Source organism: Streptomyces hyaluromycini, from assembly GCF_002217755.1.
Taxonomy (GTDB): Bacteria; Actinomycetota; Actinomycetes; order Streptomycetales; family Streptomycetaceae; genus Streptomyces; species Streptomyces hyaluromycini.
In genome coordinates this window covers 54853-111962 of sequence record NZ_BCFL01000037.1, presented here as the reverse complement: position 1 = coordinate 111962, position 57110 = coordinate 54853, and the positions used below count along the sequence as shown (strand labels likewise).

Sequence of the window (57110 nt, the reverse complement as noted above, 5' to 3'; positions counted from 1 at the left end):
GTCATCTGCGCTGTGGTTGGCACAGCGGTCAGGACGGCGAAGGAGTCTCCCAGGACGTCATCGAGACGCACTCGCCTGCCGTCGTACCGCACCCAGGGCTGCGGGCAGAAGGTGCCGGCCAGCACGCGACCGGTCAGCCTGGGGCGGCGCCGCACGAGTGGACCTGCGGTCAGCGCCGGACTGAGGTCACGGCTCACCGCCGCGGTCACACCGGGGACGCGACAGGCCGTTCCCACGACCGCCCGGCGGAACGCCGCACCGCGGTCCTGGCCGCCGGTCATGGCCCAGCCGACGGCGACCGCCACGCGGATCACATGGCGGGCGTGCGGCTTGCGCTCGCGTTCATAGGTGTCCAGCAGCCCCTCGGGTGCGCCCTGTTGGAGGACGCGGGTGAGTTTCCAGGTGAGGTTGTTGGCGTCGCGCAGGCCGGCGCACAGCCCCTGCCCCACGAAGGGCGGAGTGAGATGGGCGGCGTCGCCCAACAAGAAGACACGCCCCCTGCGCCACCGGTCGGCGAGGCGGGCCCGGAAGGTGTACTGCGCCTGCCGTATCACCTCGAAGCCGGTGCCCTGCGAGGCGTCGGACGGCAGGTCCACCCAGGGGGCGACCAGTTCGCGCAGGCGCTCCCATCCGTCCGGGCCGTCCAGGTCCTGGTCGTCGGCCAGCCGGAACTCCCAGCGGTAACGGTCCTCGCCGACGCGCATGAAGGTGGCCGGCCGGGTGGGCGAGCAGATCTGCTCGGCGCCTTCCCAGGTGCGCACAGGGCGACTGGTGCACACGTCGATGACCCGCCAGCTCTCTTCGAAGCGCAGGTCCTCCCAGACGGCGCCGATGGCGTCACGGGAGAGACTGCCCGCGCCGTCGCAGCCGAGGACGGCATCGGCCCACAGGTGCTCCTCCTCGTCGCTGCCGTCGCGCCGGAAGGTGACCCGGACCGGGCCCGTCGGATCGTTCGGTCCGTCGGTGTCCCGTGCGACGGACTGGGTGACGGACACCACCTCCACCCCACTCCACAGTTCGCACTCAGGGCGGCGCGCCAAGGCGTCACGCAGCAGGCGTTCCAGCTCGGGCTGGTCGAACATGCTGGTCTGGGGGAAGCCGTGGTGCCCCTGCGGCGACCGCGCGAATTCGGCGATCACGTGGTGCCGGGAGTCCAGCAGTCGCAGGCCGCGCGCCGGTCGGGCGAGGGCGGCGAACTCCTCGTGTACACCTACGCTCTGCAGGATCCGGCGGATCTCGTCGTCCACGACGACGGCACGCGGCAAGGGGTAGACGTCCCGGTGGCGTTCCAGGATGAGGCTGTGCACCCCGTGCCGGGCGAGCAGGAGCGCGGCCGTGACTCCGACGGGTCCCGCACCGATGATCACCACCGGTCGCCGGGATGCGGCGCTCACGTCGCGTCCGCCACAGCGGTCCGCTGCTCGCCGAGGTCGATCCGTCCGTCCGAGGTGGCGATCGTGGCGGTGATGAGGTCACCGCTGCGCAGGTACTTGGGGTTCTTGGCCTGGCCCTTGAAGAACGCCTTCCACTTCAGTGCGGGCGGCAGCAGCGCAGCGATCTTCTCGGCCGCCTTGGGCGGGGCCTTCAGAGCCGTGCCGCCGGGAGTGCCGGTCAGCAGCAGGTCGCCCGGGTCGAGGGTCTGGAAGCGGGCGAGCAGGGTGAGCGCCTGTGCGGGCCGTACGATCATGTCGGCGAGCGTGCGGTCCTGGCGCGACACGCCGTTGACCGACAGCCGCAGCCGAAGATTCAGCAGGTGGGCGAAGTCCTCGGGTTCCAGCAGGGCCAGGTACGGACCCGTCGGTGTGAAGGTCGGGTAGGACTTGCTCTCGTAGAACTGGGTCTTGGTCAGCTGGACGTCGCGGGCGCTGACGTCGTTGGTCAGGACGAGGCCGGCGACGTAGCGCGGCAGGTCCTGTTCCTCGACGACGGTGCCCACGGGCAGGGTCGCGCCCATGACGAGGCCGAGTTCCACCTCGTAGTCGAGGAACTTGACGTGCGTGGGTCGGATGATCGTGTCGTGGGGACCGCTGACCGAGCCGGACGCCTTGCGGAAGAAGGTGGGCGGGATGTCGCCGGTGAAGCCTGAATCCTTGGCGTGGCTGCGGTAGTTGACCATCTGGGCGACCACCCGGCACGGAGTGGTGACCGGAGGCAGCGCCACCAGGTCGGCGACGGGCATGCCGCTCTCGGCGCAGGCGGCGGCCTCGCGGACCGCATCCCGGTCGGCGAGCAGTTCGGCGGTCGTGACGGCCTTGGTCCGGACGCGGACGGCGCGTTCGTCCCGGACGACCCACCAGCCTCCCCCACTCTCGGCTTCGCTCGAGCGGGAGGTGCCCCCAGTGGTACGCAGAACGTTGGTGCTCATGAGCTCATCGCTTTCATCAGGCCCAGCAGGCGTGCGGGGTCGAGTTCGTTGTCGTCGCGCAGGGCCGTCATGACCTCGCGGAGCTTGGCGGGGGAGGGGTTGGTGCCCAGGAAGTCGCGGGTGACGGGTGGCCCCCACTGGGCCAGGCCGCTCGCCGACATCGGCGCCCAGCCGGGCTCCAGGTCGCAGGAGAAGAGGTCGCCGTCGGCGAAGTGCTCCAGCATGAAGTGGTCGGGGTCGCGCCAGTAGTCGAAGAGCTGACTGCCCTGGATGTGCCGACCGATGCCCCAGCTGCGCCGGTAGCCGCGCTCGGCCAGATACTCCCCGCCGACGGCGATCGAGTCCAGGTCGGTGACCTGGTAGGCGGAGTGGACGTAGCCGGTACCGGGGCCCAGGTGCAGGGCGAGGGTGTGGTGGTCCACGGGCCTGCTGCCCTGGTCGCAGCGGATGAACGCCATCGTCGGCCCGCGCCCGCGCTGCCCGTCCAGGAACAGGAAGTCGGACACGATCATCCCGAGGGTGTCCAGATACCAGTCCAGCGTGCGGGCGAACGTCCGTGTCTCCAGCACCACATGGCCCAGCCGCTGGATATGGGACGGCTCGCGGGGCGGCCGCTGGGTGGCGTTCGTACGACGGTGATCGGTACCGAAGTTGAGGATCAGCGGCTCCTGCTCGGGCAGCGCGGGCAGCCGCTCGGCGCAGTGCACCACCCGGACCGGCAGGCCAGAGGGATCGAGCAGGGCGACCGACTGCCCACCGCCCGGTACGCCGATGTCCCGGACGGTACTGCCGGTGGTGCGGGCCAGCCGGTCCAGGTCGGCCCGCTCGGCCGCGCGGAACGCCGGCCCGAGGAAGCGGGAGGCGCGCCCGCGCCGGATGACCATGCAGGGTGAGCCCGCGAACGTGCCGCGCAGCCACAGTTCGTGGTCGGTGCGGGCGACGATCGCGAAACCGAAGTCTCGGGCGAACACCTCGGCCCGGTCCAGGTCCGGCTTCTCGAACTCCAGCCAGGCCAGGTCCGCCACCTTGATCACGGGATTGCGGGCTCGTCCGTGGTGCTCTCCGCGCAGGGAGCCCTGCTCACTGTGAAGGTCCTGGTGAGGCGTCTGGTGAGCGCCCTTGTTAACAGGGGTGTGGGACATGGTGTCCTCCAAGCAACACTGCCGTAATGAGGAAATCATCAACTCTGGCGCTTCTCATCGTCAATAGGTACAGCCCAAATAATTGATGGTCTCATCAGTAATGGCAGACTCATCGCGGCGGTGGTTACACTCGCGGTATGCCGACGTCAGCCCTGCCCAAGAACCGTTTCGAGCGGCGCCGCGCCGAGACTCGTCAGTCGCTCGTCCGCGCGGCCCGGCAGATCCTCGCGGAGACCGGGGACACCAGCGTCAGCATCCAGGCGATCGCCGAGCGCGCGGATGTCGGGTTCGGCTCCTTCTACAACCACTTCGAGTCGAAGACGGAGCTGTTCGACGCCGCGGTGACAGACGCCCTGGACGAGTTCGGGCAGGTCATAGACGAGCGCGTAGAAGGAATCGACGACCCGGCCGAACTCGTCGCCGTGGGCTTCCGGCTCACCGCCCGCATGGCCGACTCCCACCCTGAACTCATGCGGATCCTGCGTGACCGCGGTCTGGCCTACATCCACTCCGACCGCGGGCTCGCCCCGCGAGCCCTGCGCGACCTGGAGAACGGCATCGCCTCGGGCCGCTTCACCTGCCGCAACGCGACAACCGCCCTGTCCGCCTTGGGCGGCACCCTGCTGTCCCTCGTGGCGCTACGACTGGCCCGCCCCGACATCGACGGAGATGAGGTCGCCTCCGACCTGGCCGAAATGGTTCTCCGCATGCTGGGCATCGCCCCGGACGACGCCCACGAGGTCACCCGACGTCCTCTGCCGGGCCTCGACTGACAGCTCGGCAGCCGACATCATGCGGACCGCGAAGGGTCCCCCCGGGAGGGCGTCAACCATTCATCACGTCCTGCACCTGGCGTGCGGCGGCCTGCGGTGCCACGCCGGCGGCCACGAGGAACGCGGTCGCGGCGGCCTCGCCCGAGGGATCGGTCCAGGTGCCCGCGCCGTTCTTTTCGGCGAGGGCCAGCATCAGCGCTTCCAGCGCGTGGGCGAGGACCGGGGCTGGGACGTGGGCCGCGAACACGCCTTGGTGCTGGCCACGGCGGATGGTCGCGATGGCCTCCTCACGGGCCGGTGCCAGGGTGGCGTGGACCGCATCCCCTCCCGGATGGCGACGCCCCAAGGAGATGAGCATGCGGAACCGGTCGCCCACCGCCCATGCCGCCAGGGCCATCCGCGCCATCGCCTCAGGCGGATCAGCATCCGGCGTACGGGCTGCGGCGAACGCCTGCTGAAGCGCTTGGCCTGCTTCGTGCGTCAGCTCGTCGATCAGCGCTTGCCGGCCGGGGAAGTGTCCGTAGAGGGTGCGCCGCGTGACGCCGGCCGCCACAGCGATGCTGTCGAGACTCGCGTCGGGGTCGTCACGCAGTGTCCGTCGAGCGGTCCCGAGGATGCGTCTGTGGTTCGAGCGGGCGTTACTGCGCTGCGGGGTGCGGCCCGGGATATCGGTCCTCTGCATGACTCCGTCGCTCCGAGTTCTTGGCTGCGGGAAAACCTTGGGCGCCGGTGCTCCCTCAAGCACCGGCGCCCACTCACCCCTGCCCGAGGTGGCTTGGTGTCCTGCTGACGGGTGTCAGGGGACGAGGATGAGGCGGATCGGGTCGCCGATCTTGTTCTCCAGGCGGCTGACCGCGTCGGCCGCGTCGACGAGCGGGATGTGGTCCGTGATGGAGGGGGCCAGGTCGAGGCGGCCGGCTGCGGCCAGCCGCACCAGTTCGGAGACCGACTCCGGGAAGCCGCCGTAGTGACCGCGCACCTGCTTCTGCAGGTAGTTGAAGGTCAGGCCCTCGGTGATGGTCAGCGGCTTGGGCGTGATGCCCACCAGGATCAGGGAGCCGCCCAGGCCGAGCACGGAGGCGGCCTGCTCGCGGACAGCGGGCACTCCGGCGCAGTCGAAGGCGAAGTCCAGGCCCCGTCCGTCGGTGGCCGCGCGTACCTGGTCGGCGAAGTCGGGGGCGGCCGGGTCCAGGGCGTGGTCCGCGCCGAAGGCCAGGGCGCGTTCCCGGGCGCTGGGCAGCGGGTCGACGGCGATGATCGGCGCGGCGCCGACCAGGCGGGCGAGGCGTACGTTGTGCGCGCCCACTCCGCCCACCCCCCAGATACCGACCGACTGGGCGGGGCGGACGCCCGCGGTGGCGACGACGGCGGCGTAGGGGGTGGAGACCGCGTCGGGGATGATCGCGGCCTGGTCGAAGGGGAGGGCGTCGGGGATGGGGATGAGGGTGTCCTCGCGGGCGATGACGTACTCGGCCCAGCCGCCGTCGTAGTCGATGCCGGCGGTGAGCATCTGCGTGCAGGGGCGGCGGCGCACGCATCCGGAGCACCGGCCGCAGGTCTTGCCGGCCTCCAGGGTGACGCGGGTGCCGACGGACAGACCGCGCTTGAGGCCGGGGCCGAGGGTGTGGATCACACCGGCGACCTCGTGGCCGACGGTGACCGTGTCGGAGGTGGCGAAGAGGGGGACGAGGGAGCCGTCGAGGAGGTGGACGTCCGAGAGGCAGACGCCTGCGGCCTTCACCTCGATGAGTACCTCGCCCGGGCCCGGCACGGGGATGGGGACCTCCTCCACGGCGAACTTCTTGCTGTCCAGGTGGAAGCGTCCGGCGAGCATGGTGTCCATGAAGATCAGCTTTCTGCGAGCGGCACTCGGCGGTTCGGGCCGATGGGTGCTATGCGGTGTCCGAGGGGTTTGTGGTGGCCGGGAGGCGTACGGCCGGCAGCGGGTGTGCCGCACGCCTCCCGGCGGCTGGGGGGGCACACGCCTTGACGGCGTGCGACGGTCAGGCGAAGACGTCCTGCTGGTAGCGCTCGTCGGCCTCGAGCCGGGCGAGCCACTGCTGAGCGGTCTCGTCGTCGTTTCCGGTCTTCTGACGGTGGACGGCGGCGAGGGCCTCGCGGACTGCGGGGGCCATGCGGCGGCCGTCACCGCAGACGTAGATGCACGCGCCGTCCTCGATGGCCTGCCACACCGTGTCGGCGGCGCCCGCGATGGCGTTCTGCACGAACCGGGCCGGGTGGCCGGTCACCGCGGAGAAGGCGGTGTGGATCTGTGCGATCCCGGCCCGCTCCCAGCCCTGCATCTCCTGCCGGTAGAAGTAGTCGTGCTCCGGGTGGCGGCAGCCGACGAAGACCTGCGACGGACCGACCTGCGTGCCATCGGCGTGCTGCCAGGCCCGCTCCTCCAGGAAGCCGCGCAGCGGCGCGATGCCGGTGCCGGGACCGATCAGGATCAGCGGAGTGGCGGGGTCGGCCGGCGGGGCGAACGTCGGGGAGGGCACGCGAACGTAGCCGTAGACGACGTCTCCGGGCGCGAGGCCCGCGATGTAGGAGGAGCAGGTGCCGCGGTACTGGCCGTCGCCGGACAGGGCCGGGCCCTCCAACAGGCCGACGGTCAGGCGCACCTGGCGCGGGTTGGCCGACGGGGCGGAGGAGATGGAGTAGAAGCGCGGCCGGATCGGCCCCGTCATCTCCAGGAACACCGCCAGCGGCAGCTCGACCGCGGGGAAGCGCTCCAGCAGGCCCAGCACCGAGACCCGCCTGCCGAGGATCTCCTTCTGGTAGTGCTCCTCGGCCTCCTCCGTGTCGGCCGCGTACGCCTGGAGCTGCGGCCGCGTCCACGGGCACTGGGTGTACTCGGCCAGGGTCCGGATCTGGGAGCGGGTGGCCACATCCTGCAGCTCCAGGAACTCGGTGAGCAGAATGCCGGCGGTAACGGGCACGCCGACCGGCAGGTGGGTGCGGCCGCCGCCGGGCTGGTCGAGCCGGAGCACCTGGCCGTACTCGACACCGAGCCGGGCCAGCGCGCGGTTGACCAGGGCGGCTTCGTTCTTGGCGAAGACGGCCAGGTGGTTGCCGGTGTCGTAGGTGACACCGTCGGGCAGCTCGACGGTGATGGACTTCGCGGACGGGCGCGGCGGCTCGATCTGGAAGTCCCACAGGCCGGTCGCGTCGGCCACGAGCTCCTCGTTGGCCACCACCGTGAGCGGGTATGCCTGCTCGGACACGATGGCGGGGCGCACGTCGGACTCGGTGAGCAGCTGGACCTGGTAGCGCGGGCCGCTCGCCGCGGAGGTGTCGGCGGCGTACTCCTCGGCCAGGGTGGCCCACAGGGTGTCCATCCAGCGACTCGCCATGCCGTCGAAGTCACCGGCGGCGTCCGCGATGCCGCGCTCGACGAATGGGGTGGCGCCGGCGGCCAGCAGACCTTCCTCGACCCGCTTGGGGAATGCCTGGAAGGTGGCCACCCACTGCGTGTTGCCGGCGCCCAGCAGCGCGAACCGCACGTCGGACAGTGAACCCTCGGGCAGGCCGGCGGCGAGCAGGTCGTCGAAGCGCTGGGCGTTGTCCGGCGCCTTGCCGTTGTAGCTGGCGGCGACGACGACGAGCAGGCCCTCGGTAGGCAGGTTGTCACCGAGGTCGTCCAGGCTCGTCAGCGTGGTGCCGAACCCGGAGCGCTCACCGCGGTCGGCGAGGGTGCGCGCCAGGTCCTCGCAGGAGCCGAGGCTGGAGCCGTAGGCGACGGTCAGGTTCACCCCGACGCCGCTGACCGCTGTCTGCGCCTGCGTGTCGCCGGCCTGCAGGTCGGCGACGCCGAACACGGTCCGCTGGTGCTCCTGACGCTTGCGGACGACCAGCTGGAAGTCGCCGGGCTTGCGCGTCAGCGCCTCGCGGACGTCCATCTTGTAGTCGGTGGTGTCGGAGAACCTGAACCTCTGCAGCACCAGCGCCAGCGCCAGACGGGCCTCGGTGAGCGCGAACTGGCGGCCGATGCAGGCACGCACACCGTTACCGAACGGCTTGTAGGCGTGCGGGTGCTGCTCGGCACGGTTCTCCGGCAGCCACCGGTCGATGTCGAACTCCTCCGGCCGGTCCCACGCCTTGGGGTGGGAGTGCAGCGCGCCCATGAGGATGTTGGCCCTGGTCCCCTTCTTCAGCTCGTACCGGTCACCGATGACGGTGCCGTCGATGGGCGCCTTGGCGATCATCGGGATGGGAGCCCACAGGCGCAGGGTCTCCTCCAGGATCCGCGGGATGACGTCGAGCTGCATGATCGTGTCGTAGTCCGGGACCGTGTCTCCGGGCAGCAGGCGGTCCACCTCGGCGTACGCCTGCGCCAGGACGTGCGGGTTGCGCATCAGCGAGTACGTCGCGAACGACAGCAGGCCGCTGGTGGTCTCGTGACCGGCGATGAGGAAGGTCACCACCTGGTCGCGGACATTGTCGTCCGCCAGCAGCTCGCCGGTCTCCGGGTCGGTGGCCTCCAGCATGAGGCCGAGCAGGTCCTCCTCGCCGCTGCCCTTCCCCTCACGACGCTCCTTGATCACGCTCTCGACCAGGTCGCGCATCAGCTGGATGTTCTCGCGGTACTTCCTGTCGTCCGCCTTCCGGAGCCTGGTCATCATCGGCAGCTCCTGGGAGCGCCGCAGCGACTCGATCAGCGACTCAAGGAGCGCGTTGAGGAAGGGGTGCAGCTCCTCCTCGGCGAAGGAGCCGAACCGGTAGCCGAAACCCGACAGAGCGATGGTGTCCAGGGTGAGCCGGGTGTAGTCGTCGGTGATGTTGACCGGCTGTCCCTCCCGGCTCTCCCACTTGCCGACCAGGTTCTGGGCGATCTCCAGCATCTGCCCGTAGTAGTTCTTCATGGCCCGCTGGCTGAAGGCCGGCAGGAGGATCCGGTGGGCCATGGCCCATTCCTCTTCGTGCTGGTGGGCCGTGAACAGCCCCGCCCCCGTGAAGTCCCGCACATGGTTCAGCGGCGTCTTCTCGATCTGTTTGAAGAACCGCGTCTCGTCGCAGACCTCGGCCACCAGGTCCGGGTCATAGACGAAGACCTGCTCGATGCCGGCGATGTCCATGCCGTAGATGCCTTCGGGGAACTGCTTGGACAGTTCGTTGAAGTACTCGACGGGGTTGGTGTCGGGGATCTGCGGCGTGTGGCCGAGCAGGGGGATCCCGCGCGGGGACCGGATAGGGCGAAGGTCGTTCGCGGAGTTCGTGGTCATCGCGTGCTCCTGTGTGGGGAGGGGATGGGCAAGGGCGCGGTGCGCTGGTCAATGCCGTGGCGCCGCACGGAAACATACGCCGTATGGAATGAGTACCGTACGACGTATGGAAACTCGACGCAACCCTCCGCGGTGCCGCTGACCGCTGTGATCAAGGTCATTTCCGTACGGTGTATGAAACTGATACCGTACGAGGTATGGAAAAGAAGGTGAGGCGTCCCCCGCGGGGAACGAGGAAGAGAGACGTGCCTCTGACCGAGGCCGGGATCTATGCCGCCGCCCTGCGGCTGATCGACGAGGACGGGGTCGAGGCGCTCACCATGCGCAAACTTGCCACCGAGCTCGATGCGAACCCGATGTCGCTGTACCACCACGTGCCGAACAAGGAAGCGGTGCTGCGTGGCGTGACGAGAATGGTCGGCGCCCAGTTCCGCACCGTGACGCTTCAGGACGCTCCCTGGCAGGAGCGCGTCCGCCTGCTCGCCACGGACTTCCGTACGCTGGCGCATCGTCACCCCGAGCTGATGGCCTACTCGTTCAGCCATCAGCCGGACTTCATCCAGCCCGACGATCCGTTCTGGACCGCGCTCACCGCGATCGTGGCCGCCGCGGGAGTGCCGGAGTCGGAGGTCTCGGAGGCCGCTGCTCTGGTGGTTGCCGTCGTCGTCGGGGTTCTCGCCGCCGAGCTCAACGGCTCGCTTCAGCAGTGGGCGAGCCTCAAGCCCCCCGGTCTCGTTGCCGGCGAAGACGAGTCCACGGAGGCAGACCCGGCAGGGCCTGTCCAGGACCGCAGGTTCCGCCTGGTGATGGACACTCTCATCGCGGGCCTGGAAAGCCGGCTTGCCGCCGACCGTGACAGCCGGGGCCCTGGCCGTTGAGTCCCTGCTCCTGAGGCGTCGCGGCCTGGGGTGCCCTTGACCGGGCGCGTTCGGTCCGCGACGCACTGGGAGCCGCCAGCACATCCGGGAAGACCGTCCCGGGGCAGCCGCTGCCGGTGCATTTGTGTTGCGGACCCGGCCAAGTGGTGGCGAACAGCGGGGCGGGCCTTACCGGCCGGCATGTCAGTGACAGGGCTGCCGTCCGGCTGTCCGGGCGATCGTCGTCGGGATAGGCCGACCAGGCACTGGCCCGAACATCTCGAGGACCTTCCGGTGCAGCCGTCCCTGGACGCCGGCCGGCCCAGATGCAGGACCGGCGGTGCACCGTCGACTTCGACGCGCCGAAGCATGGCCCGCAGGCGCAGCCAGTTCGGTGTCCCAGTCGATGGCGCCTCTGCCTCGGTCGTACCCCGCCGTCCGGCCGGCGACGAAGAGGTGGCGGAGAGGGGTGTCACAGCAGGGCCCGGTCGGCCGGACCGCGCAATTCGTGTGTCCGTCGCGACAGCTGGGCGACGTGGGCCCGCGACGCCCGATGGGTATCCGCAGGCGGCGGCGCGTGGGCAGGGCCCTCAGTCGGGCGGCCCGGGCGGCGGCCAGGGACCAGTGATCCCTGACCAGCGAGTGTGTCCCTGTCGCCGACGGGCTTCCAGCCATGTCACTCACCCTCCCCGCGGTAGAAGTGACCGCCGCGGTAGGAGAGGCCGTCGCAGTCGTGCCGGGGCGAGTCGGTGCCGTGGTGGTCCTGGTGCCAGCCGCGGATTCCGTCGCAGGAGTAGCCCTGTTCGAGCAGGTAGCCGACTCCGTGGTCCCACTGGTAGTCGACGGCCTTGGCGCTGACAGCCGGGCGGTGGACGTGTGCGGGCGCAGGAGTCGCGGCCGAGGCGGTGCTCCCGGCACCGAGAACGGCGACACCCGCGACCGCGATGGAGGAAACGGTGACAGCGATGCGCTTCGTCAGCTTCTTCATGATCTTTCCTTCGCGATTGGCGTGATCTGCACCGCCCGGTTGTACGGGCAGGCGATGTGTAGCGCCGGGTGTGGTCCGGGCCAGAATTTCCATACGCTGTATGGAATCTCCTCGCCATTAATACCATACGTTGTATGGAAACGTCGAAGTGGTGTGAGTCACCGAGGCGCCCTCAGCTGGCCAAGCCGACAACTGATGCTTACTTCAAGAGCGTTGGCCATTCCTGGCCTCATCGGCACGCCGGGGTTTGCGTTCCGCAGCCGCGACGTGCGGGCCTGCGTTTCCCGGCTCATGCTGGAAACGAGGGGGAGAGACAACGGAGGAAGTGGTGGAGATGCGGACCGTTGTCGACCTCACGCGCTGCCAGGGCTATGCACAGTGCGTTTTCCTCGCGCCGGAGGTGTTCGAGCTGCACGGCGAGGAGGGACTGCTGTACGCCACAGCCGTTCCCGGCGACCAGGTCGAACGCGTGCGTCAGGCCGCGGCGGCGTGCCCGGTTCAGGCGATCCTCCTGGGAGAAGAGGTGAGCACTGGTGGCCGATGACCTCAAGGCCGGCCGTATCGTCATCGTCGGCGCGTCGCTGGCCGGGCTCAGGGCCGCAGAGGTGCTGCGCGAGGAGGGTTTCACCGGCTCCCTGACCGTGGTCGGGGACGAACCCCATGCGCCCTACGACCGGCCGCCGCTGTCCAAGCAGGTGCTGCTAGGGCAGGCGACGGCGGACACCACCGAGCTGCCGATGCGCCGGGATCCTGACGCCGAGTGGCGTCTGGGCGTGCGCGCCACCGGTGTGGACCTGCTGGCGAAACGAGTGTTGCTGGAAGACGGGGAGCCGCTGCCGTACGACCGGCTGCTGATCGCCACCGGGACCCGGGCGCGGCCCTGGCCCAACTCGGAGGAAGCCGCCCTGGACGGGGTGTTCACCCTGCGCACCCGGGAGGACGCCGCGGGGCTGGCCGAGCGGCTGGATGCGAGGCCGGAGCGGGTGCTGGTGATCGGCGGCGGCTTCACGGGCTCGGAGATCGCTTCGGCCTGCCGGGAGCTGGAGCTTGAGGTCACGGTCACCGAACGCGGCCCCGCGCCCCTGGTCGGCGCCCTCGGCGGCACCTTGTCGAAACTCGCGGCCGTCATGCAGCGCAACCATGGCGTGGACCTGCGCACCGGGGTGACGGTCACCGCCCTGCGCGGGAACGGCAGCTTCACCAGCGCGGAGCTGTCCGACGGCAGCCGTGTGGACGCGGACGTGTGCGTCGTCGCGCTGGGTGCGATCCGCAATGTCGAATGGCTGGCGGACTCCGGCCTTGCGGCAGGCCCGCGCGGGATCGCCTGCGACGCCGGGTGCCGGGCCTTCAACATGTACGGGATCGTCACGGACGACGTCTTCGTGGCCGGTGACGTCTCCCGCTTCCCCCACCCACTGTTCGGCTACCAGATGCTGTCCCTGGAGCACTGGGGAAACGCGGTGGAGCAGGCCGGGGTGGCGGCCCACAACATGGTCAACCCCGGGCCGCTGCGGCGACCGCACCTGTCCATCCCGTCGTTCTGGTCGACCCAGTTCGGCCTCAACATCAAATCCGTGGGCGTCCCCACCTACTCCGACCATGTGGTCATCGCCCAGGGCTCCCTGGAGGCACGACGTCTGGCCATGGTCTACGGCTACCAGGGCCGGGTCACCGCCGCGGTCACCGTCGACATGGCCAAGTCGCTCGACTACTACCGGCACCTGATCGAGACGGCTGCTCCCTTCCCGCCGCCGCCCGGCGCGCAGGACCGGGCGATCGCGGCAGACATTCCGATTCCCTCTCTCGTGCCGGATCCGTCGGGGCTGTCCCACGGCCCGACCGTCGCGCTCACCGGCCATCTTCCCGACCGCAGACTGACCGTGGTGTAGCCCGCGTCCCGCCGACCACGAGGATCCGCCATGGAATCCGAGACCCTGCTGGCACGGATCACCGACTACGCCAGCCGCCCCGACCCCTACCCGCTGTACGCGGAACTCCGCGAGGCCGGTCCCGTGGCACAGCAGACAGACGGCAGCTACCTGATCGGCACCTACCACGAGATCGCCGCTCTGCTCCACGACCCGCGGATGAGTGTCGACCCTCGCACCCGGGGGGATGTCACCCACAAGCCTCCGTTCCTGCGGCTCGACGATCCCGAACACCACAGGCTGCGCACCCTGGCCATGCGGCCGTTCGGCCCGCCGCACAGCCCCGGCCGGGTCGACTCCATGCGCGGCGAGATCGACCGGATCACCGGCGAACTGCTGGCGTCCTTCGAGGCCGGCCGGCGGATCGACATCGTCGACGACTTCGCCTACCCGCTGCCCGTCACGGTGATCTGCCGGCTGCTCGGCGTACCGCGCGAGGACGAGCCGCTGTTCCGGGCCTGGTCGGATGCGCTGGTCGCAGCTGCCGACGTCAGGCCCGACGATGACTCCACCGAGACGGACAAAGCCGGCGACCAGGCGCGGATGGAGATGGGCGGGTACCTGGTCAACCTCGCCGAGCAGCGTCGCGGCGATCCGGGCGACGACATGCTCTCCGCCTTCATCAACGAACCGGACCCGACCCTGCGACTCACCCAGGAGGAACTCGCCGAGACCGCCGTGCTGTTGCTCATCGCCGGGCACGAGACGACGGTCAACCTGATCACCAACGGGGCGCTCACTTTCCTGCGCCAGCCCGAGCAGCTGGATCTCCTGCGCCGCGAACCGGACCTGCTGCCGCGCGCGGTGGAGGAGCTGCTGCGCTACGAGCCCCCGGTCCACATGCGCGAGCGTGTCCCGCGCGCCGACATGGACGTCGCCGGCATCAAGATCCCGCAACACGCTTCCGTCATTCTGGCGCTGGCCTCGGGCAACCGTGATCCCATGCGGTTCCACGAGCCCGACCGCTTCGACCCCACCCGCGTGGACAACCAGCACCTCGGCTTCGGCAGTGGTATTCACGTGTGCTTTGGCGGCCCCCTGGCCCGCGTCGAGGCGTACGCCGCGCTCGGGGCGCTGATTCCCCACCTCGGCAGCGCCCGCCTGATCGAAGACCCGCCCCCGTACCGGCAGAACGCCATGCTCCGTGGGCCCCGCCACCTGTCCATCCAACTCTGAACCGCGCGGCCACGGCGCCCTCGTCCCGATGGAGCGGGACGGGGGCGCCGGGTGATGAGCGGCAGCCCGGACATCTGATTATTTGATCAAGTATGAGGGTCTTGACGTCAGAGCGACTACATCTGACTATTTCATCAGAAGTGGTCATATTGCGCACTACGGCATATACCGCATCGTGTGCCGCTCACCGGGACGACGCCGTTCACCACGGCTGCACACAGGGCCGCCGGGCCAAGTGCCGGCGCTCTTACTTCCGCACCGATGGGATGGACCGCGATGACCGACACTGACCACACCCTCCTCGCCGAGCCGGTGACCCCCCGTGAGATGCCCGACGCCGCGATAGCGATGCTGGATACCGAGGGCACAGTGGTGGGGTGGACGCATGCCGCTCAGCAGCTCGTCGGCTACTCGGCCGGGGAGGTGGTGGGCCGATCTGCCGCACACGTGCTGCCGCCTCCCGAGGACGTCCGGAGGGCTTCGGCGTTCGCCGGGCAGTGCCGTGCGCGGGGTGGCTGGTCCGGCACCGCGGCGATACGCCACCGCGAGGGCCACACGCTCAGGATGACGCTGCGGGTCTCGTTGCTGCGAGGGCAGGACGGCGGCACCCGGTGGCTGGTGTCCGTGACGGAGATCGGTTCCCTGTCCTCGGGGGCAACCAGCAGCGGACCGGTGCGGGAGTCGCTGCTTGCCCGCGCACCGATCGGCATCGTCGTTTATGACCCGCAGCTGCGCTGTGTGTGGGTGAACGACGCCATGGAGCGGCACGACGGCGTTCCTCGTCACCGACGCTTCGGACGCGGTCTGAAGGGCTCGCTGCCCGCCGTCGAGGCCGAAGCGCTTGAGGTGGTGATGCGGCAGGTGCTGGAGAGCGGCACGACGACGGTGCACGAGTACCGTGCGTGGCCGCCTGCGGACCGGCCCCGTGAGCACGCGTTCTCGGCCTCGTTCTTCTGCCTCCAGGGCGCTGACGGCATGCCACTGGGCGTGTGCTCCATGACCGTGGACGTCACCGGGAATCGCCGGGCGCGGGAGCGCCTCGCCATCCTCAGCGAGGCCAGCACGCACATCGGGAGCACCCTCGACGTCATGAGGACCGGGCAGGAACTGGCAGAGCTCGCGGTGCCCCTGCTGGCCGACCACGCCCTCGTCGATCTGGTGGAGTCGGTTCCGTTCATTGTTGAGCCGCCGGCACGGATCGGCACGACGAGTGGCCGTCCGCAGTTGCTGCGCCGTGCCGGTCTGGCCTCCGTCGACCTGGGCGTCCTGGAGTTGCCGTGGGCGCGCGAAGAAGTGGTCCACCCCCACCCGGAGTCCCCGTTCGCCGCCGCCATGCGCACGGGCCGGTCGTACCTGGAGCCAGTGCTGGACACCCATGCCGGCCCCTGGGTCGACCACGATCCGGTGCGGGCGCAGAAGGTACGCGACAGTGGCGTCCACTCCTTGATGGTCGTCCCCATCCGTGCGCGGCACTGTGTGCTGGGACTGGCGCTGTTCGGCCGCTCTCTGGAACAGACGCCGTTCCAGGAGGACGATCTGCTCCTCGCCGAGGAAGTGGTCACCCGGGCCGCGCTGTGCCTGGACAACGCGCTGCAGTACGCGCGCGAGCGCACCACCGCCCTCACACTGCAACGCGACCTGCTCCCTCATCGCGTGCAGGGCGGTGCTGCCGTCGAAGTCGCCACACGTTATGTGCCGGCCGACATGGACCACGGTGTGGGGGGTGACTGGTTCGATGTGATCGAGCTGTCCGGCGCCCGGGTGGCCCTTGTCGTCGGCGATGTGGTGGGACACGGCATCAATGCCGCGGCGACCATGGGCAGGCTGCGCACCGCCGTGCGAACGCTCGCGGACCTCGACCTGCCCCCCGACGAACTACTGGCGCACCTCGACGACACGGTCCGGCGACTGAACGACGAGGACGCCGACGTTTGCGACGTGGTGCCCGCGGTGGTGGGTGCCACCTGTCTGTACGCCGTCTACGACCCGGTCACCCGAGGGTGCACGATGGCGCGGGCCGGGCATCCCCCGCCCCTGATCGTCGACGCGCAGGGCAAGGTCACCATTCCCGACCTGCCCGCAGGAGCCCCGCTCGGCCTCGGTCTCGGCCTCGTGCCTTTCGAGTCCGTGGAACTGGAACTACCTGAGGAAAGTGTCCTCGCCTTCTTCTCCGACGGCCTGGTGGAGTCCCGCGACGAGGACATCGATGCCGGCCTGCATCGCCTGGGTGCCGCCCTGGCACAGCCCGGTGCCTCCCTGGAGGACCTGTGCTCGCGGGCGATGGACACCTTGCCGACCCAGGCACCGGCCGACGACGTCACCTTGCTCCTTGCGCGGACCCGGGCACTGCGCCCCGCACAGGTCGCCTCCTGGGACCTGCCGAACGAACACGTCACCGTCCCGACAGCCCGGCACCTGGCCGCCCGTCAGCTCAGGGAATGGGGTCTGGAGCCGCTCGTGACACCCGTGGAGTCGATCGTCAGCGAACTGGTCACCAACGCGATCCGCCACGGAGACGGCCCGAGCCGCCTACGGCTCATCCAGCACCGGGTGCTGACGTGTGAAGTCTCCGACACGAGCACCGGCCAGCCACGCCCACGCCATCCCCGCACGCTCGACGAGCACGGCCGCGGCCTCTCCCTGGTGGCTCGGCTGTCGCGCAGGTGGGGTTCCCGCTCCGCAGCAGACGGCAAGGTCGTCTGGGCCGAACAGGACCTGCCCTCCACAGCCGACGCCCTCTGACGCGTCGGCGGCCGACAGCCGCCACCGGATCGCCTCTGGGAGCCGTGGGCTCTCGCAAAGGAAGCCACAGACATGGACACATCGAATACTGACAACGCCGACCCGGTAGGGGCCTCCCAAGGAGTGACGAGCGTCTCCGGCGCCGGCCCCGGCGGCAGGCCCTACGCTTTCGAGGGCCTAGCCGCCGCCGTACTCGACGATCAAGGGACGGTCGTGGGATGGACCGGGACCGCACAGGACCTGACCGGGTTCTGCGCCGACTAGGTCCACGGCCGCCCCGTGCGGGAACTGGTGGCCGACCTCCCGCGCGACCTGCACAGGGCCACGCAACTGCCGGCGACCGGCCGGGTACGCCTGCGGCACCAGTGCGCCATGGCCAGTGCCGGGCACCCACCGCCCGTGCTCGTCCGGCCCGACGGAACCGCCGGAGCTGTCGACATTCTCCCGGGGCCACCACTCGCCGTCTGCGGCATGCCGTACGAGACCACCACGATCGACCTCGAGCCGGGCAGTGTCCTCGCGCTCTACACCGACGGACTGGTGCACCTGGGCCCGCATCACATCGACGACGGGCTCCGGCGGCTGACCGATGCGCTCGCCACGTCCTGCCGCCCGGACCGCGCTCTGGACGACACCGGCCGGGCCCTCCTCGGTGATCTGGTGGACGAAGCACCGCGTGACGACGCGACGCTACTGCTGGCACGCACTCGCGCCGTACACGCGGAGGACACCGCTCACTGGCAGATACCGGTCGATCCCGCTGCCGTCTCCGAGGCCCGGGCATGGGCGACCCGCCAACTCGCCGCATGGGGGTTGGCCGATCTCCTCTTCCCCACCGAACTCATCGTCAGTGAACTGGTCACCAACGCGATCCGCCACGGCCGTCCGCCGGCGGAGCTGCGACTGATCCGCCACCACGTTCTGGTCTGTGAGGTCACCGACTCCCACAGCGCCCAACCCCGTCTGCGCCGCGCTCGCACCACCGACGAGGGCGGACGCGGCCTGTTCCTCGTCGCCCAACTCGCCGAGCGCTGGGGGTGCCGCCATGGCCAGAACCGCAAGACCAGCTGGTCCGAGCAGACCATCTAGTGCTCCGCTGACTGACTTCCCGAGCTTGTCGCAGCTACGAAGGCCCCGCGCGCGATCACACGGACGCAACCGGGCTGACCGACGGCCCGGACATGCACTCATGACCGCTGAGAATCGAGGTTGAACGCGATGTCGACCTTTGCGGTCCGTTGTGGTCGGCCGGAGTCGGATTCGGAGTGATCTATGAGCTGGGACGGAGCATGTTCTGCCGGCCTGGGCCGGGCGGCTTTGAGTGTGGGGAGAATCGGCGGGTGCTGTCCTGCGGCGGGGTCTGACTCCTGAGATGTCTGACCGGGGTGTCCTGCTCACGCTGTGTCGACCGCTCGCCGGGGATGGTGCGTTGCTGGAACCGGGCCGGCCGGGTGTGTCTCGACAGGGGCTTGCCGACCAGGCGTCATCACGATGCTGACCGTCCGCGCGGTCCGGTGCCGGCCACCGGGACACTCACGTGGCTGCTGTGCTCTCCCTGGTGGGGGCAGTGATCGGCACCGAGGTGTTCCCGGCCACCGCGGCCGGATACCGCGAGCTGCTGGAGTGGCGCAGCGGACGACCTCTAGGGCCGGGGCCGGGCTCGGGCTCGGGCTCGGGCGATGAGTATGGCGACGTCGTCGTGGTCGTCCGGATCGCGCAGTGATTCCAGGAGCCGGTCGCAGGTTTCTTCCGAGGTTCGGTCGGGGCTGTGCAGCAGTTGGAGGAGGAGGTCCAGGCGCTCGTCGATGGCGTGGTGGCGGGTCTCGACCAAGCCGTCGGTGTAGAGGACCAGTTGGTCGCCGGGGGCCAGGCCGATGGTGGTGACTTCGAAGGCGACCCCGCCGACCCCGAGGGGTGCGCCGGTGGGCAGATCGAGCAGTTTGGGGGGCTCGCCTGTGCGCATCAGCACGGGGGGCAGGTGTCCGGCGACAGCGATGTGGCACAGGGCGCGGTGCGGGTCGTAGATGGCGTAGACGCAGGTGGCGTACTGCTCCAGGTCAGCGGTGATCTTGTCGAGGTGGTGCAGCACTTCGGTGGGTGGGAGGTCGAGGTCGGCCAGGGTGGAGGTAGCGGTGCGCAGGCGTCCCATGGTGGTGGCGGCGCTTATGCCGCTGCCCATCACATCGCCCACGACCAGCGCGGTCTTGCCTTCCGTGAGGGGGATGACATCGAACCAGTCGCCACCGACTTCGACGGTCGTTCCGGCGGGCCGATATCGGGAGGCGATCTCCAGGCCCGCCTGTTGCGGTGGGAGGTCGGGCAGCAGGCTGCGCTGGAGGGTGACCGCGGTGTTGCGTGCGTCTTGGTACAGACGGGCATTGTCGATGCAGACCGCGGCTCGGTCGGCCAGTTCACCGGCCAGGAGGAGGTCGTCGTTGTCGAAGGGCAGCGGGTTGCGGGCGCGGGTGAGGCCCAGGGTGCCGAGCACCTCGCCACGGGCGATCAGGGGCGTCAAGAGATAGCTGTGGAGGCCGGCGCGGGCCAGGAGGGCGGCGGCCTCGGCGTCACGGGCGATACGTGCCAGGTCCCGCTCGCCGACGTGGGGTATCAGAATGGCGCGGCCGGTCCGCACGCACTGAGTGGCCAGGCGCTCCGCGCCGTAGCTGGCGAGCTGGCCGGGAGGGTCGGCGGCGCGGACGGCCTCGGTGGGGTACGCGGCTTTCACGGCGAGGGCGCGGAAGAGGGCCCGGTCGCCGCTGGGTCCCGTCGGGTGGCGGTCGTTCAGGATGGAATCCAGGATGTCCACCGCCGCTATGTCGGCGACCTCGGGGACGGCGACGTCGGCCAGCTCGCGGGCGGTCTGTTCCACGTCCAAGGTGGTGCCGATACGGGCGGAGCCGTCGGCGATCAGGGCGAGGCGCTGCCGGGCGCGGTGCCGATCGGTGACATCCACCAACAGGATGGCTACCCCGAGTACCCGGCCGCCGGGACCGTCGAGCCGGTAGTAGGAGACTGACCAGGCATGATCGTTGTCGGGGTCGGCGGGAGTGCGTCCCACGCTGTGCTGGTCGATCATGGGCTTTCCGGACGTGAGGACTTGCCGCAGCGCGGCCTCGATCGCATCGACCTCCAGGAAGGGCAGGGCCTCGCGGACTCGTCGCCCGAGGTGGTCTTCGGCGGGGACGCCGTTGATCTGCGCCAGCGCCGGGTTGACGGCCACGTACCGCAAGTCGGTGTCCAAGACGGCCAGCCCGATCGGGGACTGCGAGACCAGCCGCGTGGACAGGGCCACGTCCCGTTCCACCTGGCGCAGGGCCGCCTCATCGGTGGCGATGCCCAGGGCATAGAAGGCACCCCGGTCGTCCAGCAGCCGCATGTTGCGGAACTCCACCAGCCGGCTACTGCCGTCCTTGTGCCGGACAGGGAATGCGCCGGCCCATCCCTGTCCCGTCCTCATGACCTCGGTGAACAGCCTGATCATCCTGTCCAGGTTCTGCTCGTCGACCAGCAGCCGCGCCGCGTACTGGCCCAGCGCCTCCTGCGCGGTGTAGCCGAACAGCTCCTCGGCCTGCGGGCTCCACAGCACGATCCGCCCCTCGGCATCCAGCAGCACCGCCGCGACACTGAGCAGATCCAGCAACTCACGCGGCTGTCTCGGCCCGGAATCCGGCTGGTCACCCTCGGCACCGAAGGGATCGGCTTTCCTCATCCCAGGCACTCCCTCCGCCTGCCGGCGCGACACGCCACCCTGCGCCGGCTTCAGGCTGTGGCCTGTGTCCCCTGCACCTCGCAGTGCTTCCATGGTCCCCCGGATCTGGGCGGCCGCACGGTCGCCCGATACAGCTCGCCGCGCCCCAGGCGTTGGGCACCGACGAAAAGCTACGACCTCCCGGGTGCAGGGGCGGGCGGCGCGGGCGGCGGCGAACAGGCCGCCCCCGATCCGGGTCTCGTTCTCAGAGGCCACACGCAACGGAACGATCCGGCGGGGCGGAGGCCGCAGCAGCGCAGCCCCCAACCCCCAGTCGGCTGACCACCGCCACCGCACCGGCTCTCCCCGTACGCCACCAGGGCGAGGGGATGGCGCAGGCGAGGGTGCGCCCGGGAGAGTAAACCAGCGAGCGATTCCGTCGGTTGTGGCCGCCTCTTCGTGACGGCTACGGCCGATGCCTGATCGGCCGTATCGCATCAAGCCGGTGGTGCACGGAAGCGCGGTCACGGCCCCTCGGCCGGCCGCTCTGTGCTCGGCGGTGGGCTGGGGACACGCGGTGCTCAGTCGGTGGCCGCGGTGGTAGAGGCCCCGAGTCGCTGGCTTCCGATGACCGAGAGCAGTCGGAGTTTGTCGTGGTCTTCCGTGCCGGGGGTCGCCGTGAACACCAGCAGGGATTGGGCCTGGTCCGGGTCGACGAGTGTCTGGCAGTGCAGGGAGATCACTCCGACCTGCGGGTGCAGGATTCTTTTGCGGTTGGTGTAGGAGATACCGACTTCGTGCTGGGTCCACAGTTGTGCGAACTCGGAGCTCTCCGCGCACAGACGGTCGGCGAGCGCGGCGGCGTGTGAGCCGCGGCCTTCACGGGAGGCGACCGTGCGGAGCTGGGCCACGTAGACGCGGCTGTGCGTCGGGTGGTCGTCCGGTACATAGTTCGTACGTTCGTTCGGATCGGTGAACCAGCGGTAGATGATGCTTCGCGCGAGCCCGGTGAATCGTGTCTGGTCGCCGAGCAGGGCTACTGCCGGCGGGGTCTGCACGATCGTCTCGCCGGTGGCGGTGACGACCTGCGCGGGGGTGTCCTCAAGGCGGTCGAGGACGCGCATCATGCCGGCGTTGACGTGGTCGTCGCGTGTGGTGCGGGCCGGTGCGTTGTGGCCGGCCAGGACGAAGAGGTGGTCGCGTTCGTCGAGGGTGAGCCGGAGCCCACGGGCGATCGCGGTGATCATCTGCTCCGAGGGCTGCGGTCCGCGGCCGCGTTCGAGACGGCTGTAGTAGTCCGCCGACATGCCGCACAGCGCGGCCACTTCTTCGCGTCGTAGCCCCGGCGTGCGTCGGCGCTGCCCCGGAGGAACGCCGAGGTCGTCGGGCTGCAGCGCCTCTCGACGCCGACGGAGAAATGTCGCCAGGCCGCTCTGATCCATATCGACACTGTGCCTCACCCGGATACGGCTATCCACTGTCTGCCAGTCCCAGGCTGAGCCCTCAGCCTGGGACCGCCGGGCAGTGGATACGCAGGCACTGGATGGCTTCTCGGATCGCGCGTCAACTGGTCACCGGGTTCGACAACAGCACCTCGAACCCGTCCAGAGCGACCAGCGACCAAGGAGTCACCGTGAGCACCACCCAGAAGATCGCCGTCGTCACCGGAGCCAACCGAGGTCTCGGGCGCGCATACGCGCTGCATCTCGCCCAGGCAGGTGTCGATGTCGTGGTGACCTATCGAAGCAACCGGGACGAGGCCGAGGAGGTGGTGTCCGCTGTCACGGACCAGGGACGTACCTCCGTCGCGCTACGGCTCGACACCAGCGTCGTGAACACCTTCGCGGACTTCGCCGAGCAGCTCGGCACCGAGCTCCAGGCGCGCTGGGGCAGGACCACGTTCGACTTCCTCGTCAACAACGCCGGCACCGACCTGACCGCCCCGTTCGCCGAGACCACCGAGAAGGACTTCGACGATCTGGTGGACGTACACCTCAAGGGCGTGTTCTTCCTGACGCAGACCCTGCTGCCGGCGCTTGCCGACGGCGGCGCCATCGTGAACGTCTCCAGCGGTCTGACCCGTTTCGCCGTCCCGGGGCACTCCGCCTACGGGGCCGTGAAGGGCGCGGTCGAGGTCCTCACCCGCTACCAGGCCAAGGAGCTCGGCGGCCGCGGTATCCGCGTGAACACCGTCGCGCCCGGGGCGACCGCGACCGACTTCGGCGGCGGCATGATGCACGACGAACAGGTCCGGAACTACCTCACCTCGCAGGTCGCGCTGGGACGCGTGGGCGAACCCGACGACATCGCGGGCGCGGTGACCGCCCTTCTCTCGGATGCGAACCGGTGGGTCACCGCGCAGCGCATCGAGATCTCCGGCGGACAGAGCCTGTGAACGGCAGACCGGCAGGGGCAACGATTCCGATGCGGGATCTGACCGGCAAGACGGCCCTGATCACGGGTTCCGCCCGAGGCATCGGCAGGGCGATCGCCCTGCGCTACGCACGCCTCGGCGCGAACATCGTGGTCAACTACGCCTCCAGCGCGAAGGACGCCGACGCGACGGTCGCAGAGATCGAGCGTCTGGGCGCGGAGGCGATCGCCGTACAGGCCGACATGTCCGTCGTACCTGACATCCAGCGCCTCTTCGCCGAGGCCGCCGACCGTTTCGGGCAGGTCGACATCGCGGTCGCCAACGCGGGTGTCGAGCTCATCGGCATCGATTTCCTCGACATCACCGAGGAGCAGTTCGACCGTCTCTTCGCCGTCAACACCCGGGGCACCTTCTTCACCCTCCAGGCGGCGGCGCGGCACGTCGTGGACGGCGGCCGGATCATCTACGTCGGTTCGAGCACGACGACCGTGCCGGTCCGCGGCGAAGGACTGTACGGGGCGAGCAAGACAGCACCGCGCTATGCCGTACAGGTCCTGGCGCGGGAGCTCGCTGACCGCGGGGTCACCGTCAACGCGATCCTTCCCACGGCGATCGAGGGCGCGGGCGTGTTCACCGAGCCGGACCCCGACCACCCGGTCCGGCAGTTCGTCGCCCGGCCCGGGCGCATCGGCCGCCGGATGGGGACCGTCGACGACGTCGCGGACGCCGCCGAGTACCTCGCCTCCGGGCTCGCGGCCTGGATCAGCGGGCAGCGCCTCCTGATCAGCGGGGGTGCACTCCAGTGACCATGCCGAAAACCCTGCGTGGACCGCAGCACACTGAACGGAGCATGACCATGGCTACGACCGCGACTGACGACGCGTCTCCGACCGCCGTCGGGCCCAGATGGGCAAGCCTGGCCTCGGCCGCCCCGCACACCGTCGCTTCCTTCTACAGGGCCGTGCTGGGCTGGGCCGTCACGGAGACCAACGGCCGGCTGATCGCATCCGCCGCGGGCACGCCGGTGGCCGACATCGCCGACATCACTGTGGCCGACGGGATCTCTGGATGGCTCATCCACTTCGACGTCGACGACCTCGGCACCGCGCTGACCGCCGTCTCCAACGCCAACGGCGCGGTCCTGCCCCCGGCCGACGGCGACTCCGCCGAAACCGCGGTCGTGATCGACCCCAACGGAACACGGTTCGCGCTCCGCGCGCCCGCCGCACGGCACTCCAAGCGGCCCGCACACGGCACCCTCGCATGGGGCGAACTGATCACCGACGACGTCGGCACGTCCGCAGCGTTCTACCGCGAGGCGTTCGGGTGGGGGCTCACGGAGCCGAGCGGTCGCCTCGGCCGCCGCGAGTGGCAGACACACGGCAGATCTTTCTCCGGGCTCCTGCCACGGCCGCCGGCCATGCCTGCCGAGACCCCCGCGTACTGGGACGTGTACTTCGCCGTCGACGACATCGAAGCCGCCGCGACGGCCGCCACCGAACACGGCGGCACCCGGCTCATGCCGCCGATGCCGATCGAGATCGGCACGATCACGGTCTTCCTCGACCCCGCGGGCGCCGTCTTCACACTCGTCCAGCTCACCACCGAGGAGGCCGCCGCATGACCACCGGCACCCACGACAAGCGAGACAAGACCGGCAAGGTCGGGCTCGTCACCGGCGCCGGATCCGGCCTCGGCGAAGCGGCCGCGAGGCGACTCGCCGCGGACGGCGCGCGTATCGTCGTCGCCGACCGTGACGCGGGGGCCGCCGAACGCGTCGCCGCGGAACTCCGCGCCGCCGGACACCTCGCATCCGCGTTCGCCGCGGACGTCCGCTCGTTCGACGACACCGAGCGTCTCGTCGCTTTCACCGTCACGACCTACGGCGCCCTCGACCTCGCCTTCAACAACGCCGGCATCACGCCCGGCCTGGCCGAGGTCCACGACATCGCTCTGAACGACTGGAACGACGTCATCACCATCAACCTGACCGGCGTCTTCCACAGCATGAAGGCCGAGATCGCCCACATGCTCGAAGCCGGCGGTGGGACCATCCTCAACATGGCCTCCACCGCCGGGGTGATGGCCCACGCCGGGCGGGCCGCGTACTCGGCCTCCAAGCACGGCATCGTCGGGCTCACCCGCTCTGCCGCGGTCGAATACGCGCAGCGAGGCATCCGCATCAACGCCGTCGCACCCGGTCCGATCGACGCACCGTCGGCACGAGCACTCCCGCCGGAGGTCCGCGCCTCCATCGCCGCGAAAACCGCGATGGGCCGCGTGGGCCAGGTCGACGAGGTCGCAGGCGTGGTGAGCTTCCTGCTCTCGGACGAAGCCGCCTTCGTCACCGGCTCCGTCTACGAGGTCAACGGCGGCCAGACCCAACTCTGAACACCGCGCAGACGAAGCACTCCTCAACAAGCTCAGCACCTACGTGCGGCCCAAAGCCCAGCGCCCCGCTCACCATCAAACGCAAGGAGTTGGTCACCCGGCTTCTGGCCGGGCGGTGCGAGCCATGCGGACGCGTCGACGAGGTGGAAGTCCATCACGTCGCCCAACTCGCCGACCTCGGACGATCCGGGAACCGGCCGCCGTGGGCGGATCTCATGGCCGCACGACACCGCAAAACCCTCGTGGCCTGCGGAAGTTGTCACCCGGACATCCACGGCACAAGACCTGTGCCAGCACTCACGGAGTAGTCACTGGAGAGCGACGTGCGGCGAAAGCCGCATGCGTCGTTCGGGCTGGGGGCCATGGGAAAAGGGCCTGCTCAGCAGGCACCTCACCGACGGCCCACCAGATCCCTCCTCCAGAACCTCTCGACGGCCGTGGAGAAGACCTGCCGCGGACATCGCGACTGCCTGCGGCAGCCCGCTGCCGGTGGTGGCGCGCTGGTGTCACTGTCTGTGATGCGTCACAGGGGCGGTCGGCTCGGCCGGCGCTGGCGAACAGGGAAGCCGGGCGGGTTCGTTGCACCGGGCGCGAGGTGGGGAGTGCCATTCGATTCTCCCCAGAGACTCCCCACGGCTGATCCTGAGCCGTTCCGCAGCAGATGCGTGAGCAAAGTGTGAACAGGAACTCAAGCGTAGCGCGATGGGCTAGAGCCAGTCCTTCCGCTTGAAAATGAAGTACAGGCTGGTGCATACGACTGCCATCAGGACGATTGCGAAGGGGTATCCCAACACCCAGTGCAACTCCGGCATCTCCCTGAAGTTCATGCCGTAGATCGTGCCGACCAGGGTCGGGGCGAAGAGGATGGCTGCCCAGGAGGAGATCTTCTTGATCTCCTCGTTCTGCTCGAAGCCCGCCTCCGCCAACGCTCGCATCTCCGCGTTCTGTTGCTGGGTGACCAGGGTCGCGTTGACCGTGAGGATTTCCGTGAGGGCCTGGCGGAAGCCGTCCACGCGTTCGCTGATGTGGGTGACGTGGTCGGCCACGTCGCGGAGGTAGCGCTGGAGTTCCTCGTCGGTCTCGTACTTGGTGAAGCCGGCCATCAGGCCGTGCAGCATGCCGACGAGGGGCCGGGTCGCGCGCTGGAACTCGACCATCTCGCGGGAGAGTTCGTAGATGCGGCGGGACACCGACGGGTCGCCGCGGAAGACCTCCGTCTCGATCTCGTCGATGTCGTTCTGGACGCCCTCCACGACCGGGGCGTAGCCGTCGACCACCGCGTCGAGTATCGCGTAGAGGACCGCCTCCGGGCCGAGCTTGAGGAGGTCGGGGGAGTCCTCCATGCGGCGGCGGACCGCCGAGAGGTCCGGGGCCGCGCCGTGCCGGACCGTGATCACGAAGTCGGGGCCGACGAACACGTGCAGTTCGCCGAAGTCGACCTCCTCCGGTGTGTCCAGATAGCGGGCGGCGCTCAGGACGACGAAGAGGATGTCGCCGTACCGCTCCAGCTTCGGGCGCTGGTGTGCCTCCATCGCGTCCTCGACCGCGAGCGGATGCAGGTTGAACTCGGCGGCCAGGGAAAGGAGTTCGTCCGAGGTGGGACGGGCCAGGCCGATCCACGCCATGCTCGCGGGCGTGTCGCGCAGTTCGCGGTACGTCTCCGCGAGGGTCGACGGTGTCGACACGCGCACTCCGTCGCTGTACAGCGCCGCCTCCACGATGCTCGGCGGCTCGCCGGGCTCCACGGCCGATGCGGAACCGGGCCCTGGCAGCCCGGCCGTGTCGTCATGCTCCGGCGGCAGGGCGCGGCGCCAGACGGACCTTCTGGTACCTCGGCCGTTCCTGCCGTTACCGGAGTTCTTCGAGACCGGGCTGGGGCGTCGCTCTGACATCGCGGCCGCCTCTCGGTGGAGCCTGCATCGGCGTGATCTGTGTGATCTGTGTGATCTGCGTGATCGGGGTGTTCCACGTGGTCCAGGTGATCACGCGTGATCGGTGAGTCTCGGAGCAGGATATACGGGGCATACGGGCCCGGCGGAGGGAATGGAGGACGGGATTCGGTGAGAGATGCGGACAGGATCTGTCCGCATTCGGCGTTAGCGTGCCCGGCATGACGAAGCAGCCGTCCGGCCCGGCCCTCGGCACCCGTGCCCTCAACCGTGCCACCCTCGACCGTCAGCTCCTGCTGCGCCGCTCGACCCGGTCGGCGAAGGAGGCCGTGGCCCACCTCGTCGGCCTCCAGGCGCAGAACGTCAAGCCGCCGTACTACGCCCTCGCCGCCCGTCTCGACGGCTTCGCCCCCGAGCAGCTCTCCAGCCTGATGGCCGACCGGGAGGTGGTCCGGATCGTCACCCTGCGGTCGACCATCCACACCCACACCGCTGCCGACGCGCTCACCCTGCGCCCGCTCGTCCAGCCCGCCCGGACGCGGGAGCTGACGGCCTTCCGCAAGGGCCTGGCCGGTGTCGACCTGGACCGGCTCGCCGCGCTCGCCCGGGATCTGGTCGAGGCCGAGCCGCGCACCATGGCCGGGCTGCGCGAGGCGCTGCGCGCCGAGTGGCCCGACGCCGACCCGCAGTCCCTCGCCGTCGCCGCCCGCTGCACCCTGCCCCTCGTCCAGGTCACCCCGCGCGGACTGTGGGGCCGGTCCGGGCAGGTCGCCCTCACCACCGCCGAGCACTGGCTCGGCCGCCCCGTCGCGTCAGCGCCGGCCGCCGACGCGACGGACCCCACGCAGGCGACGGACGCCACGCAGGCGACGGACGCCACGGAGGCGACGGACGCCACGGAGGCGACGGATGCCACGGAGGCGACGGACCCCACGCAGGCGACGGATGCCACGGATGCCACGGACGCCACGGTCCTGCGATACCTCGCCGCCTTCGGCCCGGCCTCCGTCAGGGACATGCAGACCTGGGCCGGACTGACCCGGCTCCGCGAGGCCTTCGAACGGCTGCGGCCCCGCCTCCTCACCTTCCGCGACGAGGGCGGTGCCGAGCTCTTCGACCTGCCCGACGCGCCCCGCCCCGACCCCGGGACCCCCGCCCCGCCCCGCTTCCTCCCGGAGTTCGACAACCTTCTCCTCTCGCACGCCGACCGCACCCGCGTCGTCCCGCCCGGGCTCAGGGGCCGCGCCTGGCAGGGCAACCAGGCCTACCGCACCCTGCTCGTCGACGGTTTCCTGGCCGGTGTGTGGAAGCTGACGGAGGACGCCCTGGTCATCGAGACCTTCGGGCAGAGGAGCGGGGCGGGGGAGCGGGACGCGATCACGGCGGAGGGCGCACGGATGCTGGCCACCCTGCACCCCGGTGCGTCCTACGACATCCGCTTCGGGGCCGTCGTGCCCCAAGCGGGCGGGTGAAAGCCCCGGCGGGTGAACGCCCCGGGCCGGTGAGCGGCTCCCGCCTGCGAGCGGAGCGTTCAGTCCGCCCGGCCCGTCACCGCCACCGTCACGCCCAGCCCGATCATCGTCACGCCGCCCGCGCCGCCGATCAGTGACAGGCGGCGGTCGGACCGGGCGAACCAGGTACGGGCCGCGGACGCCGTCAGGCCCCACAGCGTGTCCGTGACCAGGCCGATGGAGATGGGGACCAGGCCGAGCAGCAGCATCTGAAGGGGGACACGGCCCGCCGAGTGGTCGACGAACTGGGGGAGGACGGCGGCGAAGAAGACCACGCCCTTGGGGTTCGTGGCACCCACCAGGGCGCCGTCCAGGACCGTGCGCAGATCGCTGCGCGGTTCGCCCGCCGGGGCCCGCCGGACCGCGGCGGCCGTCAGCTCCTTGCGGTGCCGGACGGCCTGGACGCCCAGGTACACCAGGTAGGCCGCGCCCAGCAGCTTGACCGTCAGGTACACCGTCACCGAGCGCTCCACCAGCGAGCCGATGCCCACCGCGACCGCCACCACCAGCAGATACGAGCCGAAGACGTTGCCGACCGCGGTGGCCACGGCCGTGCGGCGGCCGTGGGCGAGCGCCCGGCCGATCACGAACAGCACGCTCGGTCCCGGGATCGCGATGACCAGCAGCGACAACGCGGCGAACGCCAGGACCCGGTCCGTCGACACCATGTGCAGCACCTGCACCACCCCTCCCGCGACACCCGTAAGGAGCCCATTGAAGCAGCCGGTCCGGAGCGGGCTCTAGAGCCGGGACCATGGAACTGCGGCAGCTCAGCTACTTCGTCGCCGTCGCCGAGGAGCTGCACTTCGGGCGGGCCGCCGACCGGCTGCACATCGTGCAGTCGGCCGTCAGCCAGCAGATACAGCGCCTCGAACGGGAACTGGGCGCCGAGCTGTTCGACCGCTCGTCGCGCCGGGTCCGGCTCACCGGCGCGGGGGAGCGGCTGCTGCCCGAGGCACGTGCGGTGCTGGCGGCGGCCGAGCGGGCCCGGGCCGCGGTCGCCCCGCCGGCCGGGCTGAGGGTCGGCACGAGTACGGGACTCGGTGCGCATCTGGACCGGGTGCTGGCCGCGTTCGCGCGCCGCGCGCCGGACGTGCCCGTCGAGTTGTACTCGCTGCCGGCCGCCATGGGGGTCCCCCCGCTCAAGCGAAGCCGAGAGTGGGGGAGGCTCGCCCGGGTCGCGGGCGGCGGGCTGGACGCGGCCTTCGTCCGGGCCGTCGAGCCCGTGCCCGGTGTCCGGGTCCATCCGCTGTGGCCCGACCCCCTGGTGGCCGCCGTCCCCGCCGGTCACCCGCTCGCCGGCCGCACCGAGGTCGGCGTCGAGGAGCTGGCCGGCCTGCCCCTCGCGGTCACCGAGCGCCGCACCAACCCCGCCCTCGTCGACCTGGTCGTCGGCGCCTGCCGTGACGCAGGCTTCGAGCCGCTGCCCGGACCGTCGCCCGGCTCGCTCCAGGACACCCTCGCCAGCATCGGCACCCGCCCGCTCTGGACGGTCGTGTACGCGTCCCACGCGCGCGTGCTGCACAGCCCCCGGGTGGCCTTCGTACCGTTCCGCGCTCCGGGCCTGGCCCTGCCGACGGGCCTCGCCGTGCCCGCCGTCACCCTCTCCCCGTACCTGGCCACTCTGCTGCTGGCCTGCGGCGATCACGAAAACTGATCGCTGCGTTCGGGATCTGTTTCTTGGTCACGGACGCCCGGCGCGATGGACTGGACCCACCGAACAGGACCCCGAACAGGACCCTGAACGGGACCCCGAACGGGACACCCACTCGAAGGAGTTCAGCGATGCCGATCGTCACCATCCAGCAGGGACCCCGCGACCCCGAACTCAAGCGGGACCTCGTCAAGCGGGTCACCGACGCGTTCGTCGACGCGTACAAGATCCCCGCCGAGACCGTGCAGGTCTGGATCCACGAGGTCCCGGCCGACAGCTGGGGCGCGGCCGGGAAGCTCACCGCCGACCGGTAGCGGGCATGGATAGGGGGCGCTGCGGGCTGCTCGTGGTAGCCCGCAACGCCCCCTGGTCACTCACCTGAGGGATGCTCAGGAGATCTTCTGGTTACGAGTTGACCTGCGTGGTCACCAGGTCCGAGAAGGTGGTCAGCCGGGTGTAGACACCCGGGTAACCGGCCTCCGCGCACCCCTCTCCCCAGGAAGTGATCCCTGCCAGGACGCCCCCGATGAGCAGGGGACCGCCGCTGTCGCCCTGGCAGGTGTCTGTGCCGCCGGACGTGTATCCGGCGCAAACCATGTCGGTCTGGACGAAGTCCGAACCGTAGGAGCTCTTGCAGCTGGTGTCGGACACGATCGGGACGGTCGCGGTCCGCAGCTGGTTGGAGGAGCTGCCGTTCTCCGAGGTGGTGCCCCAGCCGAGGATGCGGGCCGTGGTGCCGGCCGCGTACACGCTCGTCTGGGAGGACGTCACGTACGACGCCGGGGTGTACGACATCGCCGTCGACAGCGTCAGGACGGACACGTCGTCGCCGTTGGTGGCGTCCGTGTAGTCCGGGTTGATCCAGATCTTGCTGACCCGGCTCACCGTGCCGTTGGTGCCGTTCAGGTACGTGCGGCCGCCGACCACGCGGACGCTGCTGGTGGACTCGCCCTCCATACAGTGCGCGGCGGTCACCACCTTGGTGGCCGACACCAGGGTGCCGCCGCAGAACTGACTGCCGGACGCGTCCGTGATCTGCATCATGAACGGGTACGCGGTCGTGGTGGTCGTGGTGCCGCCGACGATCGGCTGGGGGGCGGCTGACGCGGTGGGGGACGCGATCAGCGCGGTCGCCGCGGCTGCGGCGGCGGCCACCAGGACTGCGGCGGTCTTTCTTGCGCGGTGGTGCCCGAACATGAGTCTCCTCAGTGGGGGTTGCCGGTGGGGGTCGCGCGGGTGTGGGGGGTGCAGCACGGGGGTCGCGGGACCGACCCCCGTATGCCCGGGCGAGCGGCACATCCATAAGCTAGGACCCGGAACCCCACCCTCCCAATGAGGGAACCCCCTAGGGGGATGGGGGAGGGAAAACCCTCGGTCCGCCTCAGTTAACCGGGAGCGCTCTCACTTCGCGCGTCGCCCTGCCGCCAAACGGACTATGTCCACGCGCGATCGGATGCCCAGCTTGCGGTAGACCCGGGTCAGTGTCGCCTCGACCGTCTTGACGCTGATGAACAGCCGCGCGGCGATCTCCCGGTTGGTGGCGCCCTCCATGACCAGCGCGGCGACCTGACGCTCCATCGCGGCCAGCCCGTCCAGGACGGCCGGCTCGGCCGGTGTCTCCACCGGCGGCTCCGGCACCGAGACGGCCTCGTCCACCTGCCGCAGCCACGGTAGCGCCCGGCACCGCCGGAACAGCCTGGTGGCCTCGTCGAACGCCGCGGGGGAGCGCCGGTCACGCAGCGCGGCCAGCGCGAACGCGGCCCGCGCCTCCTCCAGGCCGTAGCCCAGTTTGGCGAACCGGTCCTGAGCCGAGGTCAGCTGGGCGACGGCCGCGTCGTGTTCCCCGTGCGCCGCGCGGACGAGGGCCTCGGCCCGGTCGAGGACGGCGAGGACACTCTCCCGGCCGAGCCGGAGCGCGTGTTCCCGGGTGACGTCGATGACGTCCTGTGCCTCGGCCGGTTCACCCACCCGGACGAGTGCCTCGGCCAGGTCCCCCTGCCAGCGGCCCCGGGCCGGGTCGGTGATGCCGAGGCTCTGCTCCAGCTCCCGCACCCGGCGCAGCGAGCGGACCGTGCCCGCCGGGTCGCCGGCCACCAACTGGGCGTATCCGAGGGCGCCCAGGGCCCGGGACAGGTACATGGTGTCGCCGTCCTGCTCGGCGTGCTCCACCGCCTCCCGGGCCAGCGCCAGGCCCCGGTCCACGTCGCCGCCGGACGCCTCGGCCAGCGAGGTGAGCATCGCGGAGGCGGTCTCGCCGATCCCGGAGTCGTGGGCGAGGTGCAGGCCTTCCCGGGCCAGGTCGAGGGCCCGGCCGCAGTGCCCGGAACGCAGCTCGGTCTCGGCGAGCCCGCGCAGGAAGTGCACCTCGCTCTCCACCTGTCCGCGCCGGCGCACCTCGCGCAGCAGCGCGGTGACGGTGGCCCGCGCCTCGGCCAGCTGGTCGCCCATCACCAGCCAGCGGAACCGGGCGCTGCCCGCCCCGTTGTGGTGGCAGGCCACGTTCGGGTCCTGGGGCTCCTTGAGGGCGCGCTTGATGGTGGCGGGTGCCGCCGGATGGCCCATCAGGGTCTCGACCTGCGCCTGGAGGGACAGTGCGAGGAGTTCGGTGCGCCGGTCGCCGCCCTCGGCCGCGAGGCCGGCGGAGTGCGCCGCCGCCTGCCGGGCCTCGGTGAAGTCGCCGCCCACGATCAGGGCCCGCCAGGCCAGCTGGTAGTGGACCTTGCCGAGCAGCCGCGGGTCGTCGCCGGCGTCGGCGAGGGCGTGCGGGAAGGCCGCGTCGACCTCGGTCATGGTGTGGCCGGCGGAGTCGATCACCAGGATCCAGGCCCGCACCCGGTCCGCCGGACGGGTGGCGTGGGTGAGCACCTCGCGGGCGATGTCCTGGGCGAGGTCGATCTCGCCCGCGCTGGTCGCGTCCTCGGCCGCCTGGAGCCGGCGCTCGTCCGGGGAGGGCGTGTGGTCGCCGGGGGTGTGCCGGGCGGCGAGCAGGCCGATCTGCGCGGCCACCGAGGGCGCGCCCCGGTCCCGGGCCTCGGTCGCGGCCTCGGCCAGCCGGTCGGCGACCTCCGGGTCGGTGCCGGTGGTGGCCAGGGCCAGGTGCCGGGCCCGCTCGATCGGGTCGGAGGCGGCCGTGGACAGCGCCGCGTGCGCGGCCCGGCGCTCCTGCGCGGGTGCCTCCGCGTACAGCGCGGCGGAGATCAGCGGATGCGCGAAGCGTACGGCGGGACCCTCCGGCTCGGTCGCCAGCAGCCCCAGTTCGGCTGCCTGGGCGCACTCGGCCTCGGCGTTCTCCCGGCCGGCCGCGTGCAGCAGGGCCTGGGTGGGGCGAGCGCCGGCGCTGGCCACCAGCAGGGTGCGGCGGGCCTCGACGGAGAGCATGTCGAGGCGGCTGAGCACCAGAGCGCGCAGCGAGGTCGGCACCGGCAGCGGCTCGCCCGGGCGGGGCGGGGTCGCGTTCTCGGCGAGGGCGCGGCCGAGTTCAAGGGCGAACAGCGGGTTGCCGCCGCTGGTGCGGTGGATCTCCCGGACCGTGGAACGGGTCAGCCCGGTGTGGCCGCGGTGGTCGAGGAGTTCGGAGACCTGTCCGCGGGTGAGCGGGCCGAGGCGGACGGCGACGGTGTCCGGCGGCGACGCGCGTAGGTGACGGTCGTACTCCTGGCCCTCCGTGCGGACCGCGCACAGCAGTTGGACCGGGATGCCGCCGAGCCGGCGGGCGGCGAAGCCGAGGAGTTCGGCACTGGCCGGATCCAGCCACTGGAGGTCGTCGGCGACGATCAGGACGGGCCCCTCGGCGGCCAGCACGCGCAGCGCGGACAGCACCGCGAGGCGCAGGGCGAGACCGTCGCGCTGGAGGGTGGACTCGCCGCGGCCGGTGAGCGCCGACTCCAGTGCGGTGCGCTGGGCGCCGGGCAGGTGGGCGGAGACGTCGTCGAGGACCAGGCCGAAGAGGTCGGCGAGGGCGAGGAAGGGAAGATGGGATTCGGACTCGGTCGCCGAGCAGCGCAACACGGTGCGGGCGGTGCCGGCGTATTCCGCGTCCAGTGCCCGCAGGACGGTGGATTTCCCAATTCCGGCGGGCCCGTGCAGGAGGACGCTGCCGCCTGAGGCGAGCTGCTCCCGGGCGGCCGCGACCAGCTCCGCCCGGCCGATGACCAGGTCGGGGCGGCATCTGGCAGGCTCCTGGAAGTCCCGTCGCACGGTCACCGCTCCCCTCGTGTGTCGTGTCCAAACCAAATTCTAGGCAATGAACCCTGAAATCCGGCCGAACGACATGGTGAGGGAAATAACAGGGGCTTGGCATAAGGCAATTCACTGCGCGTCCGCATGAATGGAATGGGTCCCCTCCAGCTATGGCAACACCCCCGTCCGACGAGCCGCCGACACCGCCTCCCCCCGGGTGTGCGCGCCCAGCTTCCGCATCGCCGAACGCAGGTAGCCCTTGACCGTCTCGGGCCGCAGCCCCAGCCGCTCGGCCACCGCCGCGTTGGTCGCCCCGGCCGCCACCCACGCCAGCACATCCAGTTCCCGGGGCGCCAGCACCGCTTCGGCCTCCCGGGCCGGCGCGGTCAGCAGCCCGCAGGCCGCGAGCAGTTCGGCGCGCAGCCCCGGGTCGGTGATCCGCGGCGCCAGGGCCCGCAGCGCGGCATGCGCCTCCCGCACCTGCTCCCAGGCGGCCCCCGGATCCGGTACGACGGCGGGTTTTGGCCGCGCCGCCGCCAGCAGCCCCCTGGCCTCGTCCTGGACGACCAGCGCCTGCTCCACGTCCCGGGCCGCCGCCACCGCCGCGCCCAGCGTGCGGTCGCCCAGCGGCTGGGCGGTGCGCAGCGCGCCGTACAGCACGCCCCGCACCCGGCGCCGTACCACCACCGGTACCGCGAGCACCGAGCGGAGGCCCTCGGCCGCCACCGGGATGTCGTACTCATGGCTGATCTGCTGTGAGGCCGAGTAGTCGACGACCGCGCAGGGGCGGGCCAGGGCGACCGCCTTGCCGCCCAGGCCGTTCCCGGAGGTGACCGCGAGCGAGCGCAGCGACGCGGTGTTGGTGCCGGTCAGCTCGCTGATCCGGACCTGCGTCCGGCCCGCCTCGACCAGCCCGCCGAAGGCGATCGGCAGCCCGGTGGTGCGCCGGAGTCTGGACAGCGCACCGCGTATCTCCACCGCCCCCGCGACCTCTGCTGCCACCTGTCCTGCCCCTTCGACCCCGGTCTCGTGCTGTCCACACCCCCGTTCGGGGGTAGTGAGACCTGCATCACGGATTACACGATGCCAGAGAGCCGCCCGGCAATGGTCCGGTACTGAAGGAGACGCGTATGACGAGTGCGACGGAGGACTTCCGAAGGGCACGGGACTTCCTGCTGGAACACCGTACCGACTACGCCACCGCCTACGCGGGCTTTTCCTGGCCGCGGCCGGATCACTTCAACTGGGCGCTGGACTGGTTCGACGTCATCGCCGAGGGCAATGACCGTACCGCCCTGCACATCGTCGAGGAGGACGGCGGCGAGACGAAGCTGTCCTTCGCCGAGCTGTCCGAACGCTCCGACCGGGTCGCGAACCACCTGCGCGCGCGAGGTGTCGAGCCGGAGGACCGCATCCTGGTCATGCTCGGCAACCAGGCCGAGCTGTGGGAGACCGCGCTGGCCGCGATGAAGCTGCGGGCCGTGGTCATCCCGGCCACCCCGCTGCTCGGCCCGGCCGACCTGCGCGACCGCGTCGACCGGGGCCGGGTGAAGCACGTGCTCGTGCGTGCGGAGGACGCCGCCAAGTTCACCGAGGTGCCGGGAACGTACACCCGGATCGCGGTCGGCGGCCTGCCGTCGGCGGAGGCCGGAGCCTGGGAGCCGTACGAGGACGCGTACACCGCCTCCGCCGCGTTCGTGCCGGACGGGCCCACCCTGGCCGACGACCCGCTGATGCTCTACTTCACCTCGGGCACCACCGCCCGCCCCAAGCTGGTCGAGCACACCCACACCTCGTACCCGATCGGGCACTTGGCGACCATGTACTGGATCGGTCTGAAGCCCGGTGACGTGCATCTGAACATCTCCTCGCCGGGCTGGGCGAAGCACGCCTGGTCGAACCTGTTCGCCCCCTGGAACGCGGAGGCGACGGTCTTCATCCACAACTACGCGCGGTTCGACGCGGGCCGGCTGATGGCGGAGATGGACCGGCACGGGGTGACGTCGTTCTGTGCGCCGCCGACGGTGTGGCGGATGCTGATCCAGGCCGATCTGACGCAGCTGCGGACGCCGCCGCGTGAGGTGGTGGCGGCGGGTGAGCCGCTCAATCCCGAGGTGATCGAGCAGGTGCGGCGGGCGTGGGGGGTGACCATCCGGGACGGGTTCGGGCAGACGGAGACGGCCGTGCAGGTCTCCAACAGCCCCGGACAGCGGCTGAAGACGGGGTCGATGGGCCGCCCCAGCCCGGGGTACACGGTGGAGCTGCTGGATCCGGTGTCGGGTGCGCCGGGTGCGGCGGAGGGGGAGATCGCGCTGGACCTGTCGGTGCTGCCGGTGGGTCTGATGACCGGCTATCACGGGGATGCGGACCGTACGGCGGAGGCGATGGCCGGGGGCTATTACCGCACGGGGGACATCGGTTCGCGGGACGAGGACGGTTACATCACGTACGTGGGCCGTGCGGACGATGTGTTCAAGGCGTCGGACTACAAGATCAGTCCGTTCGAGCTGGAGAGCGCGTTGCTGGAGCACGAGGCGGTGGCGGAGGCGGCGGTCGTGCCGGCGCCGGACGAGCTGCGGCTGGCGGTGCCGAAGGCGTACGTCGTGTTGGCGGCGGGCTGGGAGCCGGGTCCGGACACGGCGAAGGTGCTCTTCGAGCACTCGCGGCAGGTCCTGGCGCCGTACAAGCGGGTCCGGCGGCTGGAGTTCGCTCCGCTGCCCAAGACCGTGTCCGGGAAGATCCGGCGGATCGAGCTGCGCGAGGCCACGGCCGCCGGCTCGGCCGGCGAGTACCGCGAGGAGGACTTCCGGTGAGCTCGTCCTACACACACGGCACGAGCGGCACCACGCTGCTCGGCGACACCATCGGGGCCAACCTGGACCGGGCCGTCGCGGCCTGGCCGGACCGCGAGGCGCTGGTGGACGTACCGACCGGCAGGCGCTGGACGTACGCCGAATTCGCCGCCGACGTGGACCGGTTGGCGTACGCGCTGCTCGCGAGCGGGGTCGCCAAGGGCGACCGGGTGGGCATCTGGGCGGTCAACTGCGCCGAATGGGTGCTGGTGCAGTACGCCACCGCCCGGATCGGCGCGATCATGGTCAACATCAACCCGGCCTACCGCACCCACGAGGTCGAGTACGTCCTCAACCAGGCCGGGATCTCGCTGCTGTTCGCCTCGCTCCGGCACAAGACCAGCGACTACCGGGCGATGGTGGAGGAAGTGCGCGGCAGGTGCCCCGAGTTGCGGGAGACCGTGTACATCGGGGACCCGAGCTGGGCGGCGCTGACCGCGCGCGGAACGGCCGAGCGGAGCGCGGAACTGGCCGCCCGCGCAGCCGAGTTGTCCTGCGACGACCCCATCAACATCCAGTACACCTCGGGCACCACCGGCTTCCCGAAGGGGGCCACCCTCTCCCACCACAACATCCTCAACAACGGCTATTTCGTCGGGGAGTCGATCGCCTACACCGAGCAGGACCGGGTCTGCATCCCGGTCCCCTTCTACCACTGCTTCGGCATGGTGATGGGCAACCTGGCCGCCACCTCGCACGGCGCCTGCATGGTGATCCCGGCCCCGTCCTTCGAGCCGAAGGCCACCCTGGAGGCGGTCCAGCAGGAGCGCTGTACCTCGCTGTACGGCGTCCCGACGATGTTCATCGCGGAGCTGAACCTCGCCGACTTCGCGTCGTACGACCTCTCCACGCTGCGCACCGGCATCATGGCGGGCTCGCCCTGCCCGGTGGAGGTGATGAAGCGGGTGGTCGCCGAGATGCACATGGCGGAGGTCTCCATCTGCTACGGCATGACGGAGACGTCCCCGGTCTCGCTCCAGACCCGGATCGAGGACGACCTGGAACACCGCACGGGCACGGTCGGCCGGGTGCTGCCGCACCTGGAGGTCAAGGTCGTCGACCCGGCCACCGGGGTCACCCAACCCCGGGGCACCGCAGGAGAGTTGTGCACCCGTGGCTACAGCGTGATGCTCGGCTACTGGAACGAGCCCGAGAAGACGGCGGAGGCCGTCGACCCCGGGCGCTGGATGCACACCGGCGACCTGGCGATGATGCGTGAAGACGGGTACGTCGAGATCGTCGGCCGCATCAAGGACATGATCATCCGGGGCGGCGAGAACATCTACCCGCGCGAGATCGAGGAGTTCCTCTACGCCCACCCCAAGATCCGGGACGTCCAGGTGGTCGGGGTGCCGCACGAGAGGTACGGCGAGGAGGTCCTGGCCTGCGTCATCCCGCACGACCCGGCCGACCCGCCGACCCTGGAGGAACTGCGCACCTTCTGCGAGGGCCGCCTGGCCCACTACAAGGTGCCGAGCCGACTCCAGATCCTGGCCGACTTCCCGATGACGGTGTCGGGAAAGGTCCGCAAGATCGAACTGAGGGAGACGTACGCCGCCGACTGATGCGCCCCGTCAGGGGCAGCGCCCCGCAAGGGGCGCGGGGCTGTGTCGATTTGCGGCTCCGCCGCGCGGGCGCGACAAGCCCACACCGGCCCGCAGCCAGGTCACCGACCTGAGGCGTGCAGTTCATCGGCGGGACTGTTCACCGGCTGAGGCGTCCCCGTGAAGTCCAGAACAAACAACGGCACCCCCAAAGCGTCGGCCCGCTCACGCGCCTCCTCGGCGTACCCCGCAAGGGAGAAGTACACGCACCCCGAGTCCTCCGTCAACGCCGTCAGCCACAGGCACTCCACGTCCCGCCGGGAGGCCGGCTGCACGGTCGGGTCCACCTGGGCCACCAGCCCCCGGGCGGCCAGCCCGATGCCGGACGGTGGCCGCTGGTCGGCCCGCCGTATGTCCCGGTAGCCGAGCCAGCGCAGATAGAGCGCGGCCGCGGTGACCGCGTCGCGGGCGGTGCGGATCGTCACGGGATGGAACGCGGGCCGGGGCTCGGGGGCCGGCGGGGACGCGGACCGGGTGCCGGCGACCGCGATGCGCAGCACCGCCCCGCACGGGCAGCCCAGCTCCGGCTGCGGCCACTGGTCCCGGCGGCCGCAGGAGCCGCAGCTCACCGTCACCCAGTCGGCGTCCCAGGCGCGGTGCGCCACGAGCGTCGGCCCGGCCCTGTCGTCGAGGCTCGGGGTGACCGGCGCGCCGCAGGCGCACGGGTACGACGGCGCGGTGTAGACGTGCTCGCGCCGACAGGCCGGACAGCGCACCGGCACGCTCTCGGACATGGCCCCACCTCAGGCGTCGCGTCGCTTCAGCCGTCCCATGGTGCTCCCGCCGGGGCCCGGTTGTCCGTCCCTTGACGACGTTCGTCACCGCACCTACATTGATTTCAGATAGCAGAAGTTAATTTCCGTATTACGGAAAACTCAAGACAATGCTCACCGCGGGGCGCGACGGGAGCAGGCATCCGACAGCCGAAAGCAGGAGTTCTCGATGGCTCGTATGACCGCTGCCCGCGCGGCAGTTGAGATCCTCAAGCGGGAGGGCGTCACCGATGCGTTCGGTGTGCCCGGCGCGGCGATCAACCCCTTCTACGCGGCGCTCAAGGCCTCCGGCGGCATCCATCACACCCTCGCCCGTCATGTCGAGGGCGCCTCGCACATGGCCGAGGGCTACACCCGCACGCACCCCGGCAACATCGGCGTCTGTATCGGCACCTCCGGCCCGGCCGGCACCGACATGATCACCGGCCTGTACTCGGCCACCGGCGACTCCGTCCCGATCCTCTGCATCACCGGCCAGGCCCCGACCGCGGTGATCCACAAGGAGGACTTCCAGGCCGTCGACATCGCCTCGATCGCGGGGCCGGTCACGAAGATGGCGGTCACCGTGCTGGAGGCGGCCCAGGTCCCGGGCGTCTTCCAGCAGGCCTTCCATCTGATGCGCTCCGGCCGGCCGGGTCCGGTCCTGATCGACCTGCCGATCGACGTGCAGCTCACCGAGATCGAGTTCGACCCGGAGACGTACGAACCGCTCCCGGTCTACAAGCCCGGCGCCACCCGCGCCCAGATCGAGAAGGCGATCGGGATGCTGAACGCGTCGCAGCGCCCGCTGATCGTCGCCGGCGGCGGGGTCATCAACGCGGACGCCGCCGAACTCCTCGTCGAGTTCGCCGAGTTGACGGGCACTCCGGTCGTCCCGACCCTGATGGGCTGGGGAGTGCTCCCCGACGACCACGAACTGAACGCCGGCCTGGTGGGCCTGCAGACCTCGCACCGCTACGGCAACGCGACCTTCCTGGAGTCCGACTTCGTGCTCGGCATCGGCAACCGCTGGGCCAACCGCCACACCGGCAGGCTGGACGTCTACACGGCCGGCCGCACCTTCGTCCACGTCGACATCGAGCCCACCCAGATCGGCAGGATCTTCGCCCCCGACTACGGCATCGCGTCCGACGCGAAGGCGGCCCTGGAGCTGTTCGTCCGGGTGGCGAGGGAGCTGAAGGCGGCGGGCGGCCTCCCCGACCGCGCGCAGTGGGCGGCCGCGGCACAGGAGAAGAAGGCGACCCTCCAGCGCCGTACGCACTTCGACGACATCCCGATCAAGCCACAGCGCGTCTACGAGGAGATGAACAAGGCCTTCGGCCCGGAGACCCGGTACGTCTCCACGATCGGCCTCTCGCAGATCGCCGGCGCCCAGATGCTGCACGTCTTCAGGCCCCGGCACTGGATCAACTGCGGCCAGGCGGGCCCCCTCGGCTGGACGATCCCGGCCGCGCTGGGCGTCGCCAAGGCCGATCCGGAGGCGTCCGTCGTCGCCCTCTCCGGCGACTACGACTTCCAGTTCATGATCGAGGAGCTGGCGGTCGGCGCGCAGCACAAGATCCCGTACGTCCACGTCCTGGTCAACAACTCCTACCTGGGCCTGATCCGTCAGGCCCAGCGGGCGTTCGACATCGACTTCCAGGTCAACCTGGAGTTCGAGAACATCAACTCGCCCGAGCTGGGCGTCTACGGAGTCGACCACGTCAAGGTCGCCGAGGGCCTGGGGTGCAAGGCGATCCGGGTGACGGACCCGGCGGAACTGGGCGCCGCCTTCGAGAGGGCCAAGAAGCTGGCCGCCGAGCACCAGGTGCCGGTCGTCGTGGAGGCGATCCTGGAGCGGGTCACCAACATCTCCATGTCGACCACCAACGACATCTCGAACGTCGTCGAGTTCGAGGAGATCGCGACCGAGCCGGAGCACGCCCCGACCTCGATCAGGACACTGAAGGTCTGAGCCGGCGCAGACGAGAGCGGGCGGCCCGTCCGAGGGGACGGGCCGCCCGCTTCGTGCTGTCGGTCACTCGGTGCCCGCCGCCCCCGTGCCGGCGGGCACCGTGTGACGTGAATATGCCCCCTGACTGGGGCGGTTGAAGCATGTTGACCAGAGTTCAGAGCTTTATTTGAGGATCGGGCGACGCATTCGTACCGGTGCGTCAGCTTTCGGGGTGCTCGGTCAGTCCCGGCCAGTCGTCCGGGCCGCCGCCCTGCCACTCGACGAGGTCGCTCTCCTCGACCTCGATCCGGTCCAGGTCGGCCATCCGCAGGATCTCGACCACGTCGTCGAGGTGGGAGGCGATCCCGAGGGTCACGTCGCCCTCGGTGACCCGCCGGGAGCCGTCCAGGGCCGGTGCGTGCACGACGATGTGCGGAAACTCCGTCGGTGGATGTGCTGTCATGCCTCAAGGCTCCTGCGGCGGAGGCGGAAACGCACGCCGAAGCGCCGGACGCGGGCGATGCCGCGTCCGGCGCTCGGGCAGTCCGTGAGGCTTTCCTCGGCCAGTCCGTGAGGCTCTCCTCGGCTGTGGCCGTCCGACGGCGCGAGGCTGGGCGCGACAGGACGTTCGCGCCGCCGGACGGGGCTCGGGGAGTATGGCTGGGACCGCGGCGGGTGCGACGGAACCGGGGGCGTTCCTCCCTCTGGTCGGGAAGAGCGCCCGGTTCCTTCACCACCGCACTGGCTCGCACGCCGCCGCGGTCCTCGCCCCGCCCGCGCACCGACACCGACCGGCCACCCCTCATCCGGGCCGTTCGGCCGCCGCGGGCCGTCTGCGGGCTCGGTCCACGCCCAGGGCGCGGACCGCCTTCGCCACGCGCCCGCCGTACTCCGGGCCGGCGGCGTGGAAGTGGTGAGCGGGTCCTTGTCGAAGAACACCGGGGTGTGTTTCCGGGCGGCGCCGGCGCCTGGGCGCGACAGGACAGTTGTCGGCGCCGGCGCCGGCCGGAAGTCGTGGGGGCCGGCTCAGACCCGGGCGCCGGACAGGCGCTCCACCGAGCGCAGCAGCGCGGAGTGGTCCAGGCCGCCGTCGCCCTGCGCGCGCAGGGAGGCGACCAGCTGCGCCACCACGGCACCGACCGGCAGGGCCGCGCCGACGTTGCGGGCCGCGTCCGTCACGATGCCCATGTCCTTGTGGTGCAGGTCGATCCGGAAGCCCGGCCTGAAGTCGCGGTTCAGGAAGTTGTCCTTCTTCCGCGTCAGCACGGTCGAGCCGGCCAGGCCGCCGTTCAGCACGTCCAGCGCGGCCGCCAGGTCCACGCCGGACTTCTCCAGGAAGACCACGGCCTCGGCGCATGCCTGGATGTTCACGGCGACGATCAGCTGGTTGGCGGCCTTCACGGTCTGGCCGGAGCCGTGCGGACCGCACAGCACGATGGTCCTGCCCAGCGCCTCGAAGATCGGCTTCGCGCTGTCGAAGTCGGCCTGCTCGCCGCCGACCATGATGGACAGCACGGCCTCGACGGCCCCGGCCTCGCCGCCGGAGACGGGCGCGTCGAGCACGCGGATGCCCTTGTCCCGCGCCGCCTTCGCCAGGTCGACGGAGGTCTGCGGGGTGATGGACGACATGTCGATGAGGAGCGTGCCGGACCCGGCGTTGTCGAGGATGCCGTCCGGGCCGTAGGCGATGGCCTCGACCTGCGGCGACGCGGGCACCATCGTGATGACCACGTCGGCGTCCCGCACGGCCTCGGCGATCGAGGCGGCCGCGGTGCCGCCGGCGGCGGCCAGCCGGTCCAGCTTGTCCTGCTCCAGCGTGAAGCCGGTGACGTCGTAACCCGCCTTGACCAGGTTCTCGGACATGGGGGAGCCCATGATGCCGAGGCCTATCCAGGCGATCTTGGGGAGTGTGTTGCTCATAGGGGGGTGCCTCTCTGGCTGCTGCGATACGTCTGCTGCTCGGCGCGCGTCGGCAAAAGCAGCCCGTCCGGCGATCGAGGACGAGGCCGAAGGCCGAAGCGGGGGTCTGGGGGCGGCCGCCCCCAGGGACGGTCACATCAACGGGCGGCGCGCTGTTCCACCGGCAGCCAGTCGAAGGTGTCCGCGCTCGGCGAAGCCCCCGGCTTGTACTCCAGGCCGATCCAGCCGTCGTAACCGGCCTTCCTCAGCTGGTCGAGGAGGTCTTCGAGGGGGAGCGATCCCGTGCCCGGGGCGCCGCGGCCCGGGTTGTCGGCGATCTGGACGTGGCCCGTCTTCGGCGTGTACCGCTCGATCACCGACGGCAGGTCCTCGCCGTTCATGGACAGGTGGTAGAGGTCCATCAGGAAGCGCGCGTTGCCGAGTCCGGTGGCCGCGTTGACCCTGTCGACGACCTCGACGGCGGCCGCCGCCGACACCAGCGGATACCGCGGCGACTCGGGCCTGTTCAGCGCCTCGACCAGCAGCACCGCGCCGATCCGGTCGGCCGCGCGCGCCGCGAGTGCCAGGTTCTCCAGCGCCAGCGCGTCCTGCTCGGCGGGGTCCACGCCGTCGACACGGTTGCCGTACAGCGCGTTGAGGGCCGTGCAGCCGAGCGACTCCGCGAAGCCGGCGGCGACGTCGATGTTGGCGCGGAACCGCTCCGACTCCGCGCCCGGGACCGACAGGGCGCCCCGGTCGGGGCCGGGGAGCTGTCCGGCGTAGAAGTTCAGGCCGGTCAGCCGGACGCCCGCGTCCTCGATCGCCCTCTTCAGCGCGTCGAGCTCGGACCGCTCGGGGGTGGGGGAGTCGACCCAGGGCCACCACAGCTCGACCGCCGAGAAGCCGGCCGCGGCGGCGGCCGCCGGGCGCTCCAGGAGCGGGAGTTCCGTGAAGAGGATCGACAGGTTGACGTTGAAGCGCTGCTCTGCGGCTGTGCCCGATCCAAAACCTGGCATGGGGGTCGGCGCTCCCTTCCGCTGTCTGTATTTCCGTATTACGGAAGTTGATTTCTGCTTAACGGAAGACTGCCTGTGACCGGGGAGAGCTGTCAAGAGCGCCCGCGCAAAACCGGCGCCCTACCCTGAAGACATGGCTCGGACCAACGACGAGGTGGCCGCGCTGCTCCAGGAGTACGCGGACCTGATCTCGATCACCGGCGGAGACGCGTTCAGGGCGCGGGTCTACGAGAAGGCCGCCCGGTCCGTCGGCGGCCACCACGCCGATGTCTCCACCCTCGACCTCAAGGGGTTGCAGGAGATCCCGAACGTCGGGAAGTCGATCGCCCAGAAGGTCCGCGAGTACTTCGACAGCGGCGGGGTGGCCGCCGTCGAGGAGCTGCGGGCGAAGATCCCGGACGGAGTCCGGCGGCTGACGGCCATCCCCACCCTCGGCCCGAAGAAGGCCATGGCGGTCTACCAGGAACTGGGCGTCTCGTCCGTGCAGGAGCTCGCGGACGCCATCCACGACGAACGGCTGCGCGACCTCAAGGGCTTCGGGCCGAAGACGGAGGAGAACATCCTCCACGGCATCGAACTGCTCCGGTCCTCCGGCGTGCGGGTGCAGATCGACGTGGCCATGGAGCTGGCCGAGGACATCGTCGGCGCGCTCTCCGCGGTGACCGGCTGCGAGCGGTGCACCTACGCCGGCTCACTGCGCCGGATGCGCGAGACGATCGGCGACATCGACATCCTCGCGGCGGCGACGAAACCGTTGCCCCTCATGCGGGCGTTCACCGCGCTGCCGTACGTCACCGAGGTCATCGGGCAGGGCGAGAAGAAGACCTCCGTACGCACCAGCAGGGGCCTCAGCGTCGACCTGCGCGTCGTACCGCCGGACTCCTGGGGTGCGGCCCTCCAGTACTTCACCGGCTCGAAGGCCCACAACATCCGCACCCGGGAGATCGCGGTGCACCAGAAGCTCAAGCTCTCCGAGTACGGGCTCTTCGACGTCGAGAGCGGCGAGAAGATCGTCTCCGGGACCGAGGAGGAGGTGTACGCCCGGCTCGGCCTGCCGTGGATCCCGCCGACGCTGCGCGAGGACCGCGGGGAGGTCGAGGCCGGGCTGCGCGGCGCACTGCCCGAGCTGGTCACCGAGGCCGACCTCCGCGGTGACCTGCACACCCACACCGACCTCACGGACGGGCTCGCCCCGCTGGAGGAGATGGCCGAGGCGGCCGCCGCACGCGGCTACGCCTACTACGCGATCACCGACCACGCGCCCGACCTGGTCATGCAGCGCATGACCGACGAGCGGATGCTGGCCCAGCGGGAGCGGGTGCGCGAGCTGGACGGCACGTACCCCGTCAAGGGCCGGCGCGGCGGGCTGCGGCTGCTGCACGGCACCGAGCTGAACATCGGCCCGGAGGGCGAGGTGGACTGGCCGGACGAGTTCCTCGCCGGGTTCGACCTGTGCGTGGCCGCGGTGCACTCGCACTTCAGGCAGAGCCGCGAGGCGCTGACCCGGCGGCTCGTGCGGGCCTGTGAGAACCCGTACGTCAATGTCATCGGCCACCCCACCACCCGCCTCATCGGCAAGCGGCCCGGCATCGACGCCGACCTCGACGCGGTCTTCGCCGCCTGCGCCCGCACCGGTACGGCCCTGGAGATCAACGCCCACCCGCACCGCCTCGACCTGCGCGACGAGGACATCCTGCGGGCCCGCAGGCACGGCGTGAAGTTCGCCGTGAACAGCGACGCCCACGCCGTCCCGCACCTCGCCAACATGCGCTACGGCATCGGCACCGCCCAGCGCGGCTGGCTCACCGAGGACGACGTGATCAACACCTGGCCGGAGCGGCGACTGCGGAGCTTCCTGCGCAAGAGCGGGTAGGCCGGAAGGGCTGCCCGAAGAGCAGCGCCGCGCGTTAGGTTGAGCCCGTGCGATTGAGAGTGGAGTTCACGACCGAGCCCTTCGACCTCGACGAGGCCCCCGCGCACGCGCTGGTCGCGCGTGAGGTCATCGAGGCGGCCGATCTGGACGCGGTGGACGTCGGGCCGTTCGGGAACACGGCGGAGGGCGGCTCCGACGCCGTGCTCGGCGCCGTGGACGCGCTGCTGCGCAGGGCGCTGGAGGCCGGGGCCACCCGGATCTCGCTCCAGGTCAACGTGGTGGGGGAGGGCGGCGACAAGTGACCGGAAACGCGGACGAGCCCTTCATCACCGCCGTGAAACCGCTGGTCGACGCCATGGGCGGGGAGATGCTCCCGCCCGACGAGGCCGGCCCCGACGACGTCGTGCTCGCCTGGGAGGGCGTCGACGTGGTCGCCGTACGGCTGCCGCAACTCGCGGACTCCCTCGACCACATCCTGGCCGCCATGGAGCGCAAGCAGGGCAAGCCGCTGGCCGACCTGGACCGCAAGGCGAAGCAGGAGGTCGTGCGCATACTGGAGGCGCGGGGCGCCTTCTCCGTACGGCACGGTGTGGAGACCGTGGCCGGCGCGCTCGGGGTGAGCCGCTTCACGGTCTACAACTACCTCAACCGCGAGAAGGAGAACTGACCCGCCGGGGTGTGTCCACGGGTGCGCCCGGGGGTTGTTACGCGGAATTTTCAACAAAGTGTTGACGGCGAGTTCCGGAGGGCGTTAGCTAACCGCAGCCCGTTCAGCACGAAGGCCGCCCACGGCCACGGAGGCTCCCGTGACGTCGACTTCCACGCCCCCGGGCCTGGCCCGGTTCAACGAACTGGAGGAGCGCGCGGCCCTCGCCGCCCTCCACGAGGCGTGCGCCTCCACGGCATGGGCCCGGCGCCTGCTCGCCGCCCGCCCCTATGCCACCCCGGAGGCCCTCTACACCGCCAGCGACGCCGCCATGGCCGAGCTGAGCACGGCGGACCTGGCTCAGGCCATGGCCGGGCACCCGCCGATCGGCCGCCCCAAGCCGGGCGACCCCACCTCGGCCCGGGAGCAGTCCGGCATGGCCGGTGCCGGGGACGGCCTCAAGGCGGAGATGCTCGAACTCAACCTGGCCTACCAGGAGCGGTTCGGCCATGTCTTCCTGATCTGTGCCACCGGCCGCAGCGGCGAGGAGATGCGGGACGCGGTCAAGGAGCGGATCGGCAACCCGCCCGAGCAGGAGCGGGAGATCGTCCGCACCGAGCTGGGCAAGATCAACCGCATCCGGCTCGCCCGACTCGTCGAAGAGGACGCCTGACACCATGAGCACCAGCACCACCGCCTCCGTGTCCACCCACATCCTGGACACGAGCGTCGGCCGCCCCGCCGGGGGCGTCGCCGTCCTGCTCTCCGCCCGCCCCGGCCGGGAAGCGGACTGGCAGGCGCTCGGCGGCTCCGCGACCGACGCGGACGGCCGGTGCAAGGACCTGCCGGCGCTGCCGGAGGGCACCACACACGTACGGCTCGACTTCGCCGTGGAGCCGTATTTCGAGAAGTCCGCGAAGAAGCAAGCCGATGCGCAGCAGGACGCCCCCGCGAATCGGGACAGCGGACCGGCCGTGTTCTTCCCGGAGGTGGCGATCACGTTCGCCGTCGTACCGGGCGAGCACTACCACGTACCGCTGCTGCTCAACCCGTTCGGCTACTCCGTTTACCGAGGGAGCTAGCTACACATGCCTACGATTCTTGGACAGAACCAGTACGGCAAGGCCGAGAACCGGGTCGTGAAGATCACGCGGGACGGTGCCACCCACCACATCAAGGACCTCAACGTCTCGGTGTCGCTCTCCGGCGACATGGACGAGGTCCACTACTCCGGCTCCAACGCCAACGTCCTGCCGACCGACACCACCAAGAACACGGTGTTCGCGTTCGCCAAGGAGCACGGCATCGAGTCCGCCGAGCAGTTCGGCATCCACCTGGCCCGGCACTTCGTGACCAGCCAGGAGCCGATCAGGACGGCCCGGATCCGCATCGAGGAGTACGCCTGGGAGCGGATCGAGCACGCGGGCAGGGGAGCGCACTCCTTCGTCCGCCAGGGCCAGGAGACCCGGCTCACCCAGATCACCTACGACGGCGAGCAGTGGGAGGTCGTCTCCGGACTCAAGGACCTCGTCGTGATGAACTCGACCGACTCCGAGTTCTGGGGCTACGTCAAGGACAAGTACACGACCCTCCCCGAGGCGTACGACCGCATCCTGGCCACCCAGGTCTCCGCGCGCTGGCGGTTCAACTGGACCGACGACGAGCAGGAGATGCCCCACTGGGAGAAGTCCTACGAGCAGACGAGGAAGCACCTGCTCCAGGCCTTCGCCGAGACCTACTCCCTCTCGCTCCAGCAGACGCTCTACCAGATGGGCTCGCGGATCATCGACAACCGCGGCGAGATCGACGAGGTCCGCTTCTCGCTCCCGAACAAGCACCACTTCCTGGTGGACCTGGAGCCGTTCGGCCTGAAGAACGCCACCGAGGACGGTGCCGTGTACTACGCCGCCGACCGGCCCTACGGCCTGATCGAGGCGACCGTCCTGCGGGACGGCTGCGAGGCGAAGATCCCGGTGGACCTCACCAGCCTCTGACCAACTCCCCACATCGGCACCCGCGGCCGGCGGGGTTCCCGCTCCCCGGCCGCGGCACTCAAATCTCCAGGGTCCTGCCGTGCCCTCACCACCAGTCCACTGAGCGAAAAGGACGAATCATGGCAGCAGACCGGCGCATCGTCATCGAGAACTGTTCGATCGCGACCGTCGACGCCCACGACACCGAGTACGCCGACGGGTACGTCGTCATCGTCGGCAACCGCGTCGAGTCGCTCGGCGCGGGCAGGGCTCCCGAGGGCCTGGAGAACGTCGTACGCCGTATCGACGCCACCGGCCACCTGGTGACCCCCGGCCTGGTCAACACCCACCACCACTACTACCAGTGGATCACCCGGGGCCTGGCCACCGACCACAACCTCTTCAACTGGCTGGTCGCGCTGTACCCGACCTGGGCGCGCATCGACGAGCCCATGGTGTACGCGGCCGCGCAGGGCTCGCTCGCGATGATGGCCCGGGGCGGCGTGACCACCGCGATGGACCACCACTACGTCTTCCCCAGGGACTCCGGCGACCTGTCCGGCGCGATCATCCGCGCCGCCCGCGAGACGGGCGTCCGCTTCACCCTCGCCCGCGGCTCCATGGACCGCAGCGAGAAGGACGGCGGCCTGCCCCCGGACTTCGCCGTCGAGACCCTCGAAGGCGCCCTCACCGCCACCGAGGCGACCGTCAAGGAGCACCACGACCCCTCCTTCGACGCGATGACCCAGGTGGCCGTCGCCCCCTGCTCGCCCTTCTCCGTCTCCACCGAACTCCTGCGCGAGGGGGCCGAGTTGGCCCGCCGCCTCGGGGTACGCCTGCACACCCACGGCTCGGAGACCGTCGAGGAGGAGCAGTTCTGCAAGGAGCTGTTCGGCATGGGCCCGACCGACTACTTCGAGTCCACCGGCTGGCTCGGCGAGGACGTGTGGATGGCGCACTGCGTCCACATGAACGACTCCGACATCGCCGCGTTCGCCCGCACGAAGACCGGCGTGGCGCACTGCCCGTCGTCCAACGCCCGCCTCGCGGCCGGCATCGCCCGCGTCCCCGACATGCTCGCCGCCGGCGTCCCGGTCGGCCTCGGCGTCGACGGCACCGCGTCCAACGAGTCCGGCGAACTCCACACCGAACTGCGCAACGCCCTCCTCATCAACCGCCTCGGCGCGCACAAGGAGGCCGCGCTCAACGCCCGCCAGGCGCTGCGCCTCGGCACCTACGGCGGCGCCCAGGTTCTGGGCCGCGCGAGCCAGATCGGCTCCCTCGAACCCGGCAAGCTCGCCGACCTGGTCCTCTGGAAGCTGGACACCCTCGCCCACGCCTCCATCGCCGACCCGGTGACCGCCCTGGTCTTCGGCGCGGCCGCCCCGGTCACCGCCTCCTTCGTGAACGGCCGGCAGATCGTCGAGGCGGGCCGCCTGCTGCACGTCGACGAGGACGCGATCGCCCGCGCCACGCGGGCCGAGGCCCAGCGGCTGGCACAGCTCGCCGGGCGGTAACCCCACTCATCCGTAAGGCACTTGAGCTCCGGTCGGGAGGGACGGCTCCCGGCCGGTGGCCGTGGACCCCGAACAGGGTCCACGGCGGCTGTCTCCTGGGCGCGCGCTGTCCTGCGCGCGCCCAGGAACGGTCACCGTCCTTCGGTCCCTCCCCCACTCTCGGCTTCGCTCGATCGAGCGGGAGGTGCCCCCATGACCGCACGCACCACCTCCCTGAAACCCGCGTCAGAGCCGACGTGTCAACCGACCGGAGGAGCCACCCGTGTCCGCGCATCCCGTGCACCCTGTCGACGAGAAACTCCCCGCCCTGAAAATGGCCACCACGGGCCTCCAGCACGTGGCCGCCATGTACGCCGGAGTGGTCGCCCCGCCCCTGATCGTCGGCGCGGCCATCGGCCTCACCGGCACCGAACTGACCTTCCTGACCGGCGCCTGCCTCTTCACCGCCGGCCTCGCCACCTTCCTCCAGACCCTCGGCATCTGGAAGATCGGCGCCCGGCTGCCCTTCGTCAACGGCGTCACCTTCGCCGGGGTCGCCCCGATGACCGCGATAGCCGCGTCCACCCACGACAGGTCCGACGCCCTGCCCGTCATCTTCGGCGCGGTGATCGTCGCCGGCCTCCTCGGTTTCCTCGCCGCCCCCTTCTTCAGCAAGGCGGTCCGCTTCTTCCCGCCCGTCGTCACCGGCACGGTCATCACCCTGATCGGTCTCTCCCTGCTCCCGGTGGCCTTCGGCTGGGCACAGGGCCCCGACCCGACGGCCGGCGACTACGGCTCGGCGAAATACCTCGGCCTGGCGGCCGCGACCCTCCTCATCGTTCTCCTCCTCCGCCGTTTCACCGGCGGCTTCGTCAAACAGGTCGCCGTACTCGTCGGCCTGGTCGCGGGCACGGTCATCGCCGTCCCCTTCGGCGCCACGGACTTCGGGCCGGTCGCGGACGCGGACGTCATCGGCTTCCCGACCCCCTTCCACTTCGGCGCCCCGCAGTTCCAGGTCGCCGCGATCGTGTCGATGTGCGTGGTGATGGTGGTCTCGATGACCGAGTCGACCGCGGACATGCTGGCGCTCGGCGAGATCGTGGAACGGCCCGCCGACGAGCGGACGATCGCGGCGGGCCTGCGCGCCGACACCCTCGGCTCGGCGATCAGCCCGCTCTTCAACGGGTTCATGTGCAGCGCCTTCGCGCAGAACATCGGCCTGGTCGCGATGACCCGGATCCGCAGCCGGTTCGTGGTCGCCGTCGGCGGCGGCTTCCTGGTGCTGATGGGGCTGTGCCCGATGGCCGCCTCGCTGATCGCCGTCGTACCCCGCCCGGTGCTGGGCGGCGCCGGCGTGGTCCTGTTCGGGTCGGTGGCCGCCAGCGGCATCCAGACCCTGGTCAGGGCAGGTCTCGACCAGGACGAGAACATCCTGGTCGTCGCCGTCTCCCTCGCCGTCGGCATCGTCCCGATCACCGCGCCGGACTTCTACCACGCCTTCCCGGAGACCACCCGGATCGTCCTCGACTCGGGCATCTCGACGGGCTGTGTGACAGCCGTGCTGCTGAACCTGGTCTTCAACCACCTCGGCCGGCGGCGCGCGGCAGCAAGGGGCACGACAGAGGCCGCCCTGCCCCTCGCGGCACCTCGGTCGATCACGTGACTCGGGCGCCGGGGTGGCGGTAGAAAGTCACCGTGAGCCGACGGGGGAGTACGTCATGAACGAGTCGGGCCGTGTGGAGGCCTTCAGCGACGGGGTCTTCGCCATCGCCGTCACCCTGCTCGTCCTGGACATCAAGGTGCCGAAGACCGCGGAGGGCGACAGCCTCTGGCAGGCACTGGGCGCCCAGTGGCCGTCCTACGCCGCCTATGTGGTGAGCTTCCTGGTCGTCGGGATCATGTGGGTCAACCATCACCAGCTGTTCAGCTATGTAGCCAGGGTCGACCGGAAGCTGATGTTCCTGAACCTGCTGGTGCTGATGGTGGTGTCCGCCGTGCCCTGGCCGACGGCGATGCTTGCCGAGTACCTGCGGGAGGACGCGTCCTCGCACGCGGCGGCGGCCGTCTACAGCCTGGTGATGGTCCTGATGGCGGCCGCCTTCCAGGCACTGTGGTGGCATCTCACCCGGACCGGCCACCTCTTCGACGCCCGCGTCGACGTCGAGGCCGCGCGTGCCACCCGCGCCCGCTTCGCGCTCGGCTCACTCGGCTACCCGCTCACCGTCGGCCTCGCCTTCGTCTCCGCACCGCTCACCCTGGCCGCACACGGCCTGCTCGCCCTCTACTACGGCTTCAACCAGGTACCGGTCCCGACCCGCCCGGACCAGGCCGCGCCGTAGCGTCCTCACGTCCGGGCAGCCGAACCGAGCGCGCGGCGCACGCCGGCGACCTGGGGGTTGCGCAGCGGGACCACCCCCACGCAGCGGCCGTCGTGGTCGAGCAGCCGGCCCATGTGCTTGACCGTGCGCAGCACCACCGAGCGGTCGGCCACGGTCAGCCGGGGCAGCCTGCGGGACAGGTGGGCCTCGAAGGCGTGCACATCGCGCAGATCGCGGAGCCAGACGTCGATCACCAGGTTGTACGGCCCGGCCGTGATCGAGCACGAGCGGACCTCGCGCACCCCGGCCAGCACCCTGCTGGTCTCCTCGACGTACTGGCCCGGCACCGAGGCGAAGTAGACGGCGGACAGCGGCCAGCCCGACAGCGGCCGGGCCAGGTCGCAGCGCAGGCAGAGCCGGGAGGCGAGCAGCGACTGCACCCGGCGGCGCAGCGTGGTGAGGCTGGTTTCGGTGGCCGCCGCCAGGTCGCGCAACGACATCCGGCCGTCCACGCTGAGCAGTTCGAGCAGGCGGGTGTCCAGCTCCTCCCAGCGCGGCTCGGCCGGGGCCGCCGTCGGCCCGGACGGGGGGAGCGCCGCCTCCAGGCGGGCCGTCTGGGCCTCGTCCAGGCTGCGCAGCCGCCAACGGCTGCCCTCCGTCGAGACGCCGGTCGAGACATGCGTACGGGTCGCCCGCACCCCCGGCGTCCGCTGGAAGAGCGAGGTGGTGAGGCGGGCCAGTTCGTCCAGGCTGCGGGTCTGCACCGCGGCCACCAGGTCCCGGCCGCCCGCCGTGAGCTTGATGTTGGGCACCGCCGGGTCCTGCGCGATGGCCTGCGCCACGTCCTCGGCGGCGCCCGGCTCGGCGTCCACCTCGACGGTCCCGGTCACCACGATCCGCGGGTCGTACAGCCGGGGATAGGCGGTCACCCAGGCCAGGCCCGCCTCCTGGAGCCGCTGCCAGCGCCGGGCCGCGGTGACCGGGTTGACCCCGAGCACCTCGCCGACGAGCGTCCACGGCGCCCGGGGGTGGATCTGCAGGGCGTGCACCACACACCGGTCCAGCTCGTCGAGGTCCGGTTCCGGTTCCGGGGCGGCACAATCCTGCACCCCCAGGAGTGGCGCATCCCTGCGCGCGGTCCGGGAATCCGGCGCGAAGTCTGCATCGTCACACCAGGTTTTCCTCGGCATTCCACACTCCCTTCTCCTGTCCCCGACTGTCTCTGACCGTCCCCGACTGCCCCTGTGTGTTCTCGGCTGTTCTCGACAGAGGAGGAGTGTCCGCACCCCATGACGGATCCCACCGCCCCCCGGACCGCTCTGCGGATCCAGCGAGCCCGCCTCATCGACGGCACCGGCGCCGCCCCGGTGGACGACGCCGTGGTGACCATCGATGCCCAGGGCACGATCACCTATGCCGGTCCCGCCGCGACCGCCCCGCCCGCCGCCGGTGAGCGGGTCCTCGACGCGGATGACCGCACGGTACTGCCAGGTTTCTTCGACTGTCACGTCCACCTCGCCTACGCCCACGGCGCGGCACCCGGCCGCCGCGCCGAACTCGACCCGGTGCTGGTCACCCTCGACACCGTCACCCGGCTGCGCCGGACCCTCGACGCCGGCATCACCACCGCCCGCGACCTCGGCGGCCTGTCGGCGGGCTTCCGTACGGCCGTCGAGACCGGCCGGGTCGTCGGCCCCCGGCTGCACACCGCCGTCCGCATCATCAGCCACACCGGCGGCCACGCCGACGTCCGGCTGCCCGACGGGACCGATCTGAGCGCCGGGATGTCCGAGATCGCCGACGACACGGCGGCGGCCCGGCTCGCGGTGCGCCGGGTGCTGCGCGACGGCGCCGACCTGGTGAAGGTCTGCGCCACCGGCGGCATGGGCAGCCCGTACGACGACCCCGACGACGAGGGCCTCCTGGAGGAGGAGATCCGGGCCGTCGTGGACGAGGCCCGCCGGCACGGCGGCAAGCCGGTCGCCGCGCACGCCCAGGGCAACGCGGGCATCCTCAACGCCCTCCGCGGCGGCGTCACCAGCATCGAGCACGGCTACGGCCTCGACGAGCGCGCCCTCGACCTGGCCGCAGAGCGCGGGGTGTTCGTCGTACCGACGCTGTCCACCGTCTACGCGGGCATCAACAAGGACACGATGCCCGACTACCACTACCAGAAGAAGACCCGCTGGTCCGGCGTGACGAAGGAGAACATCGCACGGGCCGTCGAGTACGGTGCCCGGATCGCCCTCGGCACGGACGCGGCCGTCGGCCCGCACGGGGTGAACCTGATGGAGCTCTCCTACCTGGTGGACCTCGGCATGGACCCGATGGCCGCCATCGTCGCCGGCACCCGCACCGCCGCCGAACTCCTCGGCGTCGCCGACCGCCTCGGTACCCTCACCGCAGGCCGCACCGCCGACCTGATCCTCTGCGACGGGGACCCGCTCCGGGACATCGGCGTCCTCGGTGACCCCGCGAACATCGTCTGCGTCGTCCAGGACGGCGTCGTACGCAAGGACCTCCTGCCGACAGCGACGGAAGGGCGGCTCTGATGTCCTCACTCACCGACCTCCCCGCCCCGAGCGAGTCCCCGGACAGACGGCGGCCCAGCGGCGTCGACCGGGTGCTCGCGCTGATCGAACGCGCCGGCAACGCGCTCCCCAACCCGATCCTGCTGTTCACCGCCCTCTTCCTGCTGCTGGCCGTGGTCTCCACCGCGCTCGCGGTCGGCGACGTGCACGTCACCGTCCCCGGCACCACCGACACCAAGCCGATCGCGGGGCTGTTCACCGGCGAGGGCGTGCGCTGGCTGACGGAGAACCTCGTCACCAACTTCGCGACCTTCCCGCCCGTCGCCGCCGTACTGCTCATGATCATGGCGGTGGGGGTCGCCGAGAAGGCCGGACTCCTGGAGACCGTCATGCGGGCCACCCTGGCCCGCGCGCCCCGGGCGCTGCTGCCCTACCTGGTCGCTCTGGTCGCCTGCCAGGCGCACATGATCAGCGATGTGGCCGCGATCGTGCTGCCGCCGCTGGCCGCCGTGGTGTTCAAGAGCGCGGGCCGTCATCCGGTGGCCGGTCTGATCGGCGGCTTCGCGTGCGTCGGCGCGGGCTATGCGGCCGGGTTCACGATCGGCTCGCTGGACGCCCTCTACATCGGCATCACCCAGCAGGCGGCCGCGGTCCTGCCCGCCGCCAAGGGCCTCGACCTCAACCTCCTGATCAACTACTTCTTCACCGCCTCCAGCAGCCTGGTCCTGGGCCTGCTGGGCGGCTTCCTCATCAGCCGCGTTTTGGAACCCCGCCTGGGCACCTACGAGCCCTCCGCCGACGAACCGGAGGAGGAGCAGAACCTCGCCCTCACCCCCGTCGAGCGCCGGGGGCTGCTGTACACCGCGCTCGTCGTCCTCGCGTACGCGGCCGCGGTGCTGTCGCTGTGGCTGCCCGAGGGCGCCCCGCTGCGCGGCGACGGCGGGGCGCTGGTGCCCTCCCCGCTGCTGACCGGCATCGTGCCGGTGCTGTTCGGGGCGTTCCTGCTGGCCGGCCTGACCTACGGCTTCACGGTCAAGGCGCTGAGCGGTTCGGAGGGCGTGGTCACCGCGATGACCGGCTCCGTGCAGAACATGGCCGGCTACCTCGTCCTGATGTTCGTGGCCTCCCAGGTCATCGCCCTGTTCAACTGGTCCAACGTCGGCATCCTGCTGGCGGTGAAGGCGGCGGCCGGCCTGGACGCGATCGGCCTGACCGGCTTCTGGGCGCTGGTCGCGTTCGTGCTCCTCGCCGCCTGCCTGAACCTGTTCATCGTCTCCGGGTCGGCGCTGTGGTCGCTGGTGGGGCCGGTGTTCG

The 57110-nt window shown here is 70.7% G+C and carries 49 protein-coding genes (2 of these 49 only partly in view); 30 read left to right on the top strand and 19 right to left on the bottom strand.

Features of this window, described 5'->3' with window-relative positions; translation table 11 throughout:
- The 3 genes in view from mhpA to SSP29_RS47200 are tightly spaced (each overlapping or abutting the next) and all read right to left on the bottom strand, a layout consistent with a single transcriptional unit that may run on beyond the window.
- Positions 1-1394, bottom strand: partial view of a bifunctional 3-(3-hydroxy-phenyl)propionate/3-hydroxycinnamic acid hydroxylase MhpA gene (mhpA, locus tag SSP29_RS47210; RefSeq protein ID WP_089107181.1) — the 5' portion only. The gene continues 229 nt to the left of window position 1, outside the view; only the first 1394 of its 1623 coding nucleotides appear in the window; it begins with the start codon at positions 1392-1394; the stop codon falls past the left edge of the window.
- Positions 1391-2365 (bottom strand): fumarylacetoacetate hydrolase family protein, encoded by a 975-nt coding sequence (locus SSP29_RS47205; RefSeq protein ID WP_150136309.1) that lies wholly within the window; start codon positions 2363-2365, stop codon positions 1391-1393. Before SSP29_RS47205 ends, mhpA begins: the two co-directional genes overlap by 4 nt.
- Entirely contained in the window at positions 2362-3507 is a 1146-nt protein-coding gene (locus tag SSP29_RS47200; protein ID WP_089107180.1) for a VOC family protein, read from the bottom strand. Before SSP29_RS47200 ends, SSP29_RS47205 begins: the two co-directional genes overlap by 4 nt.
- A 137-nt stretch (positions 3508-3644) precedes the next feature.
- Here SSP29_RS47200 and SSP29_RS47195 point away from each other — a divergent pair, with 137 nt between their 5' ends.
- Entirely contained in the window at positions 3645-4280 is a 636-nt protein-coding gene (locus tag SSP29_RS47195; protein ID WP_089107179.1) for a TetR/AcrR family transcriptional regulator, read from the top strand.
- Positions 4281-4332: 52 nt separating this feature from the next.
- On the opposite strand, the gene SSP29_RS47190 is transcribed toward SSP29_RS47195, so the two are convergent.
- The 3 genes from SSP29_RS47190 to SSP29_RS47180 all read right to left on the bottom strand — a co-directional run bounded on the left by SSP29_RS47190 (position 4333) and on the right by SSP29_RS47180 (position 9505).
- Positions 4333-4962 (bottom strand): TetR/AcrR family transcriptional regulator, encoded by a 630-nt coding sequence (locus tag SSP29_RS47190; RefSeq protein ID WP_089107178.1) that lies wholly within the window; start codon positions 4960-4962, stop codon positions 4333-4335.
- 114 nt (positions 4963-5076) lie between these two features.
- Positions 5077-6123, bottom strand: coding sequence for a zinc-binding dehydrogenase (locus SSP29_RS47185; protein ID WP_089107177.1), 1047 nt, complete (start codon positions 6121-6123; stop codon positions 5077-5079).
- Positions 6124-6283: 160 nt separating this feature from the next.
- Positions 6284-9505 carry a bifunctional cytochrome P450/NADPH--P450 reductase gene (locus SSP29_RS47180; protein ID WP_089107176.1) on the bottom strand — a complete coding sequence of 1074 codons (3222 nt, stop codon included), beginning with the start codon at positions 9503-9505 and terminating at the stop codon, positions 6284-6286.
- Positions 9506-9750: 245 nt separating this feature from the next.
- On the opposite strand from SSP29_RS47180, the gene SSP29_RS47175 reads away from it, so the two are divergent.
- Complete coding sequence (locus SSP29_RS47175) at positions 9751-10383, top strand: TetR/AcrR family transcriptional regulator (RefSeq protein WP_245883565.1); 633 nt, start codon at positions 9751-9753, stop codon at positions 10381-10383.
- 655 nt (positions 10384-11038) lie between these two features.
- Here the strand turns inward: SSP29_RS47175 and SSP29_RS47170 are convergent.
- Complete coding sequence (locus SSP29_RS47170; RefSeq protein ID WP_089107174.1) at positions 11039-11350, bottom strand: hypothetical protein; 312 nt, start codon at positions 11348-11350, stop codon at positions 11039-11041.
- A 334-nt stretch (positions 11351-11684) separates the two neighbouring features.
- Between SSP29_RS47170 and SSP29_RS47165 the strand changes: the two genes are divergently transcribed.
- From SSP29_RS47165 to SSP29_RS47140, 6 genes are all read left to right on the top strand, one after another.
- Positions 11685-11894, top strand: coding sequence for a ferredoxin (locus SSP29_RS47165; RefSeq protein ID WP_089107210.1), 210 nt, complete (start codon positions 11685-11687; stop codon positions 11892-11894).
- Complete coding sequence (locus tag SSP29_RS47160) at positions 11884-13239, top strand: NAD(P)/FAD-dependent oxidoreductase (protein WP_089107173.1); 1356 nt, start codon at positions 11884-11886, stop codon at positions 13237-13239. The genes SSP29_RS47165 and SSP29_RS47160 overlap by 11 nt, the downstream gene beginning before the upstream one ends.
- Before the next feature lie 30 nt (positions 13240-13269).
- Positions 13270-14454, top strand: coding sequence for a cytochrome P450 (locus tag SSP29_RS47155; protein ID WP_089107172.1), 1185 nt, complete (start codon positions 13270-13272; stop codon positions 14452-14454).
- 276 nt (positions 14455-14730) lie between these two features.
- Positions 14731-17196 (top strand): SpoIIE family protein phosphatase, encoded by a 2466-nt coding sequence (locus SSP29_RS47150; RefSeq protein WP_089107171.1) that lies wholly within the window; start codon positions 14731-14733, stop codon positions 17194-17196.
- Positions 17197-17268: 72 nt separating this feature from the next.
- Positions 17269-17460 (top strand): hypothetical protein, encoded by a 192-nt coding sequence (locus SSP29_RS47145; protein ID WP_089107170.1) that lies wholly within the window; start codon positions 17269-17271, stop codon positions 17458-17460.
- A 15-nt stretch (positions 17461-17475) separates the two neighbouring features.
- Positions 17476-18285 (top strand): ATP-binding SpoIIE family protein phosphatase, encoded by an 810-nt coding sequence (locus SSP29_RS47140; protein ID WP_150136305.1) that lies wholly within the window; start codon positions 17476-17478, stop codon positions 18283-18285.
- 553 nt (positions 18286-18838) lie between these two features.
- Here the strand turns inward: SSP29_RS47140 and SSP29_RS47130 are convergent.
- Together SSP29_RS47130 and SSP29_RS47125 are read right to left on the bottom strand one after the other, a co-directional pair.
- A complete protein-coding gene (locus tag SSP29_RS47130; RefSeq protein ID WP_089107168.1) occupies positions 18839-20905 on the bottom strand; it encodes a SpoIIE family protein phosphatase in 2067 nt (688 codons plus the stop codon).
- A gap of 560 nt (positions 20906-21465) precedes the next feature.
- Entirely contained in the window at positions 21466-22326 is an 861-nt protein-coding gene (locus SSP29_RS47125; protein WP_089107167.1) for a helix-turn-helix transcriptional regulator, read from the bottom strand.
- Between the two features lie 191 nt (positions 22327-22517).
- Here SSP29_RS47125 and SSP29_RS47120 point away from each other — a divergent pair, with 191 nt between their 5' ends.
- The 5 genes from SSP29_RS47120 to SSP29_RS61470 all read left to right on the top strand — a co-directional run bounded on the left by SSP29_RS47120 (position 22518) and on the right by SSP29_RS61470 (position 25957).
- The gene (locus tag SSP29_RS47120) at positions 22518-23279 is read left to right on the top strand and encodes an SDR family NAD(P)-dependent oxidoreductase (protein WP_245883564.1); all 762 of its coding nucleotides are present in this window, start codon (positions 22518-22520) and stop codon (positions 23277-23279) included.
- A gap of 29 nt (positions 23280-23308) precedes the next feature.
- A complete protein-coding gene (locus SSP29_RS47115; RefSeq protein ID WP_089107165.1) occupies positions 23309-24064 on the top strand; it encodes an SDR family oxidoreductase in 756 nt (251 codons plus the stop codon).
- Between the two features lie 50 nt (positions 24065-24114).
- Positions 24115-24882 carry a VOC family protein gene (locus SSP29_RS57895; RefSeq protein WP_145969061.1) on the top strand — a complete coding sequence of 256 codons (768 nt, stop codon included), beginning with the start codon at positions 24115-24117 and terminating at the stop codon, positions 24880-24882.
- Positions 24879-25649, top strand: a complete 771-nt coding sequence (locus tag SSP29_RS57890) for an SDR family NAD(P)-dependent oxidoreductase (RefSeq protein ID WP_089107163.1) — start codon at positions 24879-24881, stop codon at positions 25647-25649. Before SSP29_RS57895 ends, SSP29_RS57890 begins: the two co-directional genes overlap by 4 nt.
- An 89-nt stretch (positions 25650-25738) precedes the next feature.
- The gene (locus SSP29_RS61470) at positions 25739-25957 is read left to right on the top strand and encodes an HNH endonuclease (RefSeq protein ID WP_368669295.1); all 219 of its coding nucleotides are present in this window, start codon (positions 25739-25741) and stop codon (positions 25955-25957) included.
- A 399-nt stretch (positions 25958-26356) separates the two neighbouring features.
- Here SSP29_RS61470 and SSP29_RS47095 read toward each other — a convergent pair whose 3' ends face one another.
- Positions 26357-27541 (bottom strand): magnesium and cobalt transport protein CorA, encoded by a 1185-nt coding sequence (locus tag SSP29_RS47095; RefSeq protein ID WP_150136301.1) that lies wholly within the window; start codon positions 27539-27541, stop codon positions 26357-26359.
- Positions 27542-27759: 218 nt separating this feature from the next.
- Between SSP29_RS47095 and SSP29_RS47090 the strand changes: the two genes are divergently transcribed.
- Positions 27760-29010, top strand: coding sequence for a winged helix DNA-binding domain-containing protein (locus SSP29_RS47090; protein WP_089107161.1), 1251 nt, complete (start codon positions 27760-27762; stop codon positions 29008-29010).
- Positions 29011-29069: 59 nt separating this feature from the next.
- Here SSP29_RS47090 and SSP29_RS47085 read toward each other — a convergent pair whose 3' ends face one another.
- Positions 29070-29717: a LysE family translocator gene (locus SSP29_RS47085; protein WP_089107207.1), complete on the bottom strand. Its 648-nt coding sequence runs from the start codon at positions 29715-29717 to the stop codon at positions 29070-29072.
- Between the two features lie 86 nt (positions 29718-29803).
- Between SSP29_RS47085 and SSP29_RS47080 the strand changes: the two genes are divergently transcribed.
- Together SSP29_RS47080 and dmpI are read left to right on the top strand one after the other, a co-directional pair.
- Entirely contained in the window at positions 29804-30706 is a 903-nt protein-coding gene (locus tag SSP29_RS47080) for a LysR family transcriptional regulator (RefSeq protein WP_089107160.1), read from the top strand.
- A gap of 83 nt (positions 30707-30789) precedes the next feature.
- Entirely contained in the window at positions 30790-31017 is a 228-nt protein-coding gene (gene dmpI, locus SSP29_RS47075; RefSeq protein WP_275539792.1) for a 4-oxalocrotonate tautomerase DmpI, read from the top strand.
- Positions 31018-31108: 91 nt separating this feature from the next.
- Here the strand turns inward: dmpI and SSP29_RS47070 are convergent, their stop codons facing one another.
- The 3 genes from SSP29_RS47070 to SSP29_RS47055 form a co-directional block, all read right to left on the bottom strand.
- Positions 31109-31900 (bottom strand): S1 family peptidase, encoded by a 792-nt coding sequence (locus SSP29_RS47070; RefSeq protein ID WP_089107158.1) that lies wholly within the window; start codon positions 31898-31900, stop codon positions 31109-31111.
- Between the two features lie 204 nt (positions 31901-32104).
- Positions 32105-34906 carry a helix-turn-helix transcriptional regulator gene (locus tag SSP29_RS47060; RefSeq protein WP_089107157.1) on the bottom strand — a complete coding sequence of 934 codons (2802 nt, stop codon included), beginning with the start codon at positions 34904-34906 and terminating at the stop codon, positions 32105-32107.
- A 144-nt stretch (positions 34907-35050) separates the two neighbouring features.
- Positions 35051-35884 carry a helix-turn-helix transcriptional regulator gene (locus tag SSP29_RS47055; protein WP_089107156.1) on the bottom strand — a complete coding sequence of 278 codons (834 nt, stop codon included), beginning with the start codon at positions 35882-35884 and terminating at the stop codon, positions 35051-35053.
- A gap of 128 nt (positions 35885-36012) precedes the next feature.
- Here SSP29_RS47055 and SSP29_RS47050 point away from each other — a divergent pair, with 128 nt between their 5' ends.
- Both SSP29_RS47050 and SSP29_RS57870 read left to right on the top strand, forming a co-directional pair.
- Positions 36013-37695, top strand: a complete 1683-nt coding sequence (locus SSP29_RS47050; RefSeq protein ID WP_089107155.1) for an AMP-binding protein — start codon at positions 36013-36015, stop codon at positions 37693-37695.
- Complete coding sequence (locus SSP29_RS57870; protein WP_089107154.1) at positions 37692-39299, top strand: AMP-binding protein; 1608 nt, start codon at positions 37692-37694, stop codon at positions 39297-39299. Before SSP29_RS47050 ends, SSP29_RS57870 begins: the two co-directional genes overlap by 4 nt.
- Positions 39300-39400: 101 nt before the next feature.
- Here SSP29_RS57870 and SSP29_RS47040 read toward each other — a convergent pair whose 3' ends face one another.
- Entirely contained in the window at positions 39401-40072 is a 672-nt protein-coding gene (locus tag SSP29_RS47040; protein ID WP_089107153.1) for a hypothetical protein, read from the bottom strand.
- Between the two features lie 208 nt (positions 40073-40280).
- Between SSP29_RS47040 and gcl the strand changes: the two genes are divergently transcribed.
- Positions 40281-42065, top strand: coding sequence for a glyoxylate carboligase (gene gcl, locus SSP29_RS47035; RefSeq protein WP_089107152.1), 1785 nt, complete (start codon positions 40281-40283; stop codon positions 42063-42065).
- A gap of 199 nt (positions 42066-42264) precedes the next feature.
- Here the strand turns inward: gcl and SSP29_RS47030 are convergent, their stop codons facing one another.
- The 3 genes from SSP29_RS47030 to SSP29_RS47020 all read right to left on the bottom strand — a co-directional run bounded on the left by SSP29_RS47030 (position 42265) and on the right by SSP29_RS47020 (position 44959).
- Positions 42265-42507 (bottom strand): hypothetical protein, encoded by a 243-nt coding sequence (locus SSP29_RS47030; protein ID WP_089107151.1) that lies wholly within the window; start codon positions 42505-42507, stop codon positions 42265-42267.
- A gap of 563 nt (positions 42508-43070) precedes the next feature.
- On the bottom strand, positions 43071-43964 hold the full coding sequence (locus tag SSP29_RS47025) for a 2-hydroxy-3-oxopropionate reductase (RefSeq protein ID WP_089107150.1): 894 nt from the start codon (positions 43962-43964) through the stop codon (positions 43071-43073).
- A gap of 137 nt (positions 43965-44101) precedes the next feature.
- On the bottom strand, positions 44102-44959 hold the full coding sequence (locus SSP29_RS47020) for a TIM barrel protein (protein ID WP_089107149.1): 858 nt from the start codon (positions 44957-44959) through the stop codon (positions 44102-44104).
- Positions 44960-45092: 133 nt separating this feature from the next.
- Between SSP29_RS47020 and polX the strand changes: the two genes are divergently transcribed.
- The 9 genes from polX to SSP29_RS46975 all read left to right on the top strand — a co-directional run bounded on the left by polX (position 45093) and on the right by SSP29_RS46975 (position 53286).
- The gene (gene polX, locus SSP29_RS47015) at positions 45093-46832 is read left to right on the top strand and encodes a DNA polymerase/3'-5' exonuclease PolX (protein ID WP_089107148.1); all 1740 of its coding nucleotides are present in this window, start codon (positions 45093-45095) and stop codon (positions 46830-46832) included.
- Between the two features lie 47 nt (positions 46833-46879).
- Positions 46880-47134 (top strand): YkoF family thiamine-binding protein, encoded by a 255-nt coding sequence (locus SSP29_RS47010; protein ID WP_089107147.1) that lies wholly within the window; start codon positions 46880-46882, stop codon positions 47132-47134.
- Entirely contained in the window at positions 47131-47499 is a 369-nt protein-coding gene (locus tag SSP29_RS47005; protein ID WP_089107146.1) for a helix-turn-helix domain-containing protein, read from the top strand. The genes SSP29_RS47010 and SSP29_RS47005 overlap by 4 nt, the downstream gene beginning before the upstream one ends.
- A gap of 139 nt (positions 47500-47638) precedes the next feature.
- On the top strand, positions 47639-48151 hold the full coding sequence (gene uraD, locus SSP29_RS47000) for a 2-oxo-4-hydroxy-4-carboxy-5-ureidoimidazoline decarboxylase (RefSeq protein ID WP_089107145.1): 513 nt from the start codon (positions 47639-47641) through the stop codon (positions 48149-48151).
- A 4-nt stretch (positions 48152-48155) separates the two neighbouring features.
- On the top strand, positions 48156-48560 hold the full coding sequence (uraH, locus tag SSP29_RS46995; protein WP_089107144.1) for a hydroxyisourate hydrolase: 405 nt from the start codon (positions 48156-48158) through the stop codon (positions 48558-48560).
- Positions 48561-48566: 6 nt separating this feature from the next.
- Positions 48567-49472 (top strand): factor-independent urate hydroxylase, encoded by a 906-nt coding sequence (pucL, locus tag SSP29_RS46990; RefSeq protein WP_089107143.1) that lies wholly within the window; start codon positions 48567-48569, stop codon positions 49470-49472.
- 119 nt (positions 49473-49591) lie between these two features.
- Positions 49592-50968 carry an 8-oxoguanine deaminase gene (locus tag SSP29_RS46985; RefSeq protein ID WP_089107142.1) on the top strand — a complete coding sequence of 459 codons (1377 nt, stop codon included), beginning with the start codon at positions 49592-49594 and terminating at the stop codon, positions 50966-50968.
- A 262-nt stretch (positions 50969-51230) separates the two neighbouring features.
- Complete coding sequence (locus SSP29_RS46980) at positions 51231-52610, top strand: nucleobase:cation symporter-2 family protein (protein ID WP_150136294.1); 1380 nt, start codon at positions 51231-51233, stop codon at positions 52608-52610.
- 55 nt (positions 52611-52665) lie between these two features.
- The gene (locus SSP29_RS46975; protein ID WP_089107141.1) at positions 52666-53286 is read left to right on the top strand and encodes a TMEM175 family protein; all 621 of its coding nucleotides are present in this window, start codon (positions 52666-52668) and stop codon (positions 53284-53286) included.
- A 5-nt stretch (positions 53287-53291) separates the two neighbouring features.
- Here SSP29_RS46975 and SSP29_RS46970 read toward each other — a convergent pair whose 3' ends face one another.
- Positions 53292-54374 (bottom strand): Lrp/AsnC family transcriptional regulator, encoded by a 1083-nt coding sequence (locus SSP29_RS46970; RefSeq protein WP_245883563.1) that lies wholly within the window; start codon positions 54372-54374, stop codon positions 53292-53294.
- Positions 54375-54554: 180 nt separating this feature from the next.
- On the opposite strand from SSP29_RS46970, the gene SSP29_RS46965 reads away from it, so the two are divergent.
- Both SSP29_RS46965 and SSP29_RS46960 read left to right on the top strand, forming a co-directional pair.
- The gene (locus SSP29_RS46965; protein ID WP_089107139.1) at positions 54555-55817 is read left to right on the top strand and encodes a metal-dependent hydrolase family protein; all 1263 of its coding nucleotides are present in this window, start codon (positions 54555-54557) and stop codon (positions 55815-55817) included.
- Positions 55817-57110: the 5' portion of an AbgT family transporter gene (locus tag SSP29_RS46960; protein ID WP_089107138.1), read on the top strand. Its footprint extends 278 nt past the window's final position; only the first 1294 of its 1572 coding nucleotides appear in the window; its start codon is at positions 55817-55819; its stop codon lies beyond the right edge, outside the window. Before SSP29_RS46965 ends, SSP29_RS46960 begins: the two co-directional genes overlap by 1 nt.

Excerpts from the sequence above, each read along its gene's own strand:
- SSP29_RS47205 (WP_150136309.1), bottom strand. The coding sequence starts at position 2,365 with ATGAGCACCAACGTTCTGCGTACCACTGGGGGCACCTCCCGCTCGAGC.
- SSP29_RS47200 (WP_089107180.1), bottom strand. The coding sequence starts at position 3,507 with ATGTCCCACACCCCTGTTAACAAGGGCGCTCACCAGACGCCTCACCAG.
- SSP29_RS47195 (WP_089107179.1), top strand. The coding sequence starts at position 3,645 with ATGCCGACGTCAGCCCTGCCCAAGAACCGTTTCGAGCGGCGCCGCGCC.
- SSP29_RS47190 (WP_089107178.1), bottom strand. The coding sequence starts at position 4,962 with ATGCAGAGGACCGATATCCCGGGCCGCACCCCGCAGCGCAGTAACGCC.
- SSP29_RS47185 (WP_089107177.1), bottom strand. The coding sequence starts at position 6,123 with ATGGACACCATGCTCGCCGGACGCTTCCACCTGGACAGCAAGAAGTTC.
- SSP29_RS47180 (WP_089107176.1), bottom strand. The coding sequence starts at position 9,505 with ATGACCACGAACTCCGCGAACGACCTTCGCCCTATCCGGTCCCCGCGC.
- SSP29_RS47170 (WP_089107174.1), bottom strand. The coding sequence starts at position 11,350 with ATGAAGAAGCTGACGAAGCGCATCGCTGTCACCGTTTCCTCCATCGCG.
- SSP29_RS47165 (WP_089107210.1), top strand. The coding sequence starts at position 11,685 with ATGCGGACCGTTGTCGACCTCACGCGCTGCCAGGGCTATGCACAGTGC.
- SSP29_RS47155 (WP_089107172.1), top strand. The coding sequence starts at position 13,270 with ATGGAATCCGAGACCCTGCTGGCACGGATCACCGACTACGCCAGCCGC.
- SSP29_RS47150 (WP_089107171.1), top strand. The coding sequence starts at position 14,731 with ATGACCGACACTGACCACACCCTCCTCGCCGAGCCGGTGACCCCCCGT.
- SSP29_RS47145 (WP_089107170.1), top strand. The coding sequence starts at position 17,269 with ATGGACACATCGAATACTGACAACGCCGACCCGGTAGGGGCCTCCCAA.
- SSP29_RS47130 (WP_089107168.1), bottom strand. The coding sequence starts at position 20,905 with ATGAGGAAAGCCGATCCCTTCGGTGCCGAGGGTGACCAGCCGGATTCC.
- SSP29_RS47125 (WP_089107167.1), bottom strand. The coding sequence starts at position 22,326 with ATGGATCAGAGCGGCCTGGCGACATTTCTCCGTCGGCGTCGAGAGGCG.
- SSP29_RS47115 (WP_089107165.1), top strand. The coding sequence starts at position 23,309 with ATGCGGGATCTGACCGGCAAGACGGCCCTGATCACGGGTTCCGCCCGA.
- SSP29_RS57895 (WP_145969061.1), top strand. The coding sequence starts at position 24,115 with ATGGCTACGACCGCGACTGACGACGCGTCTCCGACCGCCGTCGGGCCC.
- SSP29_RS57890 (WP_089107163.1), top strand. The coding sequence starts at position 24,879 with ATGACCACCGGCACCCACGACAAGCGAGACAAGACCGGCAAGGTCGGG.
- SSP29_RS47095 (WP_150136301.1), bottom strand. The coding sequence starts at position 27,541 with ATGTCAGAGCGACGCCCCAGCCCGGTCTCGAAGAACTCCGGTAACGGC.
- SSP29_RS47090 (WP_089107161.1), top strand. The coding sequence starts at position 27,760 with ATGACGAAGCAGCCGTCCGGCCCGGCCCTCGGCACCCGTGCCCTCAAC.
- SSP29_RS47085 (WP_089107207.1), bottom strand. The coding sequence starts at position 29,717 with ATGGTGTCGACGGACCGGGTCCTGGCGTTCGCCGCGTTGTCGCTGCTG.
- SSP29_RS47080 (WP_089107160.1), top strand. The coding sequence starts at position 29,804 with ATGGAACTGCGGCAGCTCAGCTACTTCGTCGCCGTCGCCGAGGAGCTG.
- SSP29_RS47070 (WP_089107158.1), bottom strand. The coding sequence starts at position 31,900 with ATGTTCGGGCACCACCGCGCAAGAAAGACCGCCGCAGTCCTGGTGGCC.
- SSP29_RS47050 (WP_089107155.1), top strand. The coding sequence starts at position 36,013 with ATGACGAGTGCGACGGAGGACTTCCGAAGGGCACGGGACTTCCTGCTG.
- SSP29_RS47040 (WP_089107153.1), bottom strand. The coding sequence starts at position 40,072 with ATGTCCGAGAGCGTGCCGGTGCGCTGTCCGGCCTGTCGGCGCGAGCAC.
- gcl (WP_089107152.1), top strand. The coding sequence starts at position 40,281 with ATGGCTCGTATGACCGCTGCCCGCGCGGCAGTTGAGATCCTCAAGCGG.
- SSP29_RS47030 (WP_089107151.1), bottom strand. The coding sequence starts at position 42,507 with ATGACAGCACATCCACCGACGGAGTTTCCGCACATCGTCGTGCACGCA.
- SSP29_RS47025 (WP_089107150.1), bottom strand. The coding sequence starts at position 43,964 with ATGAGCAACACACTCCCCAAGATCGCCTGGATAGGCCTCGGCATCATG.
- SSP29_RS47020 (WP_089107149.1), bottom strand. The coding sequence starts at position 44,959 with ATGCCAGGTTTTGGATCGGGCACAGCCGCAGAGCAGCGCTTCAACGTC.
- polX (WP_089107148.1), top strand. The coding sequence starts at position 45,093 with ATGGCTCGGACCAACGACGAGGTGGCCGCGCTGCTCCAGGAGTACGCG.
- uraH (WP_089107144.1), top strand. The coding sequence starts at position 48,156 with ATGAGCACCAGCACCACCGCCTCCGTGTCCACCCACATCCTGGACACG.
- pucL (WP_089107143.1), top strand. The coding sequence starts at position 48,567 with ATGCCTACGATTCTTGGACAGAACCAGTACGGCAAGGCCGAGAACCGG.
- SSP29_RS46985 (WP_089107142.1), top strand. The coding sequence starts at position 49,592 with ATGGCAGCAGACCGGCGCATCGTCATCGAGAACTGTTCGATCGCGACC.
- SSP29_RS46975 (WP_089107141.1), top strand. The coding sequence starts at position 52,666 with ATGAACGAGTCGGGCCGTGTGGAGGCCTTCAGCGACGGGGTCTTCGCC.
- SSP29_RS46965 (WP_089107139.1), top strand. The coding sequence starts at position 54,555 with ATGACGGATCCCACCGCCCCCCGGACCGCTCTGCGGATCCAGCGAGCC.